48 protein-coding genes and 1 pseudogene (1 of these 49 running past the window's edge) are annotated in these 57,671 nt (G+C 73.6%); 27 read left to right on the forward strand and 22 right to left on the reverse strand.

All coding sequences use genetic code 11. The annotated features are described in order from the left end of the window. Positions 1-242 (reverse strand): glycogen/starch synthase (locus tag ACFHW0_RS17640; RefSeq protein ID WP_416608961.1); only part of this gene is annotated, 242 nt, incomplete at its 3' end. A 55-nt stretch (positions 243-297) separates the two neighbouring features. Then, positions 298-2,241 carry an amylo-alpha-1,6-glucosidase gene (locus ACFHW0_RS17645; protein ID WP_416608963.1) on the reverse strand — a complete coding sequence of 648 codons (1,944 nt, stop codon included), beginning with the start codon at positions 2,239-2,241 and terminating at the stop codon, positions 298-300. Positions 2,242-2,283: 42 nt separating this feature from the next. Between ACFHW0_RS17645 and ACFHW0_RS17650 the strand changes: the two genes are divergently transcribed. The 3 genes from ACFHW0_RS17650 (at position 2,284) to ACFHW0_RS17660 (ending at position 6,563) form a co-directional block, all read left to right on the forward strand. Continuing rightward, positions 2,284-4,992, forward strand: a complete 2,709-nt coding sequence (locus tag ACFHW0_RS17650; protein ID WP_416608965.1) for an MGH1-like glycoside hydrolase domain-containing protein — start codon at positions 2,284-2,286, stop codon at positions 4,990-4,992. A gap of 150 nt (positions 4,993-5,142) precedes the next feature. Further along, positions 5,143-5,721 carry a TetR/AcrR family transcriptional regulator gene (locus ACFHW0_RS17655; protein WP_416608967.1) on the forward strand — a complete coding sequence of 193 codons (579 nt, stop codon included), beginning with the start codon at positions 5,143-5,145 and terminating at the stop codon, positions 5,719-5,721. Between the two features lie 134 nt (positions 5,722-5,855). Beyond that, the gene (locus ACFHW0_RS17660; protein WP_416608969.1) at positions 5,856-6,563 is read left to right on the forward strand and encodes an HAD family hydrolase; all 708 of its coding nucleotides are present in this window, start codon (positions 5,856-5,858) and stop codon (positions 6,561-6,563) included. A 483-nt stretch (positions 6,564-7,046) separates the two neighbouring features. On the opposite strand, the gene ACFHW0_RS17665 is transcribed toward ACFHW0_RS17660, so the two are convergent. After that, positions 7,047-7,322, reverse strand: coding sequence for a hypothetical protein (locus tag ACFHW0_RS17665; protein ID WP_416608971.1), 276 nt, complete (start codon positions 7,320-7,322; stop codon positions 7,047-7,049). Between the two features lie 47 nt (positions 7,323-7,369). Further along, positions 7,370-7,801: a hypothetical protein gene (locus ACFHW0_RS17670; RefSeq protein WP_416608972.1), complete on the reverse strand. Its 432-nt coding sequence runs from the start codon at positions 7,799-7,801 to the stop codon at positions 7,370-7,372. A gap of 205 nt (positions 7,802-8,006) precedes the next feature. Between ACFHW0_RS17670 and ACFHW0_RS17675 the strand changes: the two genes are divergently transcribed. Continuing rightward, positions 8,007-8,447 (forward strand): hypothetical protein, encoded by a 441-nt coding sequence (locus tag ACFHW0_RS17675; RefSeq protein ID WP_416608974.1) that lies wholly within the window; start codon positions 8,007-8,009, stop codon positions 8,445-8,447. A 77-nt stretch (positions 8,448-8,524) separates the two neighbouring features. Here the strand turns inward: ACFHW0_RS17675 and ACFHW0_RS17680 are convergent, their stop codons facing one another. Continuing rightward, a complete protein-coding gene (locus ACFHW0_RS17680) occupies positions 8,525-9,103 on the reverse strand; it encodes a DsbA family protein (protein ID WP_416608976.1) in 579 nt (192 codons plus the stop codon). Positions 9,104-9,335: 232 nt separating this feature from the next. On the opposite strand from ACFHW0_RS17680, the gene ACFHW0_RS17685 reads away from it, so the two are divergent. From ACFHW0_RS17685 to ACFHW0_RS17700, 4 genes are read left to right on the forward strand one after another with little or no spacing between them, the layout of a single operon-like run. Further along, the gene (locus ACFHW0_RS17685; RefSeq protein ID WP_416608978.1) at positions 9,336-10,625 is read left to right on the forward strand and encodes an ABC transporter substrate-binding protein; all 1,290 of its coding nucleotides are present in this window, start codon (positions 9,336-9,338) and stop codon (positions 10,623-10,625) included. Positions 10,626-10,668: 43 nt separating this feature from the next. Further along, positions 10,669-11,667: a carbohydrate ABC transporter permease gene (locus ACFHW0_RS17690; RefSeq protein WP_416608980.1), complete on the forward strand. Its 999-nt coding sequence runs from the start codon at positions 10,669-10,671 to the stop codon at positions 11,665-11,667. Position 11,668: 1 nt separating this feature from the next. Next, positions 11,669-12,502, forward strand: coding sequence for a carbohydrate ABC transporter permease (locus tag ACFHW0_RS17695; RefSeq protein WP_121400801.1), 834 nt, complete (start codon positions 11,669-11,671; stop codon positions 12,500-12,502). Positions 12,503-12,511: 9 nt separating this feature from the next. Next, positions 12,512-13,717, forward strand: coding sequence for an ABC transporter ATP-binding protein (locus ACFHW0_RS17700; RefSeq protein WP_416608982.1), 1,206 nt, complete (start codon positions 12,512-12,514; stop codon positions 13,715-13,717). 60 nt (positions 13,718-13,777) lie between these two features. Here ACFHW0_RS17700 and ACFHW0_RS17705 read toward each other — a convergent pair whose 3' ends face one another. Next, positions 13,778-14,530, reverse strand: a complete 753-nt coding sequence (locus ACFHW0_RS17705; RefSeq protein WP_416608984.1) for a YsnF/AvaK domain-containing protein — start codon at positions 14,528-14,530, stop codon at positions 13,778-13,780. A 368-nt stretch (positions 14,531-14,898) separates the two neighbouring features. Here ACFHW0_RS17705 and ACFHW0_RS17710 point away from each other — a divergent pair, with 368 nt between their 5' ends. The 3 genes from ACFHW0_RS17710 to ACFHW0_RS17720 all read left to right on the forward strand — a co-directional run bounded on the left by ACFHW0_RS17710 (position 14,899) and on the right by ACFHW0_RS17720 (position 20,256). Then, on the forward strand, positions 14,899-15,378 hold the full coding sequence (locus tag ACFHW0_RS17710) for a hypothetical protein (protein WP_366642737.1): 480 nt from the start codon (positions 14,899-14,901) through the stop codon (positions 15,376-15,378). A 231-nt stretch (positions 15,379-15,609) separates the two neighbouring features. Next, on the forward strand, positions 15,610-19,671 hold the full coding sequence (locus tag ACFHW0_RS17715; RefSeq protein ID WP_416608986.1) for a polymorphic toxin-type HINT domain-containing protein: 4,062 nt from the start codon (positions 15,610-15,612) through the stop codon (positions 19,669-19,671). A 9-nt stretch (positions 19,672-19,680) separates the two neighbouring features. Next, on the forward strand, positions 19,681-20,256 hold the full coding sequence (locus tag ACFHW0_RS17720; RefSeq protein ID WP_416608988.1) for a hypothetical protein: 576 nt from the start codon (positions 19,681-19,683) through the stop codon (positions 20,254-20,256). A gap of 134 nt (positions 20,257-20,390) precedes the next feature. Here the strand turns inward: ACFHW0_RS17720 and ACFHW0_RS17725 are convergent, their stop codons facing one another. Further along, positions 20,391-21,500 carry a winged helix DNA-binding domain-containing protein gene (locus ACFHW0_RS17725; RefSeq protein ID WP_416608989.1) on the reverse strand — a complete coding sequence of 370 codons (1,110 nt, stop codon included), beginning with the start codon at positions 21,498-21,500 and terminating at the stop codon, positions 20,391-20,393. A 126-nt stretch (positions 21,501-21,626) separates the two neighbouring features. On the opposite strand from ACFHW0_RS17725, the gene ACFHW0_RS17730 reads away from it, so the two are divergent. From ACFHW0_RS17730 to ACFHW0_RS17740, 3 genes are all read left to right on the forward strand, one after another. Further along, on the forward strand, positions 21,627-22,016 hold the full coding sequence (locus ACFHW0_RS17730; RefSeq protein ID WP_416608991.1) for a hypothetical protein: 390 nt from the start codon (positions 21,627-21,629) through the stop codon (positions 22,014-22,016). Positions 22,017-22,083: 67 nt separating this feature from the next. After that, on the forward strand, positions 22,084-22,842 hold the full coding sequence (locus ACFHW0_RS17735; RefSeq protein ID WP_416608993.1) for a HipA family kinase: 759 nt from the start codon (positions 22,084-22,086) through the stop codon (positions 22,840-22,842). Beyond that, the gene (locus tag ACFHW0_RS17740) at positions 22,839-23,207 is read left to right on the forward strand and encodes a DUF3037 domain-containing protein (RefSeq protein ID WP_416608995.1); all 369 of its coding nucleotides are present in this window, start codon (positions 22,839-22,841) and stop codon (positions 23,205-23,207) included. Before ACFHW0_RS17735 ends, ACFHW0_RS17740 begins: the two co-directional genes overlap by 4 nt. A 212-nt stretch (positions 23,208-23,419) precedes the next feature. Here the strand turns inward: ACFHW0_RS17740 and ACFHW0_RS17745 are convergent, their stop codons facing one another. After that, positions 23,420-23,908, reverse strand: coding sequence for a GNAT family N-acetyltransferase (locus ACFHW0_RS17745; RefSeq protein ID WP_416608997.1), 489 nt, complete (start codon positions 23,906-23,908; stop codon positions 23,420-23,422). Between the two features lie 116 nt (positions 23,909-24,024). Here ACFHW0_RS17745 and wrbA point away from each other — a divergent pair, with 116 nt between their 5' ends. Then, complete coding sequence (gene wrbA, locus ACFHW0_RS17750) at positions 24,025-24,642, forward strand: NAD(P)H:quinone oxidoreductase (RefSeq protein WP_416608999.1); 618 nt, start codon at positions 24,025-24,027, stop codon at positions 24,640-24,642. Between the two features lie 136 nt (positions 24,643-24,778). Here wrbA and ACFHW0_RS17755 read toward each other — a convergent pair whose 3' ends face one another. Continuing rightward, positions 24,779-26,719 (reverse strand): anthranilate synthase family protein, encoded by a 1,941-nt coding sequence (locus ACFHW0_RS17755; protein WP_416609001.1) that lies wholly within the window; start codon positions 26,717-26,719, stop codon positions 24,779-24,781. A gap of 255 nt (positions 26,720-26,974) precedes the next feature. Between ACFHW0_RS17755 and ACFHW0_RS17760 the strand changes: the two genes are divergently transcribed. The 3 genes from ACFHW0_RS17760 (at position 26,975) to ACFHW0_RS17770 (ending at position 31,404) form a co-directional block, all read left to right on the forward strand. Further along, positions 26,975-28,354, forward strand: coding sequence for an FGGY family carbohydrate kinase (locus ACFHW0_RS17760; RefSeq protein ID WP_416609003.1), 1,380 nt, complete (start codon positions 26,975-26,977; stop codon positions 28,352-28,354). Between the two features lie 216 nt (positions 28,355-28,570). Then, a complete protein-coding gene (locus tag ACFHW0_RS17765) occupies positions 28,571-30,985 on the forward strand; it encodes a nitrate- and nitrite sensing domain-containing protein (protein ID WP_416609005.1) in 2,415 nt (804 codons plus the stop codon). Positions 30,986-30,990: 5 nt separating this feature from the next. Continuing rightward, positions 30,991-31,404 carry a roadblock/LC7 domain-containing protein gene (locus tag ACFHW0_RS17770; protein ID WP_366643011.1) on the forward strand — a complete coding sequence of 138 codons (414 nt, stop codon included), beginning with the start codon at positions 30,991-30,993 and terminating at the stop codon, positions 31,402-31,404. A gap of 87 nt (positions 31,405-31,491) precedes the next feature. Here ACFHW0_RS17770 and ACFHW0_RS17775 read toward each other — a convergent pair whose 3' ends face one another. Further along, entirely contained in the window at positions 31,492-32,961 is a 1,470-nt protein-coding gene (locus ACFHW0_RS17775; RefSeq protein ID WP_416609006.1) for a GH1 family beta-glucosidase, read from the reverse strand. 962 nt (positions 32,962-33,923) lie between these two features. Here ACFHW0_RS17775 and ACFHW0_RS17780 point away from each other — a divergent pair. Next, the gene (locus tag ACFHW0_RS17780) at positions 33,924-36,815 is read left to right on the forward strand and encodes a glycoside hydrolase family 48 protein (RefSeq protein WP_416609160.1); all 2,892 of its coding nucleotides are present in this window, start codon (positions 33,924-33,926) and stop codon (positions 36,813-36,815) included. Positions 36,816-37,101: 286 nt separating this feature from the next. Here the strand turns inward: ACFHW0_RS17780 and ACFHW0_RS17785 are convergent, their stop codons facing one another. Beyond that, positions 37,102-37,794: a DUF3159 domain-containing protein gene (locus tag ACFHW0_RS17785; protein ID WP_416609008.1), complete on the reverse strand. Its 693-nt coding sequence runs from the start codon at positions 37,792-37,794 to the stop codon at positions 37,102-37,104. Between the two features lie 84 nt (positions 37,795-37,878). On the opposite strand from ACFHW0_RS17785, the gene ACFHW0_RS17790 reads away from it, so the two are divergent. Next, positions 37,879-38,766 carry a phosphatase PAP2 family protein gene (locus tag ACFHW0_RS17790; RefSeq protein WP_416609010.1) on the forward strand — a complete coding sequence of 296 codons (888 nt, stop codon included), beginning with the start codon at positions 37,879-37,881 and terminating at the stop codon, positions 38,764-38,766. 4 nt (positions 38,767-38,770) lie between these two features. Here the strand turns inward: ACFHW0_RS17790 and ACFHW0_RS17795 are convergent, their stop codons facing one another. Beyond that, positions 38,771-39,223 carry a YbhB/YbcL family Raf kinase inhibitor-like protein gene (locus ACFHW0_RS17795; protein ID WP_416609012.1) on the reverse strand — a complete coding sequence of 151 codons (453 nt, stop codon included), beginning with the start codon at positions 39,221-39,223 and terminating at the stop codon, positions 38,771-38,773. Positions 39,224-39,293: 70 nt separating this feature from the next. On the opposite strand from ACFHW0_RS17795, the gene ACFHW0_RS17800 reads away from it, so the two are divergent. Continuing rightward, positions 39,294-40,004 carry a maleylpyruvate isomerase N-terminal domain-containing protein gene (locus ACFHW0_RS17800; protein ID WP_416609014.1) on the forward strand — a complete coding sequence of 237 codons (711 nt, stop codon included), beginning with the start codon at positions 39,294-39,296 and terminating at the stop codon, positions 40,002-40,004. Between the two features lie 110 nt (positions 40,005-40,114). Here ACFHW0_RS17800 and ACFHW0_RS17805 read toward each other — a convergent pair whose 3' ends face one another. From ACFHW0_RS17805 to ACFHW0_RS17815, 3 genes are read right to left on the reverse strand one after another with little or no spacing between them, the layout of a single operon-like run. Continuing rightward, entirely contained in the window at positions 40,115-40,999 is an 885-nt protein-coding gene (locus ACFHW0_RS17805) for a DUF1028 domain-containing protein (RefSeq protein WP_416609016.1), read from the reverse strand. A 9-nt stretch (positions 41,000-41,008) separates the two neighbouring features. Further along, a complete protein-coding gene (locus ACFHW0_RS17810) occupies positions 41,009-41,773 on the reverse strand; it encodes an ABC transporter permease (protein WP_416609018.1) in 765 nt (254 codons plus the stop codon). After that, positions 41,770-42,501, reverse strand: a complete 732-nt coding sequence (locus ACFHW0_RS17815; protein ID WP_416609020.1) for an ABC transporter ATP-binding protein — start codon at positions 42,499-42,501, stop codon at positions 41,770-41,772. Before ACFHW0_RS17815 ends, ACFHW0_RS17810 begins: the two co-directional genes overlap by 4 nt. 112 nt (positions 42,502-42,613) lie before the next feature. On the opposite strand from ACFHW0_RS17815, the gene ACFHW0_RS17820 reads away from it, so the two are divergent. The 4 genes from ACFHW0_RS17820 to ACFHW0_RS17835 all read left to right on the forward strand — a co-directional run bounded on the left by ACFHW0_RS17820 (position 42,614) and on the right by ACFHW0_RS17835 (position 46,390). Continuing rightward, complete coding sequence (locus tag ACFHW0_RS17820) at positions 42,614-43,720, forward strand: sensor histidine kinase (RefSeq protein ID WP_416609022.1); 1,107 nt, start codon at positions 42,614-42,616, stop codon at positions 43,718-43,720. 53 nt (positions 43,721-43,773) lie between these two features. Then, positions 43,774-44,418: a response regulator gene (locus ACFHW0_RS17825; RefSeq protein ID WP_416609024.1), complete on the forward strand. Its 645-nt coding sequence runs from the start codon at positions 43,774-43,776 to the stop codon at positions 44,416-44,418. A gap of 209 nt (positions 44,419-44,627) precedes the next feature. Beyond that, positions 44,628-45,602, forward strand: coding sequence for an LLM class F420-dependent oxidoreductase (locus tag ACFHW0_RS17830; protein WP_416609162.1), 975 nt, complete (start codon positions 44,628-44,630; stop codon positions 45,600-45,602). After that, positions 45,599-46,390, forward strand: a complete 792-nt coding sequence (locus ACFHW0_RS17835) for an SDR family oxidoreductase (protein WP_416609026.1) — start codon at positions 45,599-45,601, stop codon at positions 46,388-46,390. Before ACFHW0_RS17830 ends, ACFHW0_RS17835 begins: the two co-directional genes overlap by 4 nt. Positions 46,391-46,451: 61 nt before the next feature. On the opposite strand, the gene ACFHW0_RS17840 is transcribed toward ACFHW0_RS17835, so the two are convergent. Together ACFHW0_RS17840 and ACFHW0_RS17845 are read right to left on the reverse strand one after the other, a co-directional pair. Then, the gene (locus tag ACFHW0_RS17840; protein WP_416609028.1) at positions 46,452-47,069 is read right to left on the reverse strand and encodes a vWA domain-containing protein; all 618 of its coding nucleotides are present in this window, start codon (positions 47,067-47,069) and stop codon (positions 46,452-46,454) included. A 135-nt stretch (positions 47,070-47,204) separates the two neighbouring features. Next, positions 47,205-48,158, reverse strand: a complete 954-nt coding sequence (locus ACFHW0_RS17845; protein ID WP_416609030.1) for a substrate-binding domain-containing protein — start codon at positions 48,156-48,158, stop codon at positions 47,205-47,207. Between the two features lie 580 nt (positions 48,159-48,738). Here ACFHW0_RS17845 and ACFHW0_RS17850 point away from each other — a divergent pair. Together ACFHW0_RS17850 and ACFHW0_RS17855 are read left to right on the forward strand one after the other, a co-directional pair. Further along, a pseudogene (locus tag ACFHW0_RS17850) lies at positions 48,739-49,413 on the forward strand (DedA family protein); the annotation flags it as partial. Between the two features lie 49 nt (positions 49,414-49,462). Further along, positions 49,463-50,107 (forward strand): response regulator, encoded by a 645-nt coding sequence (locus tag ACFHW0_RS17855; RefSeq protein WP_416609032.1) that lies wholly within the window; start codon positions 49,463-49,465, stop codon positions 50,105-50,107. A gap of 64 nt (positions 50,108-50,171) precedes the next feature. On the opposite strand, the gene ACFHW0_RS17860 is transcribed toward ACFHW0_RS17855, so the two are convergent. The 5 genes from ACFHW0_RS17860 to ACFHW0_RS17880 all read right to left on the reverse strand — a co-directional run. Beyond that, positions 50,172-51,239 carry a DUF2855 family protein gene (locus ACFHW0_RS17860; protein WP_416609034.1) on the reverse strand — a complete coding sequence of 356 codons (1,068 nt, stop codon included), beginning with the start codon at positions 51,237-51,239 and terminating at the stop codon, positions 50,172-50,174. An 87-nt stretch (positions 51,240-51,326) separates the two neighbouring features. Further along, a complete protein-coding gene (locus ACFHW0_RS17865; RefSeq protein ID WP_416609035.1) occupies positions 51,327-53,744 on the reverse strand; it encodes a DUF3488 and transglutaminase-like domain-containing protein in 2,418 nt (805 codons plus the stop codon). Then, positions 53,720-54,889 (reverse strand): DUF58 domain-containing protein, encoded by a 1,170-nt coding sequence (locus ACFHW0_RS17870; protein WP_416609037.1) that lies wholly within the window; start codon positions 54,887-54,889, stop codon positions 53,720-53,722. The genes ACFHW0_RS17865 and ACFHW0_RS17870 overlap by 25 nt, the downstream gene beginning before the upstream one ends. Positions 54,890-54,901: 12 nt before the next feature. After that, entirely contained in the window at positions 54,902-55,897 is a 996-nt protein-coding gene (locus ACFHW0_RS17875) for an AAA family ATPase (RefSeq protein ID WP_121400830.1), read from the reverse strand. A gap of 27 nt (positions 55,898-55,924) precedes the next feature. Next, a protein-coding gene (locus ACFHW0_RS17880; RefSeq protein ID WP_416609164.1) for a fibronectin type III domain-containing protein crosses the window boundary here: on the reverse strand, positions 55,925-57,671 show its 3' portion. 827 nt of this gene lie beyond the right edge of the window; the window shows 1,747 of its 2,574 coding nt (coding positions 828-2,574); the start codon falls outside the window, past its right edge; it ends in the stop codon at positions 55,925-55,927.

Here is a 57,671-nt window from a genome sequence, read left to right on the forward strand (position 1 = left end):
ACGGTGACCTCGTGCCCGGCGGCGGCGAGGGCGACCGAGAGGGCGTGCACGTGCCGGCCGAGGCCGCCGACCAGGACCGGCGGGTACTCCCAGGAGAGCATCAGCACCCGCTGCGGCCGGGCGGGATGGATGTCGATCACGTCGGCGTCAGGTGACATGCGGCCCCCTTTGAGTTGTCCCCGAGTGCGCGCCGACGGCACCGCAGCGGTGCCCGTGACGGTCGCGACCGGATCGGGACCCATCCTGCTGGTGGCTGGCTAACCGGCGGAGACGCCGCCGTTGCGGTCGTGTAAAGCGCTACCGGCCGTTCCTGCGGGCGCGCAGCAGCTCGGCGACCGACCACGCCTGGAACGGGCATCCGGTGGCGGCGTGCGGCGCGAGGCCGTCGGCCGTCTCACTCACCGATCCTAGGCCATATTCGGTCAGATGCGCCTCGATACCGACGAAAAGGTCATCGACCGGCATCTTGGCCCGTCGGGCGGCGTCGGCGTACGGGCCGAGCAGCCAGGGCCAGACGGTGCCCTGGTGGTAGGCGCCGTCCCGCTCGGCGGGACCGCCCCGGTGCCGTCCGACGAACTCGGGCGCGTCGGGGGAGAGGCTGCGCGGGCCCAGCGGGGTGAGCAGCCCGCCGGCGACCCGGCGCACGGTGGGCTCGTCGGGCTCCAGCGGGGCGTACGGCAGCGACCAGGCCAGCAGCTGGTTGGGGCGGAGCAGGTCGTCGTCGTGGTGCGCGGCGCCGCCCAGCGGGTACGCCGGCGCGGGCGCGTCCACCACGTCGTGCAGCCAACCCGTCGGGGCCGGGAACCGGTCCCCGAACGCGGCGCCGGCCCGCTCGTGCAGCCGCCACAGCTCGCCCGCGTCCCGCCCCGCCAGCTCGGTCAGCTCGGCCAGGCCGGCCAGCCCGTTGACCCAGAGCGCGTTGACCTCCACCGGCTTGCCCGTACGCGGGGTGACCGGCACCCCGTACACCCGGGCGTCCATCCAGGTCAGCGCCGTGCCCGGGGTGCCGCCCTGGGTGAGCAGCCCGTCGGCCGGGTCGACGGCGATGCCGAACCGGGTGCCGGCCAGGTGCGCGTCGACCACCCCGTGCAGCGCGGGCAGCAGCTCGTCGCCGAGGTCGGTGTCGCCGGTGACGGTGACGTGCCGGCTGACCGCGTGCAGGAACCACAGGGTCGCGTCGACGGTGTTGTACTCCACCCGCCCGGTGTCGGCGGTGTTGGCGAGCATCCCCTCCGACAGCGTCGCCGCGTACGCCCGCAGCAGCTCCCGGCCCTCGTCGGCCCGGTTCGTGCAGAGGAACAGCCCCTCGTAGGAGATCATCGTGTCCCGCGACCAGGCGCCGAACCACGGATAGCCGGCCACCACGTCCGGCCCGGTGGAGGTGTCGACCACGAACGCGTCGGCGGCCAGCGTGAGCGTCGCCTCGACCGGGTCGGCCGGCTTCGCCGCGGCCACCACCCGCCGGTTGCGGGCCCGGGCCGCCGCGACCACCTCGGTCGCCGGTGGCGGCTCCTCGGCCAGCTCGCCGGACCAGGCGAGCACCGACACCGTGTCGCCCGGGCGCTCCAGCCCGCCCGAGAACCGGCCCGCGTACCAGAGGTCCTCGTCGGGGTTCAGGCCCCGCGCCGCCTCCTCCCGGTGGTGCGCGCCGAGCCACCACTGGCCCTGCGGGGTCCAGTCCGGCCCGGCGAGCCGGAACGCGCCCTCGACCACGGCCCCGCCCGGCACCGGCTCCACCCGTGGGTCCGGGCCGTCGGCGCGGCGCTCGCCGTGCGCGTCCCGCCAGGTGCAGACCGCCGCCAGGTCGAGGCGCACCGGCCCGCCGGAGACCAGCCGGTGCACGACGGCGACGCAGGAGCGGCCGTGCGTCATCGCCAGCTCCCGCTCGATCACCACGTCGCCGATGCGCCAGCGCCACCGGGGCAGGCCGTCGGTCAGGTCGAACCGTTCCAGCAGCTCGAAGCCGCGCGGGTCGACGTCGCCGGAGGCCCACTCGTGCGCGCCCAGGCGCACCCGGGCGCCGGAGGGGAACAGCACGGCCGGGTCCAGGCCGACCAGTCCCACGCGGCGGGACGCCGGCGTCTCGCCGGCCACCACGAGCAGTCCGTGGTACCGGCGGGTGCGCAGCCCGCTCACCGTGCCGGTGGCGTAGCCGCCGAGACCGTCGGTGACCAGCCACTCCCGGGCGGCGCCGCCGGTCAGGTCGCCGCAGACCTGCGGGCCGAAGCGAATGTCGATCAACTTTCCTCCACCGGCGGCAGGGTGCAACACGCCACGACGAGAATGGCTCCTGTGGTGAAGTCCCCCGTCGGCGTCGAAGATGTGCGAGTGATCACCGACGTGCCGACCCCCGACGACTCCGCGCCCGACCCCGAACGGCTCCGGCTGGCTCAGGCCGACGCCGGGGAACAGGACTGGCGCGCATGGGGTCCCTATCTGTCCGAGCGGGCGTGGGGGACGGTACGGGAGGACTACAGCGAGCACGGTACGGCCTGGGACTACTTCCCGCACGACCACGCGCGGTCCCGAGCCTACCGGTGGAGCGAGGACGGCATGGCGGGCGTCTGCGACGACCGGCAGACGTTCTGCTTCGCCCTCGCCCTGTGGAACGGCAGGGACCCGATCCTCAAGGAGCGGATGTTCGGCCTCGGCGGCGACGGCGGCAACCACGGCGAGGACGCCAAGGAGTACTGGTGGTACGAGGACTCCACCCCCACCCACTCGTGGATGCGCTGGCGCTACCACTACCCGCAGGCCGCCTTCCCGTACGACGAGCTGGTCGCGGTCAACGCGCTGCGCGGCCGGGACGACACCGAGTACGAGCTGGTCGACACCGGCATCTTCGACGACGACCGGTACTGGGCGGCGACGGTCGACTACGCCAAGGCCACCCCGACGGACCTGTGCGTCGTCGTCACCGTCGCCAACCGGGGCGACCGGGCGGCCACCCTGCACGTGCTGCCCACCCTCTGGTTCCGCAACACCTGGGCGTGGGGGCTGCCCGGCGGTGACCGGGTGCCCCGGCTGGTCGGCGAGGGGTCGCGGCTCGTCGGCGAGCACCGGGTGCTCGGTCAGCTGCTGCTCGAGGGCGACGGCGAGCCCACGCCGCTGCTCTGCGACAACGACACCAACGCCGAGCGGCTCTGGGGGCTGCCCGGCCGCTCCCCGTACCCGAAGGACGGCATCAACGACCACGTGGTCGACGGCGCCCCGACGGTCAACCCGGCCCGGGAGGGCACCAAGGGCGCGCTGCACTACGTGCTGGACGTGCCGGCCGGGGCGCAGCGGCGCATCCGGCTGCGGCTGACCCGTACCGCCCCGCCGCCCGGTGGCACCCCGCCGCCGGCGGCCGACCTGGGCGACGGCTTCGACGCGGTGGTGTGGGCCCGGCGGGCGGAGGCGAACCGGTTCTTCGCCGGGGTCATCCCGGCCGCCGCGACACCGGACGAGGCCCTGATCGCCCGGCAGGCGATCGCCGGGCTGATGTGGGGCAAGCAGTTCTACCACTTCGACGTCAAGCGCTGGCTGGAGGGCGATCCCGGCTCCGCGCCCCCGCCCTCGGGCCGGCGGCACGGCCGCAACAGCGCCTGGTGGCACATGACGAGCTTCGACGTGATCTCCATGCCGGATCCGTGGGAGTACCCATGGTACGCGGCCTGGGACCTGGCCTTCCACTGCGTCAGCATCGCCCGGGTCGACCCCGGCTTCGCCAAGGAGCAACTGCTGCTCCTGCTCCGCGAGTGGTACCTGCACCCCAACGGCCAGATCCCCGCGTACGAGTGGGCGTTCGGCGACGTGAACCCGCCGGTGCACGCGTGGGCGGCGCTGAAGGTCTTCGAGATCGACGGCAGCCGGGACCACGACTTCCTGGCCCGGGTGATGCACAAGCTGCTGCTCAACTTCACCTGGTGGGTCAACCGCAAGGACACCGGCGGCAACAACGTTTTCGAGGGCGGCTTCCTCGGGCTGGACAACGTCGGCCCGTTCGACCGCTCGGCGGCGCTGCCGGTGGCCGGCGTGCTGGAGCAGTCCGACGGCACCGGCTGGATGGCCATGTACGCGCTGAACCTGCTGGACATCGCCGTCGTGCTGGCCGAGCACGACCGCACGTGGGTCGACACCGCCACCAAGTTCTTCGAGCACTTCGCCTACATCGCCGCCGCCGCGTACGAGCAGGGCCTGTGGGACGCCGAGGACGAGTTCTTCTACGACGTGCTGCGCCTCGCCGACGGCTCGAAGGTGCCCCTGCGGGTCCGCTCGGTCGTCGGCCTGCTGCCCCTGGCCGCGACGACCCGGCTCACCGCCCACACCCTGCACCGGCTGCCCGAGCTGCACGCCCGGTTGCGCTGGTTCCTCGCCAACCGCCCCGAGTACGCCGACGTCATCGGCGCCCGGCGGCTCGGCCCCGACGGCCGCCAGCACCGGCTGCTGTCCATGGTCGGCCCGGAGCAGATCGTTCGGCTGCTCGCCCGGATGCTCGACACCGACGAGTTCCTCTCCGAGTACGGCCTGCGCACGCTGTCGCGGGCGCACCTCGACAAGCCGTTCTCGGTGACCCTCGGCGGCCAGGAGTTCAGCGTCGGCTACGAACCGGCCGAGTCGACCAGCGGCCTGTTCGGGGGCAACTCGAACTGGCGCGGCCCGATCTGGATGCCGACCAACTTCCTGCTGATCAGCGCGCTGCGCGACTACGCCGCCTTCTTCGGCGACGACCTCCAGGTGGAGTATCCGACGCGGTCGGGGGTGAAGCGGACCCTCGACGAGATCGCCGACGACCTCTCCGTGCGGCTGATCTCGCTGTTCACCCGCGACGGCTGGGGCCGGCGGCCGATCTACGGCGCCGCCCAGCTCTTCCAGACCCACCCGGACTGGCGGGACCTGATCTGCTTCCCCGAGTACTTCCACGGCGACAACGGCGCCGGACTGGGCGCCTGGCACCAGACCGGCTGGACGGCCCTGGTCGCCGACCTGATCCTCACCCTGCGCCGCTGACGGCCCGTCCCGCTGCCCGCGCCCGTCCCGCCGCGCCCGGCTCGTCCTGGCGCGGTTCCGTCGGCCCGATCCTCGGTGGCCAGCCAGGCGCAGAGTCGTCAATCCGTCGCGAGTTCCTCACGGGTCGTGACGGTCGCTAGCATCGGCGGCGTGTCGCCAGCAGAGGGAGCGGACGCCGCGCCGGCCGAGCGGGAGCGCGTCGTCCTGGCCGCTCGCCAGTTGGCCGAGGCCGAGGGGTGGGCGGCGGTGACCCACCGCCGGCTGGCCGAGCGGATCGGGATCGACATCGAGGTCGTCTACCGCCGGTTCCCGGACCCGGCCGCGTTGATGTCCGCCGTGGCGGTGCTCGGCTTCGCTGATCTGGCCGTTGCGCTCGCCGCCGCCCGGGACACCGCCACCGGGGGCGAACGCGGGGACTGGCCGGCCGTGGTGACGGCCTACCTGGACTTCGCGTACGCCAGTCCCGAGGTCTACGACGCGATGCTCGCCCACACCGCGGACCTCACCCTGGGCCGCGACCCGGGGCCCGGGGCGCCCCGGGCGGCCTTCGCCGAGCTGCGCTCGGCCCTGACGCCACTGGCTGCCGGCCGCGACCCCGACACCCTCGCCGAGGTCGGGTGGGCGCTGCTGCACGGCACGGTCATGCTGACCCGGGGCGGGCGGCTGCGCCCGGACATGCAGGAACAGCGCGAGGAAATGATCATGTCCGGGCTGCTCGCCAACCCGTGACCCCGCGGCCCCCACAACCCGCTTGCCGCTCGGAATCCTGGACAGTTACGGTGCGCACCGCACGGGAACTGTCCAAGATCAGATGGATGCGCCCCGCCAGCTTGGTTCGGAGCCGCATCGCGGGGAGGGGAGGCATGGGAGACACGCCGCGCCGGCGCGACGGGCAGGTGCTCGTCTTCGACGCCGACGACACGCTCTGGGAGAACAACGTCCTGTTCGAGCGGGTGATCGACGACTTCCTGGAGTGGCTGGACCACCCGACCCTCGACCGGGCCGAGACCCGGGCCATCCTGGACGACATCGAGCGGGCCAACGCGGTCGCGCACGGCTACGGCAGCAAGGTGTTCCTCCGCAGCCTGGGGGAGTGCCTGGAGCGGCTGCGGCGGCGGCCCGCGACCGAGGCGGAGCGGCGCGAGATCGAGGAGCTCGCGGCGGCCCTGGTCGCGCACCGGGTGGAGCTGATGCCGGGGGTGGCCGAGGCGCTGGACGCCCTGGCCGTCCGGCACGAGTTGCTGCTGCTGACCAAGGGCGAACGCGAGGAGCAGCAGCGCAAGCTCGACGCCTCCGGCCTGCTGCACCACTTCCGGGCCGCGCACATCGTGCGGGAGAAGGACGTCGACACCTACCGGTGGCTGGTCCGGGAGCACGGCGTCGACCCCGCCGTCACCTGGATGATCGGCAACTCCCCGAAGTCCGACATCCGGCCCGCCCGCGCCGCCGGGCTGAACGCCGTGTTCATCCCCAACGACAACACCTGGGTGCTGGAGCACGACGAGCTGGACCCGGCCGACCCGGGCGTGCTGCGGCTGTCCGCGTTTCCCGAACTGCTGCGCCATTTCTGAGCCGCACCCGGGCGCGGGGAGCGGCGGCGACGCCCCGGGACACACTTGTCGCCTCGACGGGAAACAGCGTTTGCCCGGAGGGCCGCGTTACGTCGACATGCCGCATTTTCACCTTGGCATCAATCACGCTGGTTCGGCCCCGGTTCGTCCTTGTCCGTGCCCCGGCGGCACGCCTAGCCTGATTCGGCGCTCACGGCTCTTCGGGGTGAGTCGGGGGCGTGCCGAAGTCCGGTAGGTGGGCACCATGGAGCTGAGTGCAGGCGGCAGGCTCGCCGCGTTGAGCCCGGCGTGGGCGGCGTGCCACGCCCACGCGCTCATCCGGTGCGTCCGCTACCACGCCGGACGGCTGGGGACAGGACCGGGGAGTTGCGGCCCCGGTCCTGACACCCCGCGAGCGGCGGCTCCGGCCGCCACCCGGCGAGGGACGACGAATCCCGCGGGACGACGAATCCCGAGCGGCGCCGAGCCCCTGGCGGCTTCGACTCAGGAAACCTCGCCGCGCACGATCGCCACGGCCACCCGGCAGAACTCGTCCATGTCCGGGTTGAATCCGGCGGCGATGTCGGGGTGCAGCCCCGAGCGCGTCTCGTCGAGCAGCCGCTGGCAGACCTGCTCCACCGGCTCGCCGGAGTAGCTGGCGCTGATCCGCTCCGTCGCGGCCTGCAGCGCCGAGGTCAGCTGGTCCTCCAGCGGGCCCTGCAGCTTCTGCTGCACGGGATCGAGCCCGCGAGGGTCCAGCGTGACATGTGGCTCCGACATCGGCGCTCCCTTCGTCGGCGTCCGCGGTACCCCACCGCGGCCGTCGGTCAAACCACGTGCGGTACGGCGGCGACCCGAACCTGGTACGAGAAGTCCTCCGCCGGCTTCTGCGCGTACGACAGTCGCCGGATCTGCCGGTCGTCGTCGTAGAGGGCGACGTCCACCAGGACGCCGAGGTGCGCCAGGCCGATGCTGGCCACCCGCTTCTTGTCCTGGAGCACGGCGCACACCCCGCCGAGCAGGGTGCTGGCGTCGGAGGTGCAGTGCCCCGGCGGGCAGCGCAGCACGAGGTCCACCTCGATCGGCCCGGACAGCGGGGTCCAGCCGGTGCGCTGGGCCGCGGCGCAGGCCGCCTGGAGCAGGGCGCGGACCCTCGTCGCCTGCCGGTGCCCGGCGGCGAAGACGGACAGCGCCTCGGTCCTGACCGGTGGCAGGCCGCTCACCTCGAACGTCAGGGCGAGAGCGCGGGTGTCCTGCACGACGGCACCTCCTCGTTGGGACCGATCCTGCCCAACGAGGCCCAACGGCGAAGCGCGATTCCCCCGAGAACCCACCGAAGGGGGCAGACCACCCCCCCTGCTCCCGCCCCTTCGGCGATCATGAGGTTGGCCGCGACGAGACGGACGGGACGCACCGCCAACCTCATGATCGACGACGCGAGAATGCTCTTGTTACCGTGTGGTCGTGGCGGACAGGGGGGCTGGCTGGGGGATGAAAGTCCTGCTCTGGGCCGGGCTTCCCTTCCTCGCCCTCCTCGGGCTGGCCCTCGCCGTACCCGACGTCGCCGCGGCCTGGCGGGCGAAGTCCGGTGGCGGCACGGCGGGCACATTCACCGCACTGCACGAGAAGTGCAGCCGCAACTGCGTCTGGCACGGCGACTTCGTCCCGGACGGGGGCGGGACGCCGCGTGACGACGTCATCGTCTACGACGGGCCGGACAGGTTGACCTCCGGCGCCACCGTGGCGGCCCGCGACACCGGCGCACGCAGGGGTGTCTTCGCCGCCCGGGGCGGCGACACCTGGCTGATCTTCTCCGGGCTCGCGGTGGCCGGCGCGCTCGCCGCGATCGGCTGGCTGGTGATGCTGGTACGCGCGATGACCAACCGCCGCCGCCGGGTCGGGTGATGACGGGGCCAGCCAATCGCGCCGGGCCGGGCGGGCGAGAAGCCCCGGAGAAGGGCCAGAGAGGTGGCGGCCGCGGGTCAGTGGCGGGCGCGCTTGACCTCGTGGAAGGCGGGCATCCGGATCAGGGGTAGCAGCGAGTCCCAGATCGTCAGGGCGTCGTCGGTGCCGGGGACCTCGGTCAGGATCGGGCCGTGGATGCCCCGCTCGGCTCCCGGGAGCATGAGCACCGGCGCGCCGATGTCCGGGCCGGCCGAGGCGTACGCCAGGGCGTGCGACTCGCGTACCGCCTCGTCCCAGCGGTCGTCGTCGAGCGCCGGCGCGGCGGCTCGCAGGCCCGCCGCCTCGACGGCCGCGTCCACGATCTTCGCCGACAGCGGGTTGCCCGCGTCGTGGCTACGGGCGCCGATCTCGGCGTAGAACCGGGCGGCGTCGTCGTGGCGGCCCTCGGCGCGCAGCGCCTCCACCAACCGCAGCGCGCGGCTGGAGGCGGTCATCGCGTCGGCGTGCTCCGGCGGCACCCGCCCCGAGTTCAGGATGGCCAGGCTGAACGCCCGCCACTCGATGTGCAGGCCCCGGGCGTCGGCGACCGAGACCAGCCAGCGGGAGGTGCGCCAGGTCCACGGGCAGGCGGGATCGAGGAAGAAGGTGGCGTCCATCGGCCGAGCCTACGGGCGACCGGGCCGGTCCGCACGGCGGTGATCCACGCCACACCCGGCGATGTCGGCGCCGTCCCACCAGCGTCAGGTTTCGCAACTTCGCAGGTCGGGCAGTGTTGGGCCACGAAACGTCCGGGACGACGGAACCGCTGGTCAGACGGCCCGAACGGCTCGCCGCGCGCCGGGGCGCGGAGCCTCACCCCGGCCTTTGGCCGACACGAGGGGAGGGGTGATGAGCGACCCTGACAAGGCCCGACGCCGACGGCCGCCACGCGTGCGCGTGGCGGCTGCCGCCGCGGCGTTGACGCTGGTGGCGCCGATGGCGGCCGCCTGCGGTTCCGACGGGGACGGCGGTACGCCCACGATCAACCTGTACTACCCGCCGGAGCAGAACCTGCAGAAGGTCGTCGACGACTGCAACGCGCAGGCCCAGGGGCGCTACAAGATCGTCTACCGGGTGCTGCCCCGGCAGGCCGACGACCAGCGGGTGCAGATGGTCCGCCGGCTGGCCGCGCAAGACAGCGGGATGGACGTCCTCGGCCTCGACGTCACCTGGACCCAGGAGTTCGCCAGCGCCGACTGGATCAGGGAGTGGACCGGGCAGGACCGGACGGAGGTCGAGCGGGGCACCCTCGCCGGCCCGCTGGAGACCGCCCGCTACGAGGACAAGCTCTACGGCGCGCCGAAGAACACCAACGTCCAGCTGCTCTGGTACCGCAAGGACCTGGTGCCGCAGCCGCCGAAGACGTGGGACCAGATGATCTCCACCGCCCAGGAGCTGAAGCAACAGGGCAAGCCGTACCAGGTGCTCACCATGGGCGCCCAGTACGAGGGCCTCGTCGTCCTCTACAACACCCTCGCCGAGAGCGCCGGCGGCAAGATCCTCAGCGACGACGGCAAGCAGGCCGTCATGGACGCGGGCACCGTCCGGGCGCTGGAGCAGCTCCAGCGCTTCGCCACGTCGGGCGTGACGTCGCCGTCGTTCAGCAACGCCACCGAGGACCCGGTCCGGCTCGAGTTCCAGTCCGGCGACGGCGCGTTCCAGGTCAACTGGCCGTTCGTCTACCCGGCCATGCAGGAGGCGAACCCAGAGCTGGCCAAGCAGGTCGGCTGGGCCCGGATCCCGGGCGTCGACGAGAACACGCCGAGCAAGGTCACCATCGGCGGGATCAACATGGCGGTCAGCGCCTACTCGAAGCACCCCGAGGAGTCCTTCGAGGTGGCCCGCTGCATCCGCAACGAGAAGAACCAGAAGTTCTCCGCCGTCAACGACGGCGTGCCGCCGACCATCGAGAAGGTCTACGACGACCCGGAGATGGCCGAGGCGTACCCGATGCGGGACACCATCCTCGAAGAGCTCAAGGAGCCGGCGGTCCGGCCGCTGACCCCGGCGTACCAGAGCATCTCCACCGTCATGTCGGCGATCCTGTCGCCGCCGTCGGCGATCCGGCCCGAGCAGACCGCCGACGAGCTGCGCGACGCCATCGCCGACGCCCTCGAATCGAAGGGGGTCCTGCCGTGATCGAGCGCACCCGGCGACTCGACGCCGACCCGGAGGTGGCGGCATGAGCGTCAACGCCACGCCGGCGGGCGCCGACGTGGCCGCGGACGAGACGGCCGCCCGGCCCGGCCGGGACGCCAAGGTGCCGGCCCAGCGCGCCGGCCGGGGCCGCAAGACCCCGCTGAGCGAGAACAAGAAGGCCGAGCGCCGGCTGGGCTGGCTGCTCTGCGCGCCCGCCGCGCTGGTCATGGTGCTGGTGACCGCGTACCCGATCATCTACTCGGTCTGGCTGTCGCTCCAGCGCTACGACCTGCGCTTCCCCGCCGAGCGCGAGTTCGTCGGGCTGGAGAACTACGCCACCGTGCTGACCAACGAGTTCTGGTGGACGGCGTTCGGGGTCACCGCGCTGATCACGGTGGTCACCGTCGCCGTCGAGCTGGTGCTCGGCATGGGACTGGCGCTGATCATGCACCGGACGCTGGTCGGCCGGGGCATCGTGCGGACCGCCGCGCTGATCCCGTACGGCATCGTCACGGTCGTGGCAGCCTTCTCCTGGCGGTACGCGTGGACGCCCGGCACCGGCTACCTGGCCAACCTGTTCAGTGACGGCGCGCCGCTGACCGAGCGGGCCAGCTCACTGGCGATCATCATGCTGGCCGAGATCTGGAAGACCACGCCGTTCATGGCGCTGCTGCTCATGGCCGGCCTCGCCCTGGTGCCGGAGGACCTGCTCAAGGCGGCCTCCACCGACGGCGCCACCTCCTGGCAGCGGTTCACGAAGGTGATGCTGCCGGTGATGAAGCCGGCGATCCTGGTCGCGCTGCTGTTCCGCACCCTGGACGCGTTCCGGGTGTTCGACAACATCTTCGTGCTGACCGCGGGCGGCAACGAGACCTCGTCGGTGTCGATGCTGGCCTACAACAACCTGATCCGGGGCCTGAACCTCGGCATCGGGTCGACGATGTCGGTGCTGATCTTCCTCACCGTGGCGATCATCGCCTTCGTCTTCGTGAAGCTGTTCGGTACCGCTGCCCCCGGCAGCGACGACGGGGAGAGGCGTTGAGATGGCTGACACCACCACCCGGGCCAAGCTGCGCTGGGGCCTGCTGGACGCCATCGTGGTCGTCTTCGCGCTGGTGCCGGTGCTCTGGATCATGTCGCTGTCGTTCAAGACGCCGGCGACCCTGACCGACGGGAAGTTCATCCCGCAGGAGTGGACGCTGGACAACTACCGGACGATCTTCCAGACCGACCAGTTCGTCCGGGCCCTGGTCAACTCGATCGGCATCGCGCTGATCGCCACCGTGATCGCCGTGGTGCTCGGCGCCATGGCCGCGTACGCGATCTCCCGGCTGGACTTCCCCGGCAAGCGGCTGCTGGTCGGGGTCTCCCTGCTGATCGCGATGTTCCCGCAGGTGTCCCTGGTGTCGCCGCTGTTCGAGATCGAGCGGCAGCTCGGCCTCTTCGACACCTGGCCCGGCCTGATCCTGCCGTACATCACCTTCGCGCTGCCGCTGGCGATCTACACGCTGTCGGCGTTCTTCAAGCAGATCCCGTGGGACCTGGAGAAGGCGGCGAAGATGGACGGCGCGACGCAGGCGCAGGCGTTCCGGCGGGTCATCGCCCCGCTCGCCGCGCCGGGGCTGTTCACCACGGCGATCCTGGTCTTCATCTTCTGCTGGAACGACTTCCTCTTCGCCATCACGCTGACCTCCACCGAGCGGGCGCGCACGGTGCCGGTGGCGCTGTCGTTCTTCACCGGCGAGTCGCAGTTCGAGGACCCCACCGGGGCGATCTGCGCCGCCGCCGTGGTGATCACCGTTCCGATCATCCTGTTCGTCCTCTTCTTCCAGCGCCGCATCGTCTCCGGCCTGACCTCCGGCGCAGTCAAGGGATAGGTGGTACTCATGGCTGACATCGTGCTCGACAAGGTGAGCAAGAAGTTCCCGGACGGGACCGTCGCGGTGGCCGACGTCGACCTGGAGATCGCCGACGGCGAGTTCGTCATCCTGGTCGGCCCGTCCGGCTGCGGGAAGTCCACCACCCTCAACATGATCGCGGGCCTGGAGGACATCAGCTCCGGCGAGCTGCGCATCGGCGGTCAGCGGGTCAACGACAAGGCCCCCCGCGACCGCGACATCGCGATGGTGTTCCAGTCCTACGCCCTCTACCCGAACATGACCGTCCGGGAGAACATGGCGTTCCCGCTGCGGCTGGCGAAGCTGGACAAGGAGACGATCAACCAGAAGGTCGAGGAGGCGGCCAAGGTCCTGGAGCTGTCCGCCCTGCTGGACCGCAAGCCGGCCAACCTCTCCGGCGGCCAGCGTCAGCGGGTCGCGATGGGCCGCGCGATCGTCCGGCAGCCCAAGGCGTTCCTGATGGACGAGCCGCTGTCCAACCTGGACGCCAAGCTGCGGGTGCAGATGCGCACCGTCGTGTCGCGCCTGCAGAAGAAGCTGGGCACCACCACCGTCTACGTGACCCACGACCAGACCGAGGCGATGACCCTCGGCGACCGCGTGGTGATCATGCGAGGCGGCGCGGTGCAGCAGGTCGGCCCGCCGCAGGAGCTGTACGACCACCCGCGCAACCTCTTCGTCGCCGGCTTCATCGGCTCGCCGTCGATGAACTTCCTGCACGCCGCCGTCGAGGACGGCAGGCTGCGCACGGCGCTGGGCGACGTGCCGATCGGCGAGCGGATCCGCCGCGAGCTGGAGAGTGCGGACGCCCCGCGCGAGCTGATCCTCGGCATCCGGCCGGAGCACTTCGAGGACGCCGCGCTGGTCGACGACGACACCCGCCGCCGGGGCACGGAGTTCGAGGCGCCGGTGGACATCGTCGAGTCCATGGGCTCCGACAAGTACGTCTACTTCAGCGTCGAGGGGGAGCGGGCCAGCGCCGCCGAACTGGAGGAACTGGCGGCCGACGCGGGCGCCGACTTCAGCGGCGGGGGGACCAGCCTGGTGACCCGGCTGTCGGCCGAGTCCCCGGTCGAGGAGGGGCAGACCCGGCGGGTCTGGTTCAACCTGGAGAAGATCCACCTGTTCGACCCGTCCAACGGGCGCAACCTGACGCTGCACGAGGGACGGGCGGCCGGCGCGCTCGCCGACTGACGTACGCCGCGACGGGCGGGTGGGTCGAACCGACCCACCCGCCCGCTGTCGTGTCAGCGGTCAGCGGCGTCGCCGGCTGCGCTCCGGGATGTCCGCGTCCACCCGCTCCCGGCGGATCTGGTCGTCGATGGGCTGCTCCTCGACGACCTCCTCCTTGGCCAGGTGGACCCGCTCGACGGGCACCGTCTCCTTGCCGACCACCGGCCGCTCGGCCCGCAGGGTCATCTCCTGCTCGGCCTCGCCGATGTCGGCGCGCATGCCACGCGCGTCGCGGGCGGTGATGGGCTCCCGCTCCACGCGCACCTCGTCGTGCTCGACGGGCACGGTGGTGTGCACGTCCTCGGTGACCACGTACTTGCGCAGTCGCGCGGCACCGGCGGGCTGGCTCTCCGTGCCGACCCGCAGCCGCTCCTCGGAGCGGATCAGGTCCTCGCCCGCTGCCGGCGCCCGTCCGCGACCGGCGGCCGGCGGGGGCTGCGGAGCCCGCGGGGCCTGCGGCGTCAGGCGGTAGTGGGCGTAGAGCTGCTCGATCTGCTCCGTGTCCAGCGGCTGGTCGGTGCCGGCGTCCACGGCCGGGGCGTCCTTCACGGTGGACTTGTCGTAGTCGACCGCGAGACCGCTGTCGGTGATCCGGGCCTTCTCCAGCGGAGCCATCGACTCCTTGTGGCCCATCAGGCCGGTCTTCACACTGACCCAGGTCGGCTCACCGGCGGCGTCGGCCCAGATCTGGCCCACGCTCCCGATCTTCGACCCCGAGCGGTCCTTGACGTCCTGCCCGTACAGCGAGTTGGCCTGCTGTTCGTTGAGCCTCATGGTCGTCATTCCTCCCTCTCGGTTCACGGCCCGGATACCCGGCCGGCCGGCCCGGATTCGTCGACGGCACGGCGAATAGGAGCAGCGCCGGCAGCCGCAGGTCACGCAGGGACCGGTGGGGCCGCTGTGACGGATGTGGCAGGGCATGATCCGCCGGGTCACGGCGGTTCCGGCCCGTACCGACATCGACGTGCCCCCCACGTAATGGCGGCCTGTGGCACGATGGCGGCCGATGTGAGCGGTGACGTCGAGTGTGGCGGTACCGCGCCTTTCCTGCCGCCGAGTCGGGTGGCAGGGACAACGGGGAACGGGGTGCAATGTCAGTGAACGTTCGGTCGTGGAAGGCGGCTCTCGCCGGTGGTGGAGCGGTGCTCCTTGCCAGCGCGGCGGCGGTCGTCGCGGGACAGCTTCCATCGGCGGCGGAGGACACGCCGCCTGGTATCGAAGAGGACTACAGCTACCCGGCTGCCGAGAAGGTGTTGGCGGAAAAGGGTATCAAGCTCATCAAGGGTGACGGCCACCTGACGCTCACCGATTGTGGGCCGACGCCGAACACTCCGCCCAACGACCTGATTCTCGTCCAGAGCAGTGACCTCACCCTGCCGGCCGGCCGGAACTTCTGCTTCCGTCCGAAGGGGACCTCGGGCTATCTGACCATGGAGATCCCGAAGGTCTACTTCGTCCGGGGGGACAACACCAACACGGTGTCCGCCAAGCTCGAGGTCAAGGACGACCCGACGGTGGTCGAGGTCGAGCAGGTCGACCCGGGCGAGTGGCAGCCGGTCGGCGAGGGACAGTCGCGCGGCGAGGCCACCGTCCTCGAGTTGCGGTTCCCCTTCACCTCCTGATCTGTCACCCGAGTCACCGGTGCACGGACGTGCACCGGTAACTCTCGTGTCCGCATGATGAGCGCCGCCGACCGCGGCGTTATTCGTCGTGCCCACCTGTGGGAGTTCCGGCTTTGTTTTCGGGGCAGTTCGATTCTGTGTGGTCGAACTGAGCCGTCCTTACCAGGGAAGGCTTGCATGATTCACCGACGAAAGGCGCGGGCGACCGCGTCGTGGTTCAGACGCGCGACGGTGACCGGGCTGGTTGTGGCCCTTACCGCGGGCCTGGCCGGCGTACCGGCCAGAGCCGACGAGGCGCTCGATGTTCTCGACAACCGTTATGCGGCTGTCCTGCTGATGAAGACGGGGGGTGCGAACGTCGCCCGGGCGGCGGAGGACGCCCTCGTCGGCTCCGACCAAGCTGTCACGACCTTCCTCGAGACGGGCTACTTCGATGCCCGGCAACAGGACGACCTGGTCAGGGTGGAGGAGTACGCCGGCCTCGGCGGTACCACCATGAAGCAGGCCGCCGAGAACGCCCTCAACGGATCCGTCGCGGATCGGCGTGCCTTCCTCAACGGCGGTTGGGAAGCGGCGTTCGCCGTCGACGAGCGGATCCGCCTCGCCCAGGTCATCGACGCCGGGGGCAACGAGGTGAAGCGCGCGGGCCAGGCGGCCCTGGCCAGCGGCGACGACGCCGTCACCGAGTTCCTCTCCACCGGCCAGTACGCGGCCCGCGAGATCGACGACCGGATCCGGGTCGGGCAGATCCTCTTCGGCGGTGGTCCCTACGTGAAGGCCGCCGCCCAGGCGGCGCTGAACGGCACCGCCGACGATCTCCGCGAGTTCCTGCTCCACGGCCAGCACGTGGCGCGGGCGCGGGACCAGGAGATGCTGACCGTCACGCAGCTGGCCGACCTGTCCCGGGAGGCCGGACAGCTCGCGGCGCAGGAGACCCTGCACGCCGAGCAGGCGGCGGACCGTGCCGTCGAGTCGGCCCGTCGTGCCAAGGAAGCGGCGCAGCGGGCCGCCGCCGAGACCATCGCGGCGAAGGACTCGGCCAAGGACGCCGCCGCTGCCGCTGCCCGGGCCGCGGCAGCGGCCGGACGGGCCGCGGACGCTGCCAAGCGCGCCATCGGCGCGGCCAATGCCGCGAGTTCCGCGGCCCGGGTAGCCTCGGCCTCCGCGGCGCGCGCCGCGCAGGCCGCCGCCCTGGCCGGGTCTGCGGCCTCGAAGGCGTACACGGCCGCGTCGAACGCCGCGTCCGACGCGACCAAGGCTCAGCAGGCCCGCGATGCCGCGAAGGTGGCCAGGGACGCCGCGAAGCAGGCTCGCCGGGCCGCCGACGCGTCCGCGGCGTCACAGCGTGCCTCAGCGGCGGCGGACAAGGCCGGAGTCGCGGCGGCGAGCGCCGCGGCCAACTCGATCGCGGCGGCGAACGCCGCTGATGAGGCGGCGGCGCAGTCCAATGTGTCGGCGGCCGAAGCGGCCAAGGCCCGGGAGGCTGCCGCACGGGCACGGGCAAAGGCGGAGGAGTCACAGCGGGCAGCCAACGCGGCCGCCGCCGAGGCTCGCCGGGCGGCGGTTGCGGCGGGGCAGGCGACGACCGCGGCGAGAGCCTCGGCGACCCATGCCGACAACGCGGCCGCTGCCGCGGAGGAGGCGGCCGCGCACGCCGGAGACGCCGCGTACGCGGCGCAGAAGGCGTCCCAACACGCCACGAACGCCCTCGCTGCGGCGGACGCCGCAGCAACCGCGGCTGAGCAGGCCCGTGAGGTGGAGGCGGACGCCCGCGCGGCGGACGCCGAGAGACTGAAGGCCATCATCGCCGAGGGTGTCATGGCCGCTGAGGTGGAACGCAAGGAGGAGGAGGCGCGGTTAGCCCAGGCTGCGTGGGACGAGGCCCAGGAGAAGCAGCGGGACGAGGAGACGCGTCGGCTGCTCGCCGAAGCGACCGCACCAGGGGCTCCGGCCGACGTGGTGCTCACCAACGGGCGCCGGGTCGCCGCGCGTTTGACGCAGACGGGCGGGGTGTGGACCCGGACGGCGGCCGAGAAGGCGCTGACCGGCTCCGAGCTCGACATCCGGGCCTTCCTGCAGCACGAACTGCCGCTGGCAGCGGCCCAGGACGACCGGGCCGTGCTGACCCATCTGGCAGACACCGCCCCCAAGCCGGCGTTCAAGGCCGCAGCAGAGGCCGCGCTCTCCGGCACGGACGCGGAGGTACGGGAATTCCTCCGCACGCACAGCTACCCGGGTAAGGCTGACGACGACCGCATCCTGATCGGCCAACTCATCACTGCGGGCGGGCCGACCATGAGGACGGCGGGACAGGCTGCGCTCAACGGCACCGACCAGGACCGGCACGAATTCCTCAGGGTCGGGCGGTACGCGGCGGCGGAGGCGGACGACCGGATCAAGGTCGGGCAGATCATGACCGACGGTGGACCGGAGGTGAAGGCGGCGGCGACGATCGCCCTGGCCGGCCCGCGGACGGCGCTGCGGCACTTCCTGGACGCGGGTCAGTACAAGGCACGGCAGCGTGACGGCGAGACCACCGCCCACGTGGCGAAGGTGCGTGCCTTGGTGGCGGACGCGGCGCGTGTTGCGGCGCTGGCCCGGGTCGACGCAGCCCGGGCGGCGGAGGCTGCCGCGCGGGCCCGTGCGGCAGCGGCGGAAGCAGAGGAGTACGCCCGCCAGGCGGAGGTTTCGTCCCAGGCCGCGCAGCAGTTCGCGTCGCAGGCACGGCAGTCCGCGCAGGACGCTCAACAGTCGGCGGCGGAAGCCGCAGCATCCGCCCAGACGGCGAAGGACGCTGCCGCCCGAGCCCGCTCCTCGGCCAGGGCCGCCGAGACCTCCGCGGCCCAGGCGACGACGTCGGCCTCCCGGGCGGCGAACTACGCGGTGGACGCGCAACGCTCGGCCGAGCGGGCCCGCGCCTCGGCGGAGGAGGCCGGCAAGAGCGCGGCGGAGGCCCGGCAGTTCGCCACGGAGGCGCTGCAGGCCGCCATCGACCTGCAGCGTCGGGAGGCCGAGGCCCGCCGACAGGCCGGCCAGCCGGACACCGGTAGCGCGGAGTGCGATATTCGCCTGCACCTGCACGGCATCTGCAAGAATCCGCTCCTCGGCGCGATCGAGCGGGGCGACAACTGGTGCACCATCCAGTGGGGACACGGGCCGCTCTGTGACGGGGTGGTCAAGTACTACGACGAGAAGAACGCGGCGGAAGGGAAGATCGTCGGCCAGCTCCTGCTGACCATCTGCGGGTTCATTCCCGTGGTGGGGGAGCCGTGCGACGCGGTCGACGCGCTGATCGCCTATCTGGAAGGGGATACCGAGGGAGCGTTGACCTCACTTGCCGCGATGGTTCCCATCGTCGGCTGGATCGGGGGTGGCAAACGCGGCGTCGACCTGCTGCGCGAGCTGTACAAGTTTGGCAGCAAGTCGTGCAAGAAGGCCAGCAGCTTCCTCCCCGGCACCCCGGTGGTCCTGGCCGACGGCACGACGCGGCCGATCGAGCAGTTGCGGATCGGTGACGAGGTGCTCGCCACGGACCCGGTCAACGACGTGACGGTCGGACGCCCGGTCGTCCGGACCATCAACAGCGAGGGTGAGAAGAAGCTCGTCAAGGTCAGCGTGGACACCGATGGCTCTGCTGGTGAGGCGACCGCCACGGTGACGGCGACCGAAAACCACCCGTTCTGGGTGCCGGAGCTCGCCAGGTGGCTACCCGCCGGTGAGTTGCGAGCGGGACAGTGGCTGCGTACGTCGTCGGGAACGAAGGTCCAGGTGGCAGCGGTCGCCCGGCAGACGGCGGTGACCCGGGTCCACAATCTCACCGTCGCCGACCTGCACACCTACTACATCGCCGTACCGGGCGCGTCGGCGCTGGTCCACAACACCAGCGCCTGCAAGGTGACCGACACCCAGTACATGAAAGACGACGAAATCGCCCAGGCCCATGAGATCGGCGACCACGTCGGCGGCAAGGAGTTCGTCGGCCAGCCAAACGACAGCTTCGAGGGGATCGATGGCTGGCTCGACGGTGTTCCCACGAGCCTGAAGGGGACTACTTCCATCAAACCCCTGGCCGTACTACATCACCTCTCCAGGGCTGAGGACCAACTGAGGAAGGCGAACTACCCGAACTCGATCGTCTATATCCAGGCCAGGAACGTGCCGGACGCGCGCATGCGAAGCTTCATCGAAGGTGGACCGGGAATCAAAGCGATCACCCAGCAAGGCTGGGTGAAGCATCTCTACATCAGAACGGACACGGGCTGGATCCACTGTCACGCCGGAGCCTGCAGCTAGCATCGGGCAATGGCGATCGAGTGGCACAGCAGGGTGAACCGTACCTTCACCCTTCGTGACGCGCTCGACCTGACGGGCGTCCGGCTGGCCGGTCTACTGGGCTGGCCGGACGCCCGCGGGCGGGTGGAGGCGCGTGAGGCCACCCTCAGCCGGCGTCGTGGTGGCCCGAGCGGCCCGGTGGAAGAGTCCGTGCTCGGGCTGCGGATCGATCCCGACCGCGCGGAACCGCCGCAGCCGGATGTCTATTTCGAGGTCCCCGATTGGGATGCTGCAGTCCTGGTCAGCATCAGCCAGTTCCAGCCGGAGACGGAGGATCCGGAGGATCCGGAGACGGGCTTGTTCGCCTGGGTGACCGCCAAGCGGACACCGGCATCGAAGGTAGTGGGCATCGCCGCGATCATCGCCCTGGCAGAGTGCGCTGGCGGGAAGGTCGTCGACGAGTACGGCTACCTGTCCGACGCCCGATTGAACAAGCCCGCCGAGCTGTACGAGCGGCTGCGCGTGCCGGCCCCGCAGGATTCCCTCGACGACGCCGTCGAGGCGGTGCTGGCCGGGACAGGACTACGGTCCACTCGCCCGAACTGATCGGGGCGACGCCACCCGCTGCGGCTGACCGGGGTGGGGCCCGAGCGTCACGACGAGCCCTTGCGCCGCCGGCCCGGTCGAGCCCGTCGAGCAACCGTCCGGGCACCAGCCCGGGCGGTTGCGTCGTACCGAGGTCAACCGGGCCAGTCGATCCGGAGCGGCAGGCCCAGGAAGTCGGCGTAGCGGCCCAGCGCGTCCGCCACGCGGGCCCGGGTCGGCTCGTCGAGGGGCACCAGCGGGAACACCGAGACCGTCACCCGGGTCCTGCCGACCGTGCGCTTCCACGTGCCCACGACCCGCCCGTCGTGGACGACCGTGGGCTGGAAGACGCCGTTGCGCCCCGGCACGATCGCGTCGGCGTTGGCGGGATCCAGCATCAGCGAGCGGTCCTTGAAGCCCAGCAGGTACTCGTCGAAGCCGGGCAGCACCAGCAGGTCGTCGACCGACGCGCGGGGCGCGTCGAGCAGGGCCGCGTCGACGAGCGCCTCCTGCCCGTCCACCCGCACCGTCGTGAGGGCGTCGCCGGCCGCCGCGAAGCCCCGGCGCGCGTCGGTGAGCGTCAGCCCCGTCCAGCCGGCGAACTCCCGGTCGGTGACGGGCCCGTGCCCCCGCACGTAACGGCGGGCGAGGATCGCGAGGGCCTCGTCCCGCTCCGGCCGGCGCGCGTCGGGCGCCCACTCGTCGAGCAGGGCGAAGGTCTGCTCGGTGCCGACGTTGGGCGCGAGGCAGGTGACGCCGCGGACGCTGGCGTACCAGAGCAGGTGGTAGCCGCGCTGCTCGCCGGTGTCGATGCCGGCCGCCTCCAGCGCGGCCAGGCACCGGGCCCGGGTGAGCCGGCCGCCGCCGGCCAGCGCGGCGCCGAGCACGTCGAGCGCGCGGTCGGTGTCGGTCTCGGTCAGCCCGAGCTGCGCGCGGCGGGTGGCGGCGCCGGCCAGCGAGCGTACGCCGGTCAGCTCCAGCATCCAGCGGGCGTCGCGGGGCGGCACGAGGTGCACGGTGCCCCGCATCGGCCAGGTGCGCAGCGCCTCCCGGCGCTCCAGCGCGGCGTGCACGTCGGCGTGGCCGAGCGCGGGCAGCCGCACCCCGAGCGACCACATGCCGCTGGCCAGGTCCTGCGCCTGCATGGCCCCGAACCACTCCGCCACGCCCGCCACCCCCGCGGGGCGCACCGTGGGGTGCGGGCGCAGCAGCAGGCCGGTCATCCGCAGCGCGAGCGCCTCGCGCCCGGTCAGCTCCGCTGGCATCAGGCTCCTCCGCTCGGGTGGGGCACCAGCCTAGGGCGCACCTCCGACATCCGACGCATGACCGCCGTCGCAGTGGGAAAGCGGCCGGCCAGCAGGCGCGCCGTCCGCGCGCCCGGAGGGAGCGACATGACCGCGTCCAGTGAGCCGGCCCGGGGCGCCGGCGTACCGACCCGTGCCGGCCGGGGCGGCCCGGCCGCCAAGACCAGCGCCGCCGCCGCCTTCGCCCTGGTCTTCGGGGTGGCCGCGCTGATCAGCGTGTTGACCGTGATCCTGTCCTGGATCGGCCTGCTGCTCGGCATCATCGGCGTGATCCTGGGCATCGTCGGGCTCAAGATGGCCGGTCGACCCGGGGTGACCGGCCGGGGCGTGGCGATCGGCGGCCTGGTGCTCAGCGCCCTGGCGGTGCTGATCGGGCTGGCCTTCGCCGCCGGGGTCACCACCTTCCTCAACAACGAGGGCGGCGTGGACCGGATCCAGCAGGAGGTCGACGACCTGCGCGACCGCCTCGACAACTGACCCGGCACCCCTGCCGCGGCAGGCCGGGCGCGCGGTGCGAGCACGTGCGCCCGGCTAGGGTGGTCCCGTGCTCCGAGAGGTCTGCGGGATCCGGTACGTCACCGCGCTGCGTGAGGGCGGCTCGCTGCCCGGCGTGGTGGAGGCCGACGACCTCGGCACGTACGTGGCGAAGTTCCGGGGCGCCGGGCAGGGGCCCAAGGCGCTGGTCGCCGAGGTGGTCTGCGGCGAACTGGCCCGTCGGCTGGGGCTGGCGGTGCCGCCGCTGGTGGTGCTCGACATCGACCCGGTGATCGGGCGCGCGGAGCCCGACCAGGAGGTGCAGGAGCTGCTGCGCAACAGTGGCGGCGCCAACCTGGGCATGGACTTCCTGCCCGGGGCGCTCGGCTACGACCCGGTGGCGCACCCCGTCGAGCCGGCGCTCGCCTCCCGGGTGCTCTGGTTCGACGCGTACGTGGAGAACGTCGACCGCAGCTGGCGCAACCCGAACCTGCTCGTCTGGCACCGCGAACTCTGGCTGATCGACCACGGCGCCTGCCTGTACTTCCACCACAACTGGCCGCGCGCCGAGGCGGCGGTGCACCGGCCGTACCGGGCCGACGACCACGTGCTGGCGTCCTACGCGACCCGGGTGGCCGAGGCGGATGCCGAGTTGGCCCCGCGGGTGACCCGGGAGCTGCTGGCCGAGGTGCTGGCGCTGGTGCCCGACGGCTGGCTGGCCGGCGCCGACTTCGACTCCGCCGACGCGGCCCGCGCGGCGTACGTGGACCATCTGGCCCGCCGGGTCGCGCGCCGGGACGACTGGCTGCCGCAGGGGAGCGCGGCGTGAGGGAACCCTTCGAGTACGCCGTCGTGCGGCTGGTGCCCCGGGTGGAACGCGGCGAGCAGGTCAACGTCGGCGTGCTGCTCTACTGCCAGCGGCGGGACTTCCTCGGTGTGCGTACCCATCTGGACGCCGGCCGGGTGCGGGCGCTGGCCCCGCAGGTCGACCTCGCCGCGGTGGCGGCCGTGCTGGACTCCTGGGACCGGACCTGCGCCGGCGACGGCCCGTCGGGCGGGATGCGACTGGGGGAGCGGTTCCGCTGGTTGGCCGCCCCGCGCAGCACGATGATCCAGACCGGCCCGGTGCACACCGGGCTGACCGCCGATCCGCCGGCCGAACTGGAGCGGCTGATGGACGCGCTGGTGCGCTGACCCGGTTTTCCTGATCGCGCTTCGCCGGCGACGTTGCCGGCGCAGCGCGATCCCCCGTTCAGGGTGGCCGGTGCCGGGCGGTTGCCGGTCCGCCGGCGCCGTGGGACCAGCATCCCCGACCGACGGTCGGCCGGTACCCCAACGCATCGAAACTTGCGGACATCTTGAGCTACCGTCGGCCGCGGGGCCGGCACCGTCGGGGCAGCGGGACGTCACAGTCGGCGGTGCATGACGAGCAGGTCCACGAAGCCCCGGACGGGGTGCCGGAACGCCTCCGGCACCCGCCCGACCACCTCGAAGCCGAGGGACCGCCAGAGCGCCACCGCGCGGGTGTTGATCGCCACGACGGCGTTGAACTGCATGGCCCGGTAGCCCTCGGCGCGGGCGAGCGCCAGCACGTGCTCGCCGAGGGCCCGACCCACCCCGCGCCCGCCGGCGACCGGGGCGACCATGAAGCTGGCGTTGGCGACGTGGTCGCCCGGTCCGAGCTGGTTGGGCACCAGCTTGGCCGAGCCGAGCACCGTGCCGTCCGGGTCGACCGCGACGACCGTGCGGCCCGGCGGCGGCACCAGCCACATCGCCCGGGCCCGCTCCTCGTCGACGTCCCGGGGCCAGGTGTACGTCTCGCCGGCCGCCACGATCTCCCGCAGGAAGGGCCAGATCAGTGGCCAGTCGTCGGTCGTCGCGGCTCTGATCTCCATGTCTCCCAGCATCGCCCCCGGCGGGCGGGCCGGGCGCGCGATCCCCGGATGACCGTTTGACGGCGTAAACACCGGGTAGTCGCCGGAGCTGACCCGACATGAGGAGGGAACACCCGATGGCTGCCCAGACCAAGGTCGCGGTGATCTACTACAGCGCCACCGGCATCACGTACCAGATGGCGCAGGCGGTGTGCGAAGCCGCCGGCGAGGCGGGTGCCGAGGTGCGGCTGCGCAAGGTGCGCGAGCTGGCGCCGGACGAGGCGATCCGTTCCAACTCGGGTTGGCACGCGCATCACATGGAGACCCAGGACGTCCCCGAGGTCCAGCTGGACGACCTGTCGTGGGCCGACGTGGTGATCTTCGGGACCCCGACCCGGTACGGCGTGATGGCCGCCCAGCTCAAGCAGTTCATGGACACCACCGGGCCGTTGTGGTCGCAGGGCGCGCTGGCGAACAAGGTCTATTCCGCGTTCTGCTCGACGGCCACCTCGCACGGCGGTCAGGAGGCCACCCTGCTGTCGATGTTCAACGTCTTCTACCACTGGGGCGGGGTGGTGGTGACCCCCGGCTACACCGACCCGAGCCAGTTCGTCGCCGGCAACCCCTACGGCGCCTCGCACACCAGCAACAACGGCGAGACGGCGCCGGACGACATCGCGCTCGGTGCCTGCGCCTTGACCGCCAGGCGCGCGGTGCAGATCGGCGCGGCGCTCAGGGCGGGCCTGGCCGCCTGAGCCGGCGCTGCGGTCGATCGGCCTGAGCCGGCGCTGCCGGTCGATCGGCCTGAGCCGGTGCGACCGGCGGCTCGGGCGGGGGCTCTCGACCCGTCCGGGCCGCCGGTCGCAGCACCCCTACCCCCGATCGGGTCGGCTATGCGCGCTCGGTCGCACCCGACAACCTCCCGGCGGCCGTCGACGGATGTCCCGCCGGCGCCGGCAGCAGCCCGCTCAGCAGGTCGGCGAGGACGGCCACGCCATCGGGGCTGAGCACCGACTCCGGATGGAACTGCACCCCCGCGAACCCCCGCCCGCGCAGCGCGTGCACCGCGCCGTCCGCGGCGTCCCGGGCCAGCTCCACCGGGCCGTACGGGGTGGCCAGCCGGTCGGCGTCGGCGCGCGCGGTGAAGGTGGAGTAGAAGCCGACCCGGCGGCGCGTGCCGAATACGTCCACCTCCCGCTGGAGCCCCTGGTAGGGCGCGTCCCGGCGGTGCGGCGCCAGCCCGAGCAGGCCGGCGAGCAACTGGTGGCCCAGGCAGACGGCCAGGGTGGGCCGGCCCTCGGCGAGCAGCCCGGCGAGCAGCCCGCGCATCGTGCGCATCTTCGGCTCGGTGGCGCTGCCCGGGTCGCCCGGACCGGGGCCGACCACCACCAGGTCGTGGCCGTCGACCGGGCCGGCGGCGTGCCACGGCCGCAGTGTCACGGCGAGACCGAGCGCGCCCAACTGGTGGGCCAGCATGCCGGTGAAGGTGTCCTCGCCGTCGACGATCAGCGCCCGCCGGCCGGCCAGCCCGGGCAGGCCACCGGCGCCCGGCGACCGCTGGTCCAGCCAGAACCGGGCCAGCGGCGCGTTGCGCGCGGCCAGCGCCGCCCGTACCTCCGGGTCGTCGGCGAGGCGTACGGCGGGCTCCGGACCGCCTGCGGGCGCCTGCGGGCCGAGGCCCAGCGCGGCCAGCACGCCGGCCGCCTTGGCGTGCGTCTCGGCCACCTCGCCCTCGGCCGTGGAGTGCCGCACCAGGGTGGCCCCGACCGGCACCCGCAGTTCGCCGGCGGGGGAGATCTCGGCGGTACGGATCAGGATCGGCGCGTCCAGGGTCTGCCGGCCGGCGTCGTCGCGGCCGAGCAGCGCCAGCACCCCGGCGTAGTAGCGCCGCCCGGTGCGCTCGTGCCGGGCGATGACCCGGCAGGCGTTCTCCATCGGGCTGCCGGTGACGGTGGGCGCGAACATGGTCTCCCGCAGCACCTCGCGTACGTCCTTCGTGCCCCGGCCGGCGAGCAGGTACTCCGTGTGGGCCAGGTGGGACATCTCCTTGAGGTAGGGCCCGACGACCTGGCCGCCGTGCTCGGCGACCGTGGCCATCATTTTCAGCTCCTCGTCGAGCACCATGTACAGCTCCTCGACCTCCTTGGGGTCGGCGAGGAAGCGCAGCAGCGCGGCCCGGTCGGCGCCCGCGCCGGTGTGCCGGAAGGTGCCGCTGATCGGGTTCATCATGACCAGGCCGTCGTCGACGCTGACGTGCCGTTCGGGGCTGGCCCCAACCAGGATCCGGGTGCCGGTGTGCACCAGGAAGGTCCAGTACGCCCCGCGCTCGCCCCGCAGCAGCCGGCGCAACGCGGCCAGCGCGGCGACCAGCGGCGGGCCCTGCACGGTGGCGCGCAGGCAGCGGTGGATGACGAAGTTGGCGCCCTCGCCGCGCCCGATCTCCTCGGCGAGCACCCGGCCGACGGTGGCGGCGTACTCGTCGTCGGTGACGTCGAAGCCGGCATCGGCGGTGCGGACGGGCACGTCGGGCAGCGCGGCGAGCGCCTCGGCCAGCTCGATCCGCTCGTGCCGGGCGATCTCGAGGAACTCCAGCGGGACGCCGTCGTCGACGCAGGCGAAGCCACGCTCGGTGATCTGCCGGTAGGGCACCAGCGCCAGCGTCCGGGGGCCGGGCTCCCCGCCGGGCAGGGGGACGTCGGCGAGCCGGTCCGCCGTGCGTACCGCGCCGGTGAACAGCTCCAGGCGCGCGGCGCCCTCGCGGCGGACGAGCGCGAACGGGCCGGGGTCGCCGCCGCCGACGGCGGTGGCGAGCAGCTCGGTCAGGTCGGTCATGGGGTCTCCTCGGGCCGGGCGGCGCCTGGCGGGGGCGACCGGGAGGGCCGGGGAGAGACCGGCGGCCGCCTCGTCGGGCGGCCGCGTGGGAAGCTACGCGCGGGGGATGGCCGCCGGTTCGGCGGGCCACCAGCAGGACAGGTGCGCGAGCATGGGATCACCCTACGGCCCCGCGCGGGCACCGGAAAGCCGATCGGGCGTACGGCCCACCCGCTGGGACGCCGCGGCGCGGCGCACCGGGTAACTTGACCCGCGATGAACATTCTCGCGCTCGACCTGGGCACCTCCTCGGTACGCGGACTCGTGCTGGACACGGACGCCCGCCCGCTGCCCGGCGCGCTGGCCCGACGCAAGGTGAGTCTCGTCGTGCACGACGACGGCACCGGCACGCTGGACGGCCCCGGCTACCTGGCCTGCCTGGCGGCGTGCCTGGACGAGCTGGCCGCCGCCGGGCACCTGCGCGACGTGTCGCTGGTGGCGACGTCCGCGCAGTGGCACTCGGTGGTCCCGATCGGCGCCGACGGCGCGCCCCTCGGGTCGGTGCTGACCTGGTTGGACACCCGCCCCGAGGCCCTCGCCGGGGCGGCCGGCCCGGCCGACCCGGACGACTTCCACCAGCGCACCGGCACGTGGTGGCACCGCTGCTACTGGTCGATCCGGCTGCCCTGGTTGCGCGGGCACACCGGCGGGCGGATCGCCCGCTTCGCGGGCCTGGCCGAGTACGTGCTGGGCGAGCTGCTCGACTCGGTACCCATGTCGATCTCCCAGGCCTCCGGCACGGGCCTGCTGGACCTGCGGACGCTGGACTGGGACGCGGAGGCGTGCGAGCTGGCCGGCAGCCGCGCCGACGAGCTGCCCGAGCTGGCGCCGAACGAGTGGCGGGGCCGGCTGCGGCCGGCGTACGCGCGGCGCTGGCCGCAGCTCGCCGACGTGCCCTGGGCCGGCCCGGTGGGCGACGGTGCGGCGTCCAACGTCGGATCGGGCTGCGTCGAGCCGGGCCGGGCCGCGGTGACGGTCGGCACGTCGGCGGCGGTCCGGCTGGTGCAGCGCGTCCCGGCGGGGCAGGCGCTGCCGCCGCTGCCCGGGGAGCTCTGGCGCTACCGGGTCGACCACGACCACGTGGTGACCGGCGCCGCGTACTCCTCCGGGGGGAACCTCTTCGCCTGGGCCGACCGGGAGCTGCGGCTGCCCGGGGGCAGCGAGCTGGAGGTCGCCCTGGCTCGGGTGCCGCACGAGGGCGGCCTGCCGGTGAACGTCCGCTTCGGCGGGGACCGGCCGCCCGGCCTGGCCCCGGCCGGCTCGGGCGCGCTGGGCGGCCTGAGCTTCGGCACCAGCGCGGTCGAGATCCTGGCCGGGCTGATGCGGGGTCTGTGCGACCTGGTCGCCGACGACCTCGTCGTGCTGGAGTCCACCGTCGACGAGTCGGTCGAGGTGGTGCTCGGCGGGGGCGCGATGGCCGCCTCCCGCTGGTGGCGGGAAACGTTCGCCGCGACGCTCGCGCCCCGGCCGGTGTGGTACGGCAGCAACCCGGAGGTCGGGGCGAGCGGGGCGGCGCTGGTGGCCCTGGGCCGCGTCGGTGACGCCTCCCGGCTCGCCGCCATCGTCCGGACGGACGAGACCGCCTCACCCTCCTGATTGGCACCTCAGCCCGCCCCGTTGACACGGCTCGCGGGCCTGGTTGGATGGACTCCGCTCCCCGGCTCGCGGCGGACGCGGGACTGGGAGGGGGTAGGTGTGGGGGCAGGTCCGGAACCGCCCGACGACACGGTGTCGCCGCATCGCCGGCGCCGGTTCGACGTCCGGGTGGTACCGCACCGTCGCCGTTCCCCGTTCCGCCTGCGGGACTGGCGGATGCGCACCAAGCTCGTCACCGTGCTGGTCATCCCGTCGGTCGCGTTCCTGGTGCTGGCCGGCGTGCAGACCCACACCCTGGTGGGGCGGACGACCGCGCTGGGCGACTTCGCCCAGCAGGTCGGCATCGGCCGGGAGATCGTCGCGCTGGTGCACCAGCTCCAGCAGGAACGCGACCGGGCCGCCGGTGAGCTGGGCGAGCTGCGCCGCGGCAGCGTGGGCGCCGACCGGGACGCGGCGATCGTCGTGCTGAAGCCCTTGCAGGCCGCCACCGACCAGGCGCTGCGCGACCTGCGCCGGGCCGCCGGGCCGCTGGCCGACGCCGACGCCTCCTGGCGGGTCGCCTACTCGGAGGTGCTCGAGGCCTACGACCAGGTCGCCTACATCCGGGCCGCGATCCCCCCGGCGGTGCTGGGCAGCGACACCATCCTGAGCAACTACCACCGGGCCGTCGACGCGCTGCTGCGCCTGCTCGCCGAGCCCTCGCCGGGGGAGGACCGGCCGGCGCTCAGCGACGCGGTGCTGCGCTACGTGCAGCTCGCCCGGGTCAAGGAGCTCTCCTCGCGGGTCCGGGCCCAGCTCTACGAGGCCGCCCGCGCCGGCCGGTACGGCCTGGAGGACCAGGTGGTCCTGACCGACCTGCGCGCCCAGCAGCTGACCGCCCTGGGCGCGTTCCGGGTCGCCGCCACCACCGAGCAGGTCCGCCGCTACGACGAGACCTCGACGGACCCGGCGTTCCTGGCGGCCACCCGGCTGGAGGAGCAGAGCCTGGCTGTCGGGGCCGCGCCGAGCGTGCTGCCGGCGCCACAGTGGTGGGCGGCCGGCGAGCAGCGTCAGGAGCTGCTCCGTCGCGTCGAGGCGTCGGTGCTCGACGACGCCGTACGGCAGGCCGACGAGGTGAGCGCGGCGCAGCTGCGGACCACGCTGCTGGTCGTCGGCAGCATCCTCTCGGTGCTGCTGGTGGCCCTGCTCATCTCCGTGCTCGTCGGCCGGTCCATCGCCCGGTCGATGCGGCTGCTGCGCGGCCAGGCGCTGCGGATCGCCCAGCTGGAGCTGCCGGACGCCCTGGACCGGCTGCGTACCGTGACCGGGGGCGTCCCGACCATCGAGGTCCCGCCGGCGGTGGTCCGTTCGCTCGACGAGATCGGCGAGCTGGCGGAGGCGTTCGTCGCGGTGCACCGCAGCGCGGTCAACGTCGCGGTCGAACAGGCGACCACCCGGCGCAACGTCAACGCGATGTTCGTCAACCTCGCCCGGCGCAGCCAGGTGCTCGTGGAGCGCCAGTTGGAGCTGCTCGACGACCTGGAGCGCGAGGAGAGCGATCCGGACCAGCTGGAGAACCTCTTCAAGCTCGACCACCTGGCCGCCCGCATGCGGCGCAACGACGACAGCCTGCTGGTGCTCGCCGGGACCGAGTCGACCCGCCGGTGGAACCGGCCGGTGGGGCTGGGCGCGATGCTGCTCGCCGCCAGCGCCGAGATCGAGCAGTACGAGCGGGTGCGGCACGGGGCGGTCGCCGACCTGCACGTCGTCGGCCACGCCGTCGGCGAGCTGGTCCACGTCCTGGCCGAGCTGCTGGAGAACGCCACCTCCTTCTCCCGTCCCGACACGGTCGTGGCGGTCACCGCCCGGGCCGAGGGCGCCGGCGCGCTCATCGAGATCACCGACCGGGGGCTCGGCATGAGCCCGGCGGCGCTGGCCGAGGCGAACGCCGTCCTCGCCACCCCGCCGGCCGCCGACGTGGCCACGGTCGAGCGGATGGGCCTGTTCGTGGTGAGCCACCTGGCCGCCCGGCTGCGCGTCGAGGTGCGCCTGGACGGCGGCGAGGACGGCCTCGTCGCCCGGGTACGGCTGCCCGGTGACCTGCTGGCGCCGGCACCCGAGCGGGAGGCGCCCGCCCCGGCCCGGATGCTGACCGCCTCGGCGGCCGGCACGACCTGGGACGGGGCGCCGGTGGCCGGACGGCCGCCGGTGTGGGGCGGTGCGCGGCCCGCGGGCGAGCTGCCGGTGGCCGGGCGCCGACCCGAGGTCCCGCCCCGGCAGGCCCGGTCGGTGCCGGTGCGGGCCGAGGACGTGCTCGCCCCGGCGGCCCGGCCGTCCGCGGCGACCGGCGGGGGCTGGTGGTCCCGGCAGGGGCCGTCGCCCGGTCCGGTGCCGGGGAGCTCGCCCACGCCGCCGGCCGTCCCGGTCACCGGCGGGACCAACGAGCGCGGCCTGCCCGTCCGGGTGCCGATGGCGCAGCTCTCCGCCGTCAGGCGGCCGGAGCAGCCGGCGGTACGCCACGACCCGGACCCGGAGGCGGTCGGGGGAATGCTGTCCCGGCTCTACAGCGGGGTACGGCGGGCCGAGGCCGAGGACACCACGGAGATTTCCATGCCGCCGGGCGGCGTACGCACCGAAGGGGGACAGCGATGACGACGTTGAGCCGGGAGGCCCGCGACCTGAGCTGGCTGGTCAGCGGATTCGCGGAGCGGGTGCCGGGGGTGGTGCACGCCATCGTGGTCTCCTCCGACGGCCTGCTGGTCGCGATCTCCGACCACCTGCCCCGCGACCACGCCGACAAGCTCGCCGCCGTGACCTCGGGGCTGATGAGCATCACCGCGGGCGCGGCGCAGATGTTCGACGGGGACATCGTCAAGCAGACGGTCGTCGAGATGGGGCGCGGCTACTTCCTGGTCATGCAGGTGCGCGACGGGTCCATCCTGGCCACGCTGGCCGGGTCGGAGGCCGACATCGGTGTGGTCGGCTACGAGATGGCGCGGCTGGCCAAGCAGGCGGGGGAGATGCTCACCCCGGCGCTGCGGGCGGAACTCCAGCAGGCCCTGCCCCGCTGACCGGCTCGGCGCGCCCGCCCGGCGTGCTCGCCCACGGCGTCCGCCCCGGCACCGCTCTGCGGCGCCGGGGCGGCGGTCGTCCGGGGTTCAGAGGCCGTTGGCGGCAATGACCTGGCGGTACCAGTGCGCGCTGCGCTTGAGCACGCGTCGCTGGGTCTGGTAGTCGACGTAGACCAGGCCCCAGCGCTCGTCGTAGCCCGCGTCCCACTCGAAGTTGTCGAGCAGGGACCAGACGTGGTAGCTCTCGAGCGGCACGCCGGCGGCCATGGCCCGGTGGGCCGCGGCGAGGTGGTCGCGCAGGAAGGTGACCCGCCCGGCGTCGTCGACCGTGCCGTCGGCGTCGAGGATGTCCGGGGTGGGCAGCCCGTTCTCGGTGACGGTCAGCGGGATCGGGCCGTAGTCGCGGGTCACCCGGGTCAGGATGTCGTACATCCCGTCGGGGTGGATCTGCTGCCAGGAAGCCTGGGAGGTGGGCCAGCGCCCGGTCGTCGCGCCGTCGCCGGTGACGTAGTACGGCGTGTAGTACTGCACGGCGAGCAGGTCGACCGGCGCGGAGATGGTGGCCAGGTCGCCGTCGCGGATGCCGCGGACCAGCCGGCTGTCGGGGCCGAGGTCGTCCAGCACGTCCTGTGGGTAGCGGCCGGTGAGGATCGGGTCGAGGTAGAGGCGGTTCTCGTAGCCGTCGTAGAGCCGGGCGGCCCGGGCGGCCTCGGGCGAGTCGTCGGCCGGGTAGCAGGGGTGCAGGTTGAGCGCCGGGCCGATCCGGCCGGAGCCGGTGGCGCGGTGCGCCGCGACGGCGAGCCCGTGGGCCAGCTGGAGATGGTGGGCGACCAGGTACGCGGCGTCCGGGTCCTGCCGGCCGGGGGCGTGGTGGCCCTCGAGGTAGCCGTTCTGCACCACCGTCTTCGGCTCGTTGACGGTGAGCCAGACCGGCACCCGGTCGCCGAGCGCGCGGAAGACGATCTCGGCGTAGTCGGCGAACCGGTGGGCGACGTCGCGCGACTCCCAGCCGCCGGCGTCCTGGAGGGCCTGCGGCAGGTCCCAGTGGAACAGCGTCGCCATCGGCGCGATGCCCCGCTCGTGCAGCCCGTCGACGAGACGGCGGTAGAAGTCGAGCCCGCGCTGGTTGGGTGCGCCGGTGCCGTCGGCCTGCACGCGCGGCCAGGAGATGGAGAACCGGTAGCTGTCCAGCCCGATGTCGCGCATCAGGTCCAGGTCCTCGGCGTACCGGTGGTAGTGGTCGGCGGCGACGTCGCCGGTGTCGCCGTTGCGGGTGCGGCCCGGCGTGCGGCTGAAGGTGTCCCAGATCGACTCGCCCCGGCCGTCCTCCTTTGCCGCGCCCTCGATCTGGTAGGCGGAGGTGGCCGCCCCCCAGCCGAAACCGGGGGGGAAGCGCAGGCCGGCCGCCGGCGCCTCGTCGGGGCGCGGCGCGGGGCCGTCGGTCCGGTGCCCGTCGCCCGCCACGGCGGCGTCGCGCGTCGCGGTGCCGGTCGTGGTGGCGGGGGCGGTGGCGGAGAGCGCGGCGCCGTGGGGCGGGCGCGGGGTGGGCATCGACATCGGTTCTCCTCATGGTCTGCGTGGCCACCGCCGGGCCGGGAGCGCTCCCAGCATAGGGCAGGAGCCGCCGGCCGGTCGCCTCCGCCCGGCCGGTCGGGCGGAGGCGATCGGGGCGGCGGGAGGGGTGCGTCGTGCGCCCGTGGCGGCGGTGCGGGAGCGGGGGCGCGCGGGGGCGCCGGCGCTCGGGTGGCCGGCCGCGGGACGCGGGGCGCCGGGGCGCGGGGCGTCGACCGGGCGGTACGGGCGGACAGCGGACGAGGCCGGTCGGAACGGCGACACGGCCAGTCCCGTCGGCCTCTTTTCCCATCGTGGCGGGGGGTTTAGTGTGTGGGGACGGGGGAGGGCAACCCCCGTCCCCACCATTGCTGCACACGCACGGGCGGAATTGGCGTCCTGTCGTGCGTGTCGCGCGGGAGCCGGGCCACGCGAGTGGCTAGAGGATCCACCTCCCTCCGTGTCGGTGGGAATGGCTGACGGCGGTGTCCGGGCTGGCCCGCCGTCAGCCCTCGGGCTGACTCCCCGGGCCCCGTCGTCGACGAGTCCCGGGTGATCTTCTAATTGCACCTCCGTCGATGGAAGCGCTCCCATCGACTGATGCTGCGACTGTAACGCCCGTCACGGCTTTGTGAAAGCCCCAAAACGAGATCGAAACATGTTGCTGCTTCGGTGCGCCTCCGGCCATTGTGGGAGCGCTTCCATGCGTGGCACACTGTCGCCACCGCGACGCGGAGCCAGATCGCGCAAGCGTGGGTCGCCGAGGGCAGCCGGTCGTTCTCCGGTACGGCATCCGACGCAGTCGGTGGAGCAGCCGCCCCGCAGGGGGCGCCGCCCGCCGTACCCCCGGCCTCGGGCCGGGGCGACCACCATCCCCGGGCGCCCCGCATCCCCGTTCGCGGGAGGGCGCCCCGCCGGGGCCCTTCGTCCCCGGCCAGGTCCGAGGAGACACCGCGCACATGAGAAATCTGGCAAGACGTCGCCGCCTGGCGATGGTCGCCGCCGCCGCGCTCGCCGTCGGCGGGGTGACCCTGCCGGCCGGCGCCGCACAGGCCGCCCCCGCCTGCGACGTGGTCTACGCGACCAGCGACTGGAACAACGGCTTCACCGCCAACGTCACCATCAAGAACCTCGGCGACCCGATCAACGGCTGGACGTTGAAGTTCGCCTTCCCCGGCGACCAGCGGGTGACCCAGGGCTGGTCGGCCAAGTGGAGCCAGACCGGCAACCAGGTCACGGCCGTCAACGAGTCCTACAACGGCAACCTCGGCACCGGCGCCTCGACCAGCATCGGCTTCAACGGCGCGCACGGCGGCACCAACCCGAAGCCGACGTCGTTCTCGGTCAACGGCGTGACCTGCGGCGGCGCCCAGCAGCAGCCGCCGACGGTCGGGCTCACCGTGCCGGCCGGCCCCTTCGAGGCCCCCGCCGACGTGCCGCTGAGCGCCACCGCCAGCGACCCGGACGGGACGATCAGCAAGGTCGAGTTCTACCGCAACGGCCTGCTGGTCAACACCGACACCACCGCCCCGTACGGCTACACCCTCGAAGACCTGCCCGCCGGCGCGTACACGGTGCAGGCCAAGGCGTACGACAACGCGAACCTGACCGCCACCGCGGAGAAGTCCTTCACCGTCACGGCGGCGTCCGGGCCGGTGCTGGTCGCCACCCCGTCGGCGGTGAGCGTGACCGAGGGCGGCAGCTCGACGGTCAACGTCAAGCTCAGCGCCGCGCCGACGGCCAACGTGCCGGTCTCCCTCGCCCGCACCGGCGACACCGACATCACCGTCTCGCCGGCCTCGGTGACGCTGACCCCGAGCAACTGGAACACCGGGGTGAACGTGACCGTCGCGGCGGCGGAGGACGCCGACACGCTCGGCGGCACCGCCACCGTCACCGCCTCGGCCACCGGCTACGCGCCGCTGGCGATCACCGCCACCGAGATCGACAACGACAACGGCGGCGGGGACAACACCTACGTCAAGCGGTTCCTCGACCAGTACGGCAAGATCAAGAACTCGGGTTACTTCAGCCCCGAGGGCGTGCCGTACCACTCGATCGAGACGCTGATCGTCGAGGCGCCCGACCACGGCCACGAGACGACCTCCGAGGCGTTCAGCTTCTGGCTCTGGCTGGAGGCCCAGTACGGGCGGGTGACCCAGAACTGGGCGCCGTTCAACAACGCCTGGAACGTCATGGAGAAGTACATCATCCCGTCGCACGCCGACCAGCCCACCGCGGGCGCGGCCGGCACCGCGCAGTACGCCGCCGAGCACGACCTGCCCAGCCAGTACCCGTCGGCGCTGGAGCCGAACGTGCCGGTCGGCCAGGACCCGCTGCGCTCGGAGCTGCAGAACACCTACGGCACCGGTGACATCTACGGCATGCACTGGCTGCTCGACGTGGACAACACCTACGGCTACGGCCGCTGCGGCGACGGCACCACCCGGCCGGCGTACATCAACACCTTCCAGCGGGGCACCCAGGAGTCGGTGTGGGAGACCGTGCCGCAGCCGTCCTGCGACACCTTCGCCCACGGCGGCCGCAACGGCTACCTCGACCTGTTCGTCAAGGAGGCGAACGCACCGGCGAAGCAGTGGAAGTACACCAACGCCCCCGACGCCGACGCCCGCGCCGTGCAGGCCGCGTACTGGGCCCTGACGTGGGCCAAGGAGCAGGGCAAGGAGGCCGACGTGGCGGCCACCGTGGCCAAGGCCGCGAAGATGGGTGACTACCTGCGCTACGCCATGTTCGACAAGTACTTCAAGAAGATCGGCAACTGCGTCGGGGCCGCCACCTGCCCGGCCGGCACCGGAAAGGACTCGGCGCACTACCTGATGTCCTGGTACTACGCGTGGGGCGGCGCGTACGAGCCGAACCAGAACTGGTCGTGGCGGATCGGCTCCAGCCACAACCACTTCGGCTACCAGAACCCGTTCGCGGCCTGGGCGCTGACCAACGTCAACGAGCTCAAGCCGAAGTCGCCGACCGCGGTCACCGACTGGACCAAGAGCCTGGAGCGGCAGCTGGAGTTCTACACCTGGCTCCAGTCCGCCGAGGGCGGCATCGCCGGCGGCGCGACCAACAGCTGGGGCGGCCACTACGGCCAGCCCCCGGCCGGCACGTCGACCTTCTACGGCATGTACTACGACGTCGACCCGGTCTACAACGACCCGCCGTCGAACCAGTGGTTCGGCATGCAGGCCTGGTCGATGCAGCGCATCGCCGAGCTGTACCTGGAGACCGGCAACGCCAAGGCCAAGGCGCTGCTCGACAAGTGGGTGCCGTGGGCGATCGCCAACACCACGCTGGGCACCAACTGGTCGATCCCGTCGGACATGAAGTGGACCGGCCAGCCGACCACCTGGAACCCGGCCAACCCGCAGCCCAACACCAACCTGCACGTCGAGGTCACGGTGAAGGGCCAGGACGTCGGCATCGCCGCCGCCTACGCCCGCACCCTCATCGCGTACGCGGCGAAGTCGGGCAACGTGGCGGCGAAGAACACCGCCAAGGGGCTGCTGGACGCGCTGCACGCGGCCAGCGACGCCCAGGGCGTCTCCACGGTGGAGAAGCGCGGCGACTACCGCCGCTTCGACGACGTCTACGACGCCAGCACCGGCCAGGGCCTCTACGTGCCGCCGGGCTGGACGGGGACCATGGCCAACGGTGACCCCATCGCCGCAGGCAAGAGCTTCCTCGACATCCGCTCCTTCTACAAGAACGACCCGGCCTGGCCGAAGGTCCAGGCGTACCTGGACGGCGGCCCCGAGCCGGAGTTCAAGTACCACCGGTTCTGGGCCCAGGCGGACGTCGCCATGGCGTACGCCGACTACGGAAAGCTGTTCCCCAACGGCTGACCGACTCCTCCGGGTGGGTGGCGCGGCCCGCCCGCCCGGAGGCCGGCCGGGCGGGCCTGGGGGAACGGAGACGCCCGGTCGGCGGACGGCCTGACTCCCACGGTCAGGCCGGGGTGGGCCGGTCAACCGGCCGACGCAGCGGGGCAACCGGCCCACCCCACCGCACCCGGATATGCACCGGGTGCGAAAACGCCCGAAAAACCGGCCACCACGGGATCACGCGCGGGGCCGGGACGGAGTAACGTACGTCACCGGAGAGGCCGCTCCCCCCGTGGCGGCCTCTCCCTTACTTTCCCGCCGGCTCCACCGCAGCGGTGGCCGGCACGACCGGGTGCCGCAGCCCCGGGTGGCCGGCCGGCAACGACCGGCGCACCACCACCCAGCTCACCGCGAGCACCGCCGCCACCAACGGCCAGGACAGCGCGACCCGGGCCACCGTCAGCGCGACCACCTGGCCGCCCAGCCACAGCGGCAGGAACACCGCCACCCGCAGCACGTAGGACGCCGCCCAGACCCAGCTGCCCCGGCCGTACGCGCGCAGCAGCGCCGGATCCCGCCGCCACCGGGTCCGCTGGCCGAGCGCGACGCCCACCACCATCCCGAGCAGCGGCCAACGCACCACGATGCTGACCACCCAGGCGAGGGTGCTCGCCGCGTTGGACAGCAGTTGGACGAGGAAGAAGTCCTCGGCGCGGCCGGTGCGCAACGCGACCAGCGCGGCCACGCAGACGGCCAGCAGCCCGATCAGCACCGAACGCGGCCGGTCGCCCCGGTGCAGCCGCCAGCCGGCCAGCCCGGCGCCGGTGACCACCGCCGCGCCCACCCCGCCCCACAGCGAGTGCCCGCCGAGCAGCCAGCCGAGGGCGAACGCCACCGGCGGCAGGCTGGCGTCGACCGCGCCCCGGCGCCCGCCGAGCAGGTCCGCAAGCGTCTCCGGTCGGTCCGTCGGGGCCGCCGCACGCTCCGGTGTACGCGTCACCGCACCCTCCTCACGTCCGCCACCAACCTAGCCGTACCCGAGCGACAGGCCACCCGCCGACCGGGCTGCGCCTGCCGCTACGGTGTGCGGGTGCGAGCGACGGCGAGGGGTTGGACCGCGGTCTGGTTGGTCGTCCTGGCGATCGTCCAGGCGGCGGCCTTCCTCGCGGTGTGGCGGGTCGCCGTGCACGTCGAGATCGGCCAGTGGGTCGACACCGTCGCCCTGACCGGCAACCGGATCGGGCAGGACCGCATCGACGGTCCGGTGGACCGCATCCTCAACGCCATGTCGGTCGTCTCGCTGCTGGCGGCGACCGCGGTGATCGGCTTCATCGCCCTGATCCGGGGCCGGATCGCCTTGGCCGTCACGGCCACCCTGCTGATCGCCGGCGCCAACGCCACCACCCAGTTGCTCAAGTACGGCCTGACCCGACCCGACTTCGGCATCGACCCCGAACGGATCTACGCCGGCAACAGCCTGCCCAGCGGGCACGCCACGGTCGCCGCCTCGGTCGCGGTGGCCCTGGTGCTCGTCCTGCCGCGCACGGTACGGGTCTTCGGCGCGTTCCTCGGCGCCGGCTACGCCGCGGTCGCCGGGGTGGCCACCCTCTCCGCCGGCTGGCACCGGCCCAGCGACGCGGTGGCCGCGTTCCTGGTGGTCGGGGTCTGGGCGGCGCTGGCCGGGCTGGTGCTGCTGATCACCCAGCGGGAACAGGCGCAGGTGGAGTCGGCCGACGCCCACCGGGTCGCCGCGACGGTGCTCGGCGTCGGCGGCGTACTGGCGGTGGTGGCCTGCGGGTTCGCCCTCGCCTGGCTGGTCGACCTGCGCGGGACCCCGCCCAGCGAGCTGGCCCGTCGGCCCCTGCTCGTCGCCTACGCCGGCACCGCCGCCGGGATCGTCGGCACGATGGGCGTGGTGATGGCGTTGGTGCTCGCCGCTGTGCACCGGCTGGTGCCCCGGGTCAAGGGCTGACCGCTCAGCGGGAGTAGGTGCCGACCATCGTCCCGCGCGCGAGGTCCCGCTCGACGAGCAGGCGGTGCACCTCGTCCGCCCGCGGCGTCCCGGGCAGCTCCAGCGGCCGGTCCAGCGCGTAGAGCCGGAAGAAGTACCGGTGGGGATCGTCGCCCTGGGGCGGGTGCGGGCCGCCCCACCCGGTGGTGCCGAAGTCGTTGGGCCACTCGCGGCCGCCCATGGGCACGCCGCCCTCCGGCGACCCGGCGGAGCTCGGCGCGATCCCGGTGACCAGCCAGTGCAGGAACGGCGTCCTGCCCGCGTCCGGGTCCTCGACGAAGAGGACCAACTCGGCCGTGGACTCCGGCACCCGGTCCCACTCCAGCGGCGGCGACACGTTGCCGCCCTCCTTGGAGAAGCGGGTCGGCAGCATGTCGTGGTCGTTGAACGCGGTGCTGCGCAGCATGATCCCGGCCATCCCTGGCGCTCCTCTCGTCGGCCCGGCCGCGCGTACCCGCCGGGGCGACGCCGAAACGGGCGAACCCGGTGTGAGAGGGTCGACGGCGGAGGGTGCGGGACGGGGGAGGACCGTGGAGAGCGTACGGGCGGCGTTCCGGGACGAGTGCGAGCGGCTCGGCGAGGTGCTGCGCGGCGTCGACGAGGCGGATCTCGACCGGCCTACCGACTGCCGGCCGTGGACCGTACGCGAACTGCTGGCCCACGTACGCACCGGCGCGCACCGGCTGGTCGACATGCTCGCCGCGCCGGCCCCGCCCCGCGCCGAGGTCGACGCCGCCGCCTACTACGGCGCCGCCAAGTTCACCCCGCCGGTGGACGCCGCCCGCGTCGACGCCGGCCGGCGGGAGGCCCGCGAACTCGACGGTCCGGCCCTGGTGGCCGACTTCGACCGGGCCTGGCGGGCCGCCCTCGACGCCGTCGACGCCGCACCGCCGGGTCGGGTGGTGCGCACCCGCCACGGCGACGCGATGGCGCTCGGCGAGTTCCTGCGTACCCGCGTGGTGGAGGTCGGCGTGCACGGCCTGGACCTGGCGGCGGCGCTGGACCGGCGGCCGTGGCTGACGCCCACCGCGGCGGAGGTCGTCGCCGACCTGCTCACCGGCGGGCGGGCGGTGCCGCCCGGGTTGGGCTGGGGCCGGCTCACGCTGATCCGCAAGGCGACCGGCCGGGCCGGCCTCACCGACCGCGAGCGGGCCGTCGTGGACGCCGCCGGCTTCCGCTGGCTCTCCTTTGGCGGCTGATCCGGGCAGGCCCCGATCCTGGCCCGTGCCCGCCGCAGGGCCTGTCCCGCCGCCCGGCAGGGCCCGTGCCCGCCGCGCGGCCCGGGGACCGGCACGGCCCGACGCGCGGGTCAGGCGTCGGCGCCGAGCGGGTCCGTCTCCGGGCGCGGGGCGGGCACGTGCGGGGCGGCCTTGCGCAGGTGGTCCAGCACGACGGGGTCGATCCGGCCGGGCACCAGGCGTTCCTCCAGGTTCTCCAGGCCGGCCCAGGAAAAGAGCGCCTCCTCCGGCCGCGCCGGGTCGACCGGGTGGCCGAGCGCGCCCAGCAGCGCGCCGACCTCGGCGGCGACCGCGCCCGTCAGGTCGAGCAGGGTGGCCGGGTCGGGCCGGCTGAAGAGCAGGGTGTGCACCGCGAGCAGCCGGCCCAGCTCGGTCACCGGATCGGGGTGGTCGTCGACCCGCAGGTCGACCAGCACGTCGCCGGTGCCGTCGTACCCGCCGCCGCGCTCGACCACCAGCAGCCCGGCGCTCTGCCGGCCGCGCCGGTCGCCGCCGGCCTGGTCCCCGGCGCACAGCGCGGCCAGCAGCCGGTCGGAGAACGGCAGGGCCGTCCCGCCCAGCCAGGCGTCCCGGACGGCGTCGATCACCTGCGGGCCGACCAGGATGTTGCCCTGCGCCGCCCAGCCGTCGCCGGCCTGGCCGCCGGCCCAGGGGTGGCAGGCGGGGCCGGTCCAGGTCGCGCCGGCGCCGGTGGCGGCGACCACGCCGAGCTGGCGGTGGTCCCGGTCCGGGTCGGCGGCGACCAGCCCGGCCACCACGTCGGCCGCGGCCACCCCGGTGCGCAGCAGCGTCAGCCCCTGCGGGCGGTAGGCGAGGTTGACGTGTGCCTGGGTGGCGAGCGCGCCGACCTCGGCCTCGGCGGCCGGCACCAGCGCGCCGGCGGCCAGGAACCGGCTGGCCACGACGACGCCGTGCCGGCGGCCGTCGTCGGAGCGGGCGACGAGCGAGAAGGTCACGCCTGGAGACTAGTTCCAGCGGAACAGGAACGCGGCGACGGTCGCACCGACGACTGCGGTGATCGCCAGGCCTGCCAGGTTCGACGCGTCGACCGGGGCCCCCGCCCAGGCGCTGGAGAGCGCCTCGACAGTGGCGCCGAACAGCAGCCACGAGGCGGCCCGGGCCACCGGCTCCGGCAGGGAGGCGGTGCCGCCGAACAATCCGCCGACGGCCCCGAGGGCGAAGAAGGCGATCAGGCCGATGGCGACCGCCGAATTCGGGGTGGGCGCCACCGAGGCGACGATCATGCCCAGCCCGTACATCGCGGCCACCGAGAGCCCGACCACGGCGAGCGCCATGCCGACGTCGGCCGGCGGACGTGCGCCGAAGCCGACGACAGCGACGGCGTACGCCAGTCCGATCCCCGCCACCACCTGCGCCAGGCTCACCACCATCTGGGCGACGAGCACCATCGCCGGCGACGCCGGGGTGACCGCGAGCCGGCGCAACACCCCGCTGCGGCGGTAGTAGGCCAGGAAACTCGGCATGTTCACGATGCCGATCGTGGCGAGGACGATGGTGAAGACCAGCGGGAGGACGAAGAGGTCCAGCGCCGAGCGCCCGCCGGCGACCTCCTGGTCACCGGCGGTGGCGGCATTCATGACCAGGATCAACAGCGGCAGCCCGATCGGTACGACCAGCCCGGCCGTGTCCCGGACGACCATCTTCGCCTCGCACCCGATCAGGGTCAGCCACGAGCCGGCCCCGGGCCGTCGTACGGTCACCTCGTTCATGCGTTCTCCTCCGTGACGAGTTCCTTGCCCGTGAGGCGGACGAACGCCTCCTCCAGGTCTGCGACGCCGGCCCGGGCGACCAGCCCGGCCGGTGTGTCCAGGGCGACGATCCGGCCGGCGTCGAGCAGCACGACCCGGTCACAGAGCCGTTGGACCTCGTCCATCGCGTGGCTGACCAGCAGCACGGTCTCGTCGCGCAGCCCCTCCACACCCGCCCAGACACGCCTGCGGGCACGGGGATCCAGCCCGGTGGTGAGTTCGTCGAGGATCACCACCCGCGGGCGGCCGACCAGGGCGAGGGCGATGGAGAGGCGCTGCTGCTGGCCGCCGGAGAGCTTCTCGAACCGCGTCCTGGCCTGCCCCCGCAGGTCGACCAGGTCGAGCAGTTCGTCGGCGGACCGCGGATCGGGGTAGAAGCTGCGGTAGAGGCCGAGCAGCTCACCGACGGTGAGCGCCGCGTGCAGCTCGGCCTTCTGCAACTGCACGCCGAGCAGCCGGCGTACGGCGGCGCGATCCCGGCGCGGGTCCCGGCCGAGCACCCGGACGCGTCCCCGGTCGGGGACGCGCAGGCCGGCGATCAGCTCGACCATCGTCGTCTTGCCGGCGCCGTTGGCGCCCAGGACGCCCAGCACCTCACCGGGGGCCACCGTCAGGCTGACGTCGTCGACGGCGACGACGTCGCCGTACCGTTTGTGCAGGTTGTCGACCTCGATGGCAGCTTGGCTCATGCTCCCCATGCTGGCCGGCGCGACCCGCCCGCCGCCTGTGCCGGAGGTCAGCCCCGCCGGCCATGACTTTCGGCACCCGTGGTCCGCCGGCCACCGCGGCTAGGGTGGCCGCATGCGTCGGCTCGGACTCGATGAGTGGTCCGGCCTGGTGATGCTCGTCGTGTGCGTGGGTGTCGGGTCGCCGGTGATGCTCGGCCTGGTCGAACCCGACATCCCGGCGCCGGTGTGGGTGGGGCTCTTCGTGGTCACCCTGGGCGCGGCGCTCGTCGCCGTGGCCGATTGGGGAGCACCGGTGCTGAGGTGGGCGGCCTACGGCACGGCGGTGGTCGCCGGTTGGGGCGTGGTCGCGACCGCCCCTCGGGCCGGCATGCTGCCGATCCTGCTGGTGGTGATCGCCGCCCTCGGGCCGGAGGCCCTCCGGCTGCCGGTAAACCTGCTGGTGGTCGCGCTGAACACGGCCGTGATCGCCCTGACCGTCAGCCGGGTCCACGACGGCCCGGTCGAGCCGCTCGCGTCCGGGGTGTTCTACGGGCTGATCCAGATCGCGACGACGTTCAGCGTCACGGCGGTCCGGCGGGAGCAGCAGCACCGGCGGGAGCTCACCCGGGCGCACGTGGAGCTGCGGGCGGCCAGCCTGCTGCTGGCCGGGTCCGCCCGCACGGCGGAACGGCTGCGTATCTCGCGCGAGCTGCACGATCTGCTCGGCCACCAGCTCACCGTCCTCACCCTGGAGCTGGAGGCCGCCCGGCACCGGGAGGGCGACCCGGCGCGCGAGCACGTCGTACGGGCCGGCAGGGTGGCCCGTGAGGTGCTCGCCGACGTCCGCGACACCGTCAGCGCGCTGCGCGCCGGGTCCGCCGCCGACCTGGCCGAGGCGCTGCGCGACGTCGGTCGCGACATCCCCGGACTCGACGTGACGGTCGAGGTGGGGGAGGACGTCGAGGCGGACGAGGAACAGACCGCGGCACTCGTCCGGGCCGTACAGGAGATCATCACCAACACCCTCCGGCACGGCTGCGCGCGCGAGCTGGGAGTCACCATCGTCCGCGACGGTGCCGCGATCCGACTGGCCGCGGTCGACGACGGGCAGGGCGCGCGGAACGTGCTTCCCGGCAACGGGCTGCGGGGCCTCGCGGAGCGGTTCGCGGCACTCGGTGGGGAGATCACGTACGACGGCAGCTCGGGCTTCCGGGTGACCGCCCGGATGCCGGCCCGGTGACCGGCATGGTCCGTCGAGACGACCCGGCCAGCCGAAACGACCGGAGTGCCGGCGTGACCAGGGTCGTCGTGGTCGACGACCAGACGCTGGTCCGGCAGGGCATCCGCACCCTGCTCGACATGGCCGGCATCGAGGTGGTCGGCGAGGCCGACGACGGCGAGACGGCCCTGGACGTGATCGACGAGACCCGGCCCGACGTCGTCCTGCTCGACCTGCGCATGCCGCGTCGGGACGGCATCTGGGCCCTTCGGCGGCTACGGGAGCGCGGGACGGACGTACCGGTGCTGGTGCTCACCACCTTCGACGACGACACCCTCGTCCTCGACGCGCTCCGCGCCGGAGCGCGGGGCTACCTGCTCAAGGACGTCACGCTGGAGCAGCTGACCCGGGCGGTCGAGACCCTCGCCGCGGGCGGAACGCTCATCGCGGTGTCGATCACCGACCGGCTCCTGCGCGCCATCCGCTCGGCGCCGTCCCCGATCGGGGTGAGCGCCCCGCCGGCGCAGGAACTCACCGAGCGGGAGCTGGACGTGCTGCGGCTGGTCGCCGAGGGCTACACCAACCGGGAGATCGCCGGCCTGCTCTTCCTCGCGGAGGGGACGGTCAAGAACCACGTGTCGGCGATCCTGCTCAAGCTCGGCGCGCGGGACCGCACCAACGCGGTGCTGCGGGCGCTGCACGAGGGCGTCCTGCGGTAGCGCCGACCGGGGCCTGTCCGCCGACGCGTCCGGTCGCCCGGGCCGGCGGGAGTTTCGTCCGGGGTGCGCGAGGCGGAGGACCCTCGCGCCACCGCTGCGCCGCAGCCACGCGCACGTTTGAGGGCTTCGATGCATGTGGGATCCCCGACGGGATCTTGCTCTGCGCCACGCCGAGCGGGCACGATCGACCGATGACGACGCGTTGGGGCATGACCGTACCGCTGGACGGCATCCCGCTCGCCGAGCACGCCGCGGTCTACGCGGCCCTCGACCGGGCCGGATTCACCGACGTCTGGTCCTCCGAGGTCAACGGGGCGGACGCGTTCACCCCGTTGGCGCTGGCCGCCGCCTGGCAGCCCCGGCTGCGCCTGGGCACCGCGATCACGCCGGTCTTCACCCGGGGCCCGGGCCTGCTGGCGATGAGCGCGGCGGCGCTGGCCGACGCCGCCCCCGGCCGGTTCGCGCTCGGCATCGGCGCGTCGTCGCCGGTCGTCGTCCGCAACTGGAACGCCGTGCCGTTCGACGAACCGTTCCGGCGCACCCGCGACGTGCTGCGGTTCCTGCGCGCGGCGCTCTCCGGGGCGACCGTCGACGAGGAGTACGACACCTTCGCCGTGCGCCGCTTCACCCTGGACCGCAGGCCGGCCGTGCCGCCGCCGGTGCTGCTCGCCGCGCTGCGCCCGGGGATGCTGCGGCTGGCCGGCGCCGAGGCCGACGGCGTCATCCTCAACTGGCTGGCCGCCGCCGACGTGCCCCGGGCGCTCGCCGAGGTCGGCGAGCGGCGCCCCGGCTACGAGGTGGTCGCCCGGATCTTCGTCTGCCCGACCGAGGACGCCGCGCACGCCCGCGCCCTGGGCCGCCGGCTGATCACCAGCTACCTCACCGTCCCCGCGTACGCCGAGTTCCACCGCTGGCTCGGCCGGGAGGAGGTGCTCGGGCCGATGTGGCGGGCCTGGGCCGCCGGGGACCGGCGCGGCGCGGGCGCGGCGGTGCCCGACGAGGTGGTCGACGCGCTGGTGCTGCACGGCTCGCCGGAGCACTGCCGCGAGCAGGTCCGCCGTTACGCCGACGCCGGCGTGGACGTGCCGGTGCTGGCCCTGCTGCCCACCCCCGAGCTCGCCGCCGGTGGCGCGGCGGCGCTGGCGGACCTGATCACGCGCCTGGGTGGGGGTGGGTCGCGGTGAACCTCACCGACCGGGTGGCCGTGATCACCGGTGGGGCCGGCGGCATCGGCTCCGCCCTGGCCCGCCGCTTCGCCGCCGAGGGGGCCGCCGCCGTGGTGGTGGCCGACCTCGACGCCGACGCGGCCCGCGCCGTGGCCGACGGCCTCGGCCCGGTCGCCCACCCCGTCGGGCTTGACGTGACCGACGAGGAGCAGGTCCGCGCGTTGGTCGCCGACACCGAGCGGCGGTACGGGCACATCGACCTGTTCTGCGCCAACGCGGGCGTCACCTCCGGCGGCGGGATGGAGGTCGACGACGCCGGCTGGGACCGCGCCTGGCGGGTCAACGTGCTCTCCCACGTCTACGCGGCCCGCGCGGTGCTGCCGGCGATGCTCGCCCGGGGCGGCGGCTACCTGCTGCACACCTGCTCGGCGGCGGGCGTGCTGACCTCGGTCGGCGACGCCCCGTACGCCACGACCAAGCACGCCGCCGTCGGCTTCGCCGAGTGGCTCTCCGTCACCTACCGCGACCAGGGCGTCCGGATCAGCGCGCTGTGCCCGCAGGGCGTGGACACGCCGATGCTCGCCGACGGGCTGGCCGCCGGTCACCTGGGCGCGCGGGTCGTGGCCGCCTCCGGCGCGGTGCTCACCGCCGACCAGGTGGCCGACGCGGTGGTCGCCGGCCTCGCCGAGGAGCGCTTCCTGATCCTGCCGCACCCCGAGGTCGCCGGGTACGCCCGCCGCAAGGCCGAGGACCCGGACGGCTGGCAGTCCGGCCTGCGCAAGCTCGTGCGCCGTTTGCGTTCCTGAGACCCGGCCGCGCCGGTCCGGCTCGCCCGCCGCTCGGCGTGCGGGGTCTGGTCGCGCGGTGCTAGAAGCTGCTGAGGAGCTTGACGAACGCGTCGTCGATCCTCGCCGGGTCGCGGGCGTCGAACGCCTTGCCCGCCGACGCCTTGGCGATCCGGTCCAGCGTTCCGAAGTCGGACTTCTCGTCGAAGGCGATGCAGAAGATCTTGATCGGCCGTTCCGGATCCAGCGCGACATCCTTCAGCAGCCGGGCGAGGTTGTTGTCCTTGGTGTACTCGTTCGTGCCGTCGGTCAGTACGACCACCGCGTTGATCCGGGACTGGTCGTAGTGATCGAGCATGTGCCGGTGCGCCGCCCGTACGGTGGCGTACAACGCGGTGCCGCCCTCGACGTGGAGATTGTTGATCTCCTTGGTGAGCGTCTTCTGGTCGAAGGGCGACAGCCGGACCTCCTCGCTGTACGGCGACTTCGGCCGCTGCGGGGTCTCGGACGAGAACGACCAGAGCGCGACCTTGTCCTCGGAGTTCAGCAGGCCGAAGCCCCTGGCGGCGGCCCTGGTCGCCACCTGGAACCTGGTCAGGTCACCGATCTTCGCGTTCATCGAACCGGACGTGTCGACGGCCACGAGGATGTTGGCCTTCTTGCGCAGCGTGCCCCAGCCGGTGAGGATCGCCTTGACCACGGTGGGATCCGGCGGGTCGAAGTAGGTGAGGTTCTCGGTCTCCCGCCCACCGACGGCGGCGATCAGCGGGCCGGACGCGTTCCGCTCGTGGTCGCGGAAGCCGTGCCGGCTGAAGCTCTGCTGCTGCGGCGGCTCCTAGAGGAACTTCAGGAAGTCGGCGGCGGCGTCACGCTGCTCCGGGCTGGCCGAAGGGAGCACCACGTACGGGTGGTCGAGGTTGAAGGTGCCTTCCTTCGGATACAGCGCGACCAGCGGGACCCTCGGCTTCTCGCCCGGGGTCGGGCTCAGCTTCCCCTCGTTGTACTGGTAGACCAGCTCCTCCTGCGTCACCACCGCGCTCATGTCCGTCGGGGCCGCCGCGTCGGCGCTGGACAGGTCCGCCTCGGCGCGGTCCTTCAACAGGTCCACGATGTCGTCGCTGTAGTGGGACACGTTGGCCTCGATGCGGCGGACGAACTGGGTCACCGTCGGATTCGCGACGTCGCTCTCGGTCAGGTCGCTGGCCCGGCTGATGGCCGCGTAGTAGCTCGCGATCGTGGCCGCCAGCCCGGAGGTGGACAGGTTCGGGTTGACCTTGCCGAAGCTGAACCGGCCCCAGTCGGGGCGACCGAAGGTGGCCCACCCCGTGCGCCCGGACGAGCCCAGGACCTCACCCCAGCCGAGCGGGCCCTGTTGCTGGAGGTGCTTCCCCTTCGACTGCGGCATGGCGATCACCAGCGGGCTGTTCGCGATCGACGGGTACCGGCCGGGGGTCTGCGCCGGGCGTCCGGCGGCCTCGTCCAGCAACTTCAACTGCCCGGTCCACAGGCTCGACGTCGGCAACCACACCTGCGGCCGTGGCAGGTCGGGCTGCTTGGCGGCCCAGTCGCCGGCCAGCGCATCCGTCGAGGCACCGGAGGCGAGGCCGTGCACGCTCACCACGGCGCACCGGTCGCCGACCCGCCGATCGCTCTTGTTGTAGCGTTCCGCCAGCTCGCCGAGGAGCACGTCCTTCTCGATCGACGCGCTGACCTCCAGCGGTGTGCACCCGACGTCCGCCGCCGGCCGGACGATCAGGTAGGCCGCCGCGATGACCACGGATCCGGCCACGATGGCCGCGGTGTACGGCAACCACGGCCGGGCAGTCGGTCGACCTGAAACCATCTGGTCCCTCCAGGGGTTGCCCCTGTCAGCCAAGCCATTGTGACTTCACCGAAACCTCGCCGAGCCGAGCCGAGGCCGGGCGACGGACGACAGAGGTATGGTGTCACGGCCCGCCAGCCCGAAAGCCACTCGCCTCCGGCGTGTCGTGTCGTCTCGGGGTTGGCCCGGCAGCAACGATGGCGGTGGATCCCTCGCGCGAGAGGGCGGTCAGTGGCTCGTCCGCCAGCAGCCGGTCGCGTTGACCGGTGCCGCAGCGCCGCTCACCGGCGGACGATCTGACCCACGCGCGGCGCGTCCGGCCGGCGGGCACCTCCAGCCGGGCGCGCTCCAGGGCGTCGGGCGCGGATCCGGTGCGGACGTCGGGCCGTTCGCCCGCGACTTTGGTGGACCGCTGGCCGTCGGTGGGGTGCGGTTTTCCGCACCCCGGCCGTTGCGGTCGGCCCGCTGGGGCCGGCGGTCGACCTCATGGTCCGGGCCGTGCTGAGTTCATAGCGTCTTCGGCATGATCCGTTTGTCGCAGGTGTCGATGCACGCTGGCTGGTTGGCCGAGGAGCCGGATCCGTCACAGGGCGGCCTGGTCGGGTTGGTGACCGAGCTGACGGAGCGGCTCGGCGCCCCCGGTGTCGGCCTGGCGGTCGCGTTGGAAAACCTGATCCCGCCGATCCCGAGCGAGGTGATCCTGCCGTTGGCGGGGTTCACCGCCGCGCAGGGCAGGAGTAACCTCTTCGCCGCGATCCTCTGGAGCACGATCGGTTCGGTGGTGGGCGCGGTGGCGCTGTACCACGTCGGCGTCGCGCTCGGGCGGGACCGGGTCCGCGCCATCGCGGCGCGGTTGCCGTTGGTCAAGGTCGGCGACATCGACCGGACGGAGGCGTGGTTCGCCCGGCACGGGGTGAAGACCGTCTCCCTCGGACGCATGATCCCGATCTTCCGCAGCCTCATCTCCATCCCCGCCGGTGTGGAGCGGATGCCGGTTCCCACGTTCCTGCTCTACACCACGTTGGGCAGTCTGATCTGGAACACCCTGTTCGTGCTGGCCGGCTACCTGCTGGGGGAGAACTGGCACTCCGTCGAGCCGTACGTCGGGACGTTCCAGAACGTCGTCATCGTGGCCGGCGCGCTCGCCGTCGGATACTTCGTCGTCTCCCGGCTGGTCAAGGCGCGCCGCCCGCGGCCGGCGGCGGGGAACGAGGTGGAGGCGGACAGGTTCGGACCGTGCGGGTCGGTCGCACCCGCCGAGCGGAGCTGCCGTGCGCGTAGTCCTCGCCGAAGACTCCACCCTGCTGCGCGAGGGGCTGGTCCGCCTCCTCGCCGACGAGGGACACCAGGTGCTGGCCGCCGTCGCGGACGCCGACCAGCTCGTCACCGCCGTCGAACAGCACCGTCCCGACGTCGTCGTCACCGACGTCCGCATGCCACCCACCAACACCGACGACGGGCTGCGGGCCGCGCTGGACATCTGCCGCCGTTGGCCTGACACCGCCGTGCTCGTCCTGTCCCAGTACGTCGAGAAGCGCTACGCCGCGAAGCTCCTCGCCGACCGGTCCGAAGGCGTCGGCTACGTCCTGAAGGACCGCGTCGCCCAGGTCGAGGAATTCCTCGACGCACTCGACCGCATCGCCGCCGGTGCCACGGCGCTCGACCCCGAGGTCGTCCGGCAGCTCGTGTCCGCCACGAGCCACAGCGACCCGCTCAACCGCCTGACCCCGCGGGAACGCGACGTGCTGCACCACATGGCTCAGGGGCACACCAACGCCGCCATCGCCGAACGCCTGCACGTGTCGCAGAGCGCGGTCGAGAAACACATCAACACCATCTTCGACAAGCTCGACCTCTCCCACGTGACCGGCTACAGCCGCCGGGTCCTCGCGATCCTGCGCTACCTCGGCTCCTGACCGTCCAGGACCGCCGGCCCGTACGGGAAGGCTGCGTGCGGGGCTCGCGCCACGGCGTCGCCGTTCACAGGCGGACGATCTGACCCACGCGCGGCGGCGTCCGACCGGCGAGCACCTCCAGCCAGGCGCGCTCCAGGGCGGCGGGCCCGGATCCGGTCCGGACGTCGAGCCATCCGCCCACGACCCCGGTGAACCGCTGCCAGGCGTCGGTGAACCGCTGGTCGAGCCCGTCGCGGCCCCAGTCCTGGCGGCGCTTGCGCATCTGCACCGGGGCGAAGAACACCTCTCCGGCGGCGTCGGCGTTCGGGATCTGGGTGGTGAGTCCGACCGCGACGTCGCGTACGAGCCGGTCGCCGAGGTGCTCCCGTAGGGCGGCCCGGGTGGCGGGCGCGCCGGACAGGTCGAGGTAGGCGGTCGGTACGGCGTCGAGGGCGTGGATGTCGTCGTAGGAGACGACGTCGTCGTAACAGCCGAGGGACCGGGTGAACGCGAGGTTGCCGGGGGAGGTGAGCCCGACCAGGCGCGGGCCCCGGCCGTGCAGCTCGAAGGCGGCGGCGTACGCGGTCTTGCTCGACGCCGACGACAGCACCAGCGACTGCGCCCCGTAGAAGTCGTTGTCGACGACCTGGTCGGCCAGCATGAAGGAGGTGAAGAACAGCGGCCGGAACAGGACCAACAGGTCCTCCTGGTCCTCCCGGTACGCCGGGTCGCCGGTGGTCGCCCGGTACACGTTGTACGGCGAGGGCAGGTCGGCCCGGTGCCCGCTCGCGTCGCGGAACCCGGAGGCGTCCACCCGGTCCGGCCGCACGACCAGGTGACCCGCCGGCGGGAGGTAGCCGTAGACCCGCTGCCCCGCGGCGACCCCCTCGACCGTGGACTCGACCACCTCGGCGAAGCCCCACAGCGGCGGGAGTCCCCACTGCGGCCCGAGCCCTCGGGGGCCGGGCGGGAAGAACCGCCAGTACCGCATCGAGTCGCCGAGCACCGCGTAGGTGACGTTGTTGGCGGTGAGGCCGACGCGGTCCACCCGCAGCAGTGCCTCGCCATCGGCGAGGGTGGGCGTCGTGCCTTCGACGAGGGTGGTCCGGCTCAGGTCGGCACGGGCCACGGCGAAGGTCCAGGAAGCAGGCATGGACCGACGCTAAGCAGACCGCAGCGCCGGGACAAGTGCACTGTGAGTGCAAAATCCCACTCGCGGTCCGGTTGACGGAGCACGAGCTCAGCGGTGCCAGCGGAGGGGACCGGGGCGCACGGACCAGAGGAGACGCCGCCACCAGGTGCGGGCGGCGCGCAGCGCGGCGACGTAGGCGCCGGCCGTCGTGACGGCCCGCGACGCCTGCTCCGCCGTCGCGGTGCCCGGCGCGAACGCCGTCTGGTTGAGCAGCCCCGCCAGCTCCTCGACGTCCGTCCCGGAGGGGAGGACGGCACGGGCGTGGGCGGCGACCTCGGAGGCCGAGAGGTCCCCACCGGCCGGGTGACCGGCCAGCCGCAGCGCGTCGGTGACCTCCCGCCAGGCGCCGGCGATCCGCTGGGCGGGGTCGCCCCGTCGCAGCCGCGCCCGGGTCAGTGCCCGGCGCATCAACAGCAGGGCGAGCAGCGCGGCCACGACCAGCAGCAGCACGCCGCCCGTCCCGCCGCCGACCAGCAGCGCCGTCGACGGTCCGCCGGAGCCGGCCGGCCCGCCCGGCGCCGCCGCCGGCTGCGGGGTCGCGGTCGGCTCGACCGTGGGCTCCGGCACCTCCGACGGGGGCGGCTCCTCGGGTGCGGGGCGGAAGTCCTCCTCCACCGGTCGCGGTTCCTCGTCGGGCCGGGGCAGCGGGTCGAACGGCACCCAACCCAGCCCCTCGAAGAGCACCTCCGGCCAGGCGTACGCGTCGCCGGCCCGGACCGGACCGTCGCCGGCGGCGCGGAAGCCCACCACCACCCGGGTCGGCAGCCCCGCCAGCCGACCCAGCACGGCGAACGCCGCCGCGAACTGCTCCGAGGTGCCCCGCTGGCCGCCGGCGTTGCGGGGTCCGAAGAGGAAGAAGTTCAGGTTCGGGTAGGCGTGCCCGCTCGGCGCGTCGGCGACGAGGCGGTAGTGCTCGGCGAGGAACTGCTCCACGGCGGCGGCCCGCGCGTACGGGGCGCCGTTGGACTCGGCGAGCTGGGCGGCGAGCCGGCGCAACGGATCCGGCACCCCGTCGGCGACCCGCAGCACCCGGGCCACCTCCTCGCCGGCCGGCACGTCCGCCGTGCCGAGCAGGTTGGCGTCCGGCGTCTCCAGCGCCGACGTCACGCTGTAGCGCAGCCCCGGGGTCAGGCCCTCCGGGCGGATCAACGTCCCGGTCGTCGGGTCGTACGCCACCCGGGCGCCGGTGACCTCGCGCGGGGTGGCGACGGCGGGCAGCAGCCGGCCGCTCAGCCCGGCGACGGTGATCTCCTGCCGTACCGTCTCCACGGTGCTGTCGCGGGCCGGCGCCGTGGCGGGCAGGATCCGCCCCGCGTTGCGGTATGTCGCGCCGACCCGCCAGGTCACCCCGTCGTAGTCGCTGAGCACCGCCAGCCGGATCGGCACGGGGCGGCCGGCCTCGGGCCCGGGAATGGCCCCCGGCTCCTCGGCCGGCACGGAACCCGGCGGGCCCGATCGCTGCGTGCGCACGTCGAGCAGTTGCTGACCCGGGTTCAGCGCCCAGCCGGAGATCCGGATGAGCGGGTTCTCGTCGAGGGTCTCCACCCGCGGCGGCTCGACGTACCGCCGAGGGTCCACCGGCCGGCCGTCGACCTGGCCGGCGAGCAGCGGACCGAGCAGTGCGACCAGCCCGACCACCACGGCGAGGCCGGCGGCGGAGGCGGCGGCGAGCCGGGCCCGGACGGCGGCGCGGACCGCCGGCGCCAGGCCGGCGGCCGGGTCGACGCCGGCCGTGGCCGTGCCGCCCGCCGGCACCGCCAGGCCGAGCGCCGCCACGGCCACGAGGGCCAGCGTCGGCCCGATCGCGGGATCGGCGTTCGGGCCGACCACGTAGAGCGCGGCGGCGTAGAGCAGCACCGGCGGCAGGTAGCCGAGCAGCACCCGGCCCGCCCGCATCGCCACCTCCGCCCCGGCGAGACCGGCCAGCCACGCGGCGACCAGCGGCACCAGCACCGTGTCGGGGGTCGGCTCCACCGGGATCATCGCCGTCAGCAGCCGGGGGATGCCGTTCGCGGCGGCGTCCGCGGTCACCTCGGCCAGACCGCCGGGCAGCTCGGCGCGGGTCGCGGTGAGGCGCAGCGACCAGGCCGTCCAGCCGGCCATCGCGAGCACCGAGACGGGTGCGACCAACCACGAGGGCAGCCGGCGGGCGGCCACGCTGACCAGCACCGAGCCCACCGCCGCCCCGAGCACCAGCCAGGTCAGCAGCGGGCCGGCGTAGACCCGGCCGAGCACCGCGCCGGCCAGGCCGGTCATCGCGATCAGTGCCAGCGGCACCGGGACCGCCCGCAGCGCCCGCCCCAGCCGGGCAACCCCACGGACGCCCTCGGCGCGGCCACCGCCGTCACCACCGCCGGCCCCGGCCGGGCCGGTGGGTGCCGTCGTGCCGCCCCCGCCGGCCGGCCGCCCCGCCGCGCCGTCGCGCGCGTCGCCGGCCACCGTCACCACCTGCGCACCCCGTCCCACTCGGCGGCGAACGCCGCCCCGTCCGCGGCGTCGATCACCACCAGGCCGGCCGCGCCCGACGGCGCCGGCTCCGTCGCCCCGAAGATCCCCACCACCACCGACGGGTACGCGGCCCGCAGCGCGCCCACCGTCCCCAGGTCGTCGCGGCCCCCCGGCCCGGTGAGGAAGACCAGCGTGTCGCCGAGCCGTTCCCGCCGCAGCCGGGTGGTGGCGGGCTGAAGGTCGCCGTCGTCGGCGAGTCCCGCCGCCGCGAGCCGGTCCAGCGGCCCGTGCGCCGCCGCGTCGTCGCCCGCTGCCGCGAGGCCGGCCGGCTCCGGCGCGACCAGCAGCAGCACCACCGGCAGGCCCTCGCGGTACGCGGCGACGAGCACCGAGGCGGCGGCCTCGCACGCCGACTCGAACGACTCGGCCACCCCGTCGAGGCGCTGCGGGTGGGCGCCCGCCCGGTTGTCCAGCAGCACCACGATCCGGGGCAGGCTGGTGTCCACGTTCTCCCGCACCATCAGCTCGCCCACCCGGGCGCTGGTACGCCAGTGCACCCGGCGCAGCTCGTCACCGATGACGTACTCGCGCAGTGAGTCGAAGGTGATCGATCCGTGCGGCACCTTGTCCACCCGGCCGTCGAGGCTGCGCCCCGCGCCCGTGGGCACCGCGTTCAGCGGGTGCACGCGCGGGTGCACCCAGACCGGCACCGTGCCGCCGTACGGGCGGGCCAGCGCCACCAGGCCCAGGGGGTCGCGCCGGGTCACCCGCAGCGGCCCCACCGGCACCACGCCCCGACGGGCGGTCGGCACCTCGTAGCGGACCGTGGTGTCCCGGCCCGGTCGCAGCCGCAGCAGCGGCACCGGGACCGCCAGGTCGCCGCACCGGTCCTCGGCCACCAGGCTCGCCGCCCGCAGCCGCCCCGCGTTGCGCACCGTCAGGGTCATGGCGGCCGGCTCGCCCCGCGCCACCCGGTCCGGGTCGGCGCTGCGGGTGACCTCCAGGCGGGGCCGCCACGCCGCGCTCAGCACGGCGTAGCCGACGGCGATGCCGGCCGCCGCCCCGAGCAGCGTCAGCTCCGGGTACGCGAAGCGGAAGCCGACGCCGAGCAGCACGACGGCGGCGACGAGCAGCCCGACACACCGGGCGGTGAGCGCGGACACCGGCGTCGCCGGTCAGCCCTGGACCGGGGCCGGCTGGCCCGAGGGGAGCGGCACCGGCACCGAGGCGACCGCCTGGCGCAGCACCTCGGCGGCGGTCACCCCGCGCACCTGCGCGTCGGGGGTGAGCAGCAGCCGGTGTGCGAAGACCGGCTCGGCCAGGGTCTTCAGGTCCTCCGGCATGATCCAGCCCCGCCCGTCGATGAGCGCGTACGCGCACGCCGCCCTGGTCAGCGCGATCACGCCCCGGGGGCTGACCCCGACGCGCACCTGCGGGTGGGTGCGGGTGGCCGCGGCCAGCCGCACCGCGTACGCGTAGAGCGGCTCGGCGATGTGCACCCGGCGGGCCATCCGCACCATCTCCCCGACGGTGGCCGTGTCGGTGACCGCGGTCAGCGCCTCGGGGGAACGGACCGTGGCGCCGCGCAGCACCTCCACCTCGACGGCCTCGTCGGGGTAGCCGACGGAGAGCTTCACCAGGAACCGGTCGAGCTGGGCCTCCGGCAGCCGGTACGTGCCGTCCATCTCCACCGGGTTCTGGGTGGCCACCACCAGGAACGGCTGCGGCACCGGGTGCCGGACCCCGTCGACGGTGACGGTGCGCTCCTCCATCACCTCCAGCAGCGCCGACTGGGTCTTCGGCGACGCCCGGTTGATCTCGTCGGCGATGACGATGTTGGCGAACACCGGCCCCGGGTGGAACTCGAAGCCCCGGGTGGCCTGGTTGAAGATCGTCACCCCGGACACGTCGGAGGGGAGCAGGTCGGGGGTGAACTGGATGCGCCGCCACTGCCCCTTCACGGTCGCCGCGATGGCCCGGGCCAGGGTGGTCTTGCCGACCCCCGGCACGTCCTCCAGCAGCACGTGCCCCTGGGCGAAGAGCGCGGTCAGCGCCAGCCGGACCACCTGGGGCTTGCCCAGCACCACCGCGTTGACGTTCTCGGCCAGCCGGGCGGCGAGGGCGGCGAAGCCCTGCACCTCCGGCTGGGTGAGCGGTTCTGGGGTGTTCACGACGGTGGTGCTCCTTGCCTGGGTGGGTCAGCAGGTGGGCAGGACCTTGATGTCGTCGCCGCCCTCCAGGTTGAGCCAGGCCCAGGGAATGTAGTTGCGTCCCTTGTAGTCGACCTGCACCCACCAGGTGCTGCGCTTCTCGTTGTTGTAGATGTAGGCGTAGACCTCTTCGCCCTGCTTCTTGCAGTAGGCCTTGAGCCAGGTGCCGTTGGCGACCCAGCCGGCCTGCCGGTCGTCGTCCTGCCGGGTGACCTCGAAGATCTCGTTGCCGTTGCGTTCGCCGGGGATCTCCCGGGTGCAGTAGCTGGCCTCCGCGCCGGAGGAGCCGTTGCGGCAGGTCGCGATCCCGTAGAGGGCGCCCGTGGCCTGGGCGCGGGTGGCGGTGCCGTCGCCGGCGGCGTTGCGCGCCGTCACGGTGAAGGTGTACTTCGTGCCCGGCGTCAGGCCTGTCATCGTGATGCTGGAGCAGCTCCCGGGCTTCGCCGGCTCACCGGCCGTGCTCAGCGAGCAGGTCGCCTTGCCGCCACCGGCGTCCACGGTGAACGTGACCGTCGCCGAGGTGGCGGTGGCCGAGGAACCGGTCACGGTGACGCGGGGCTCGGCCACCGTGCGGGCCGTGGTGGTGGCCTCCGGGCCGGGTCCGGCCTCGTTGACCGCCCGCACCTTCACGGTGACGTTCTGGCCGTTGCCCAAGCCGTCCACCGTGGCCCGGGTGTCGGTCACCTCGCTGCTGCGCCCGCCCACGTCCACCAGGTACTTCGTCACCGGGCGGCCGTTGGCCGCCGCCGGGGACCAGTGCACCGCGACGGCGCCCGGCCGATCGGCCACCGTGGTCGACCGCAGCTCGCCCGGGCGCTCCGGCGGCGCGTACGGCACGACGGTGTTGCTCACCGGCGAGGCCGCCGAGCCGGCGCCCCGGTCGTTGACCGCCACCACCGTGAACGCGTACTGCGTGCCGTATTCCAGTTCGCCCGCCGGCACCACCAGCTCGGTCCTGCGGGACTCGCCGGCGGGGGCGTTGGTGCCCGCCGACGTGGCCGTGACCACGTACTTCGCGATCGTGTTGCCCTGCCCGTTGGCGGCCGGCCACTTCACCAGCACGGTGCCGTCAAGGCGCTCCTGGGCGGTGACGGCGGCCGGCGGATCCGGCACGGCGGCCGTCGGCGTCACCGGGTTGCTGGTACGCGCGGGACCGTCGCCCTTCGCGTTGACCGCGTGCACCGAGAACCGGTACGTCTCGCCGTTGGTCAGGCCCTTGATCTCGACCGCCCGCTGGTTGGCGCCCACCTCGACGCGCTGGTCGGCGCCCTGCACCACGTACCGGGTGATCTCCGCCCCGTTGGCCGGGGCCGGCCGCCAGCTCACCCGGGCCTGGGCGTTGCCGGCGGCGGCGGTGACGCCGCGCGGGGCGCCCGGCTTGCCCACCTTGGGCTTCTTCGGCGGGGGCGGCGGCGGGGGAGCCGGCGGCGGGTCGCCACCGAGCACGTCGTTGGCGTACTTGTCGACCTCGCGGACCTGGTGCTTGTCGTCCACCACCTGGGCGGTGGCCGAGTCGGGGGCGTTGATGAAGAGGTGGTTCTCCCGCACCTCCAGCTCCAGCGGCCCGGTGCCCCGACCCCGGATGGTGTCAACGAGCTGCCCGCCGGAGTCGAAGGCGTAGACCGTGCCGGACGCCTCGTCGGCGCAGTAGTAGCGGCCGGCCCACGCCACGGCCGGGCTGAGCCTGTCGCCCGTGCCCGGCACGGTGAACGCCCGCACCGCGCCCTCGTCGTCG

Origin of the sequence: Micromonospora sp. LOL_025, assembly GCF_048060285.1 — a bacterium.
In the GTDB taxonomy this organism is placed as follows: Bacteria; Actinomycetota; Actinomycetes; order Mycobacteriales; family Micromonosporaceae; genus Micromonospora.

Coding starts and splice junctions, on each gene's coding strand:
- ACFHW0_RS17650 (WP_416608965.1), top strand. CDS start 2,284: ATGGCTCCTGTGGTGAAGTCCCCCGTCGGCGTCGAAGATGTGCGAGTG.
- ACFHW0_RS17660 (WP_416608969.1), top strand. CDS start 5,856: ATGGGAGACACGCCGCGCCGGCGCGACGGGCAGGTGCTCGTCTTCGAC.
- ACFHW0_RS17665 (WP_416608971.1), bottom strand. CDS start 7,322: ATGTCGGAGCCACATGTCACGCTGGACCCTCGCGGGCTCGATCCCGTG.
- ACFHW0_RS17680 (WP_416608976.1), bottom strand. CDS start 9,103: ATGGACGCCACCTTCTTCCTCGATCCCGCCTGCCCGTGGACCTGGCGC.
- ACFHW0_RS17685 (WP_416608978.1), top strand. CDS start 9,336: ATGAGCGACCCTGACAAGGCCCGACGCCGACGGCCGCCACGCGTGCGC.
- ACFHW0_RS17690 (WP_416608980.1), top strand. CDS start 10,669: ATGAGCGTCAACGCCACGCCGGCGGGCGCCGACGTGGCCGCGGACGAG.
- ACFHW0_RS17695 (WP_121400801.1), top strand. CDS start 11,669: ATGGCTGACACCACCACCCGGGCCAAGCTGCGCTGGGGCCTGCTGGAC.
- ACFHW0_RS17700 (WP_416608982.1), top strand. CDS start 12,512: ATGGCTGACATCGTGCTCGACAAGGTGAGCAAGAAGTTCCCGGACGGG.
- ACFHW0_RS17705 (WP_416608984.1), bottom strand. CDS start 14,530: ATGAGGCTCAACGAACAGCAGGCCAACTCGCTGTACGGGCAGGACGTC.
- ACFHW0_RS17720 (WP_416608988.1), top strand. CDS start 19,681: ATGGCGATCGAGTGGCACAGCAGGGTGAACCGTACCTTCACCCTTCGT.
- ACFHW0_RS17725 (WP_416608989.1), bottom strand. CDS start 21,500: ATGCCAGCGGAGCTGACCGGGCGCGAGGCGCTCGCGCTGCGGATGACC.
- ACFHW0_RS17730 (WP_416608991.1), top strand. CDS start 21,627: ATGACCGCGTCCAGTGAGCCGGCCCGGGGCGCCGGCGTACCGACCCGT.
- ACFHW0_RS17745 (WP_416608997.1), bottom strand. CDS start 23,908: ATGGAGATCAGAGCCGCGACGACCGACGACTGGCCACTGATCTGGCCC.
- wrbA (WP_416608999.1), top strand. CDS start 24,025: ATGGCTGCCCAGACCAAGGTCGCGGTGATCTACTACAGCGCCACCGGC.
- ACFHW0_RS17755 (WP_416609001.1), bottom strand. CDS start 26,719: ATGACCGACCTGACCGAGCTGCTCGCCACCGCCGTCGGCGGCGGCGAC.
- ACFHW0_RS17760 (WP_416609003.1), top strand. CDS start 26,975: ATGAACATTCTCGCGCTCGACCTGGGCACCTCCTCGGTACGCGGACTC.
- ACFHW0_RS17765 (WP_416609005.1), top strand. CDS start 28,571: ATGCGCACCAAGCTCGTCACCGTGCTGGTCATCCCGTCGGTCGCGTTC.
- ACFHW0_RS17775 (WP_416609006.1), bottom strand. CDS start 32,961: ATGTCGATGCCCACCCCGCGCCCGCCCCACGGCGCCGCGCTCTCCGCC.
- ACFHW0_RS17795 (WP_416609012.1), bottom strand. CDS start 39,223: ATGGCCGGGATCATGCTGCGCAGCACCGCGTTCAACGACCACGACATG.
- ACFHW0_RS17810 (WP_416609018.1), bottom strand. CDS start 41,773: ATGAACGAGGTGACCGTACGACGGCCCGGGGCCGGCTCGTGGCTGACC.
- ACFHW0_RS17815 (WP_416609020.1), bottom strand. CDS start 42,501: ATGAGCCAAGCTGCCATCGAGGTCGACAACCTGCACAAACGGTACGGC.
- ACFHW0_RS17820 (WP_416609022.1), top strand. CDS start 42,614: ATGCGTCGGCTCGGACTCGATGAGTGGTCCGGCCTGGTGATGCTCGTC.
- ACFHW0_RS17830 (WP_416609162.1), top strand. CDS start 44,628: ATGACCGTACCGCTGGACGGCATCCCGCTCGCCGAGCACGCCGCGGTC.
- ACFHW0_RS17860 (WP_416609034.1), bottom strand. CDS start 51,239: ATGCCTGCTTCCTGGACCTTCGCCGTGGCCCGTGCCGACCTGAGCCGG.